Source organism: Stenotrophomonas sp. STEN021, from assembly GCF_056760175.1.
On sequence record NZ_JBRREH010000012.1, the window covers coordinates 1 to 57,671 of the forward strand.

The 57,671-nt window shown below is 62.1% G+C and carries 33 protein-coding genes and 1 pseudogene (1 of these 34 running past the window's edge); 10 read left to right on the forward strand and 24 right to left on the reverse strand.

Translation table 11 applies throughout. From position 1 onward, the window contains the following. Positions 1-179: 179 nt before the first annotated feature. Positions 180-2,273: a M13 family metallopeptidase gene (locus tag ACVOL0_RS04045; RefSeq protein ID WP_481548017.1), complete on the reverse strand. Its 2,094-nt coding sequence runs from the start codon at positions 2,271-2,273 to the stop codon at positions 180-182. A gap of 220 nt (positions 2,274-2,493) precedes the next feature. On the opposite strand from ACVOL0_RS04045, the gene ACVOL0_RS04050 reads away from it, so the two are divergent. Then, positions 2,494-3,648, forward strand: a complete 1,155-nt coding sequence (locus tag ACVOL0_RS04050) for a GGDEF domain-containing protein (protein ID WP_481548018.1) — start codon at positions 2,494-2,496, stop codon at positions 3,646-3,648. Positions 3,649-3,664: 16 nt separating this feature from the next. On the opposite strand, the gene ACVOL0_RS04055 is transcribed toward ACVOL0_RS04050, so the two are convergent. From ACVOL0_RS04055 to ACVOL0_RS04065, 3 genes are all read right to left on the reverse strand, one after another. Next, positions 3,665-4,768 carry an MFS transporter gene (locus ACVOL0_RS04055; protein ID WP_481548048.1) on the reverse strand — a complete coding sequence of 368 codons (1,104 nt, stop codon included), beginning with the start codon at positions 4,766-4,768 and terminating at the stop codon, positions 3,665-3,667. 87 nt (positions 4,769-4,855) lie between these two features. Further along, the gene (locus tag ACVOL0_RS04060; RefSeq protein WP_481548019.1) at positions 4,856-5,644 is read right to left on the reverse strand and encodes a DeoR/GlpR family DNA-binding transcription regulator; all 789 of its coding nucleotides are present in this window, start codon (positions 5,642-5,644) and stop codon (positions 4,856-4,858) included. Between the two features lie 194 nt (positions 5,645-5,838). Next, on the reverse strand, positions 5,839-7,053 hold the full coding sequence (locus ACVOL0_RS04065) for an MFS transporter (RefSeq protein ID WP_481548020.1): 1,215 nt from the start codon (positions 7,051-7,053) through the stop codon (positions 5,839-5,841). 72 nt (positions 7,054-7,125) lie between these two features. Between ACVOL0_RS04065 and ACVOL0_RS04070 the strand changes: the two genes are divergently transcribed. Then, positions 7,126-7,923 carry an AraC family transcriptional regulator gene (locus tag ACVOL0_RS04070; protein WP_481548049.1) on the forward strand — a complete coding sequence of 266 codons (798 nt, stop codon included), beginning with the start codon at positions 7,126-7,128 and terminating at the stop codon, positions 7,921-7,923. A gap of 61 nt (positions 7,924-7,984) precedes the next feature. On the opposite strand, the gene ACVOL0_RS04075 is transcribed toward ACVOL0_RS04070, so the two are convergent. Then, positions 7,985-8,677, reverse strand: coding sequence for an alpha/beta hydrolase (locus ACVOL0_RS04075; protein WP_481548021.1), 693 nt, complete (start codon positions 8,675-8,677; stop codon positions 7,985-7,987). A gap of 430 nt (positions 8,678-9,107) precedes the next feature. Here ACVOL0_RS04075 and ACVOL0_RS04080 point away from each other — a divergent pair, with 430 nt between their 5' ends. Further along, positions 9,108-9,470 (forward strand): roadblock/LC7 domain-containing protein, encoded by a 363-nt coding sequence (locus ACVOL0_RS04080; protein ID WP_481548022.1) that lies wholly within the window; start codon positions 9,108-9,110, stop codon positions 9,468-9,470. Positions 9,471-9,822: 352 nt separating this feature from the next. Here the strand turns inward: ACVOL0_RS04080 and ACVOL0_RS04085 are convergent, their stop codons facing one another. Together ACVOL0_RS04085 and gpmA are read right to left on the reverse strand one after the other, a co-directional pair. Beyond that, positions 9,823-10,728 carry an alpha/beta hydrolase gene (locus ACVOL0_RS04085; protein ID WP_481548050.1) on the reverse strand — a complete coding sequence of 302 codons (906 nt, stop codon included), beginning with the start codon at positions 10,726-10,728 and terminating at the stop codon, positions 9,823-9,825. Between the two features lie 317 nt (positions 10,729-11,045). After that, positions 11,046-11,795: a 2,3-diphosphoglycerate-dependent phosphoglycerate mutase gene (gene gpmA / locus ACVOL0_RS04090; protein WP_282272161.1), complete on the reverse strand. Its 750-nt coding sequence runs from the start codon at positions 11,793-11,795 to the stop codon at positions 11,046-11,048. A 406-nt stretch (positions 11,796-12,201) separates the two neighbouring features. Between gpmA and ACVOL0_RS04095 the strand changes: the two genes are divergently transcribed. From ACVOL0_RS04095 to ACVOL0_RS04105, 3 genes are all read left to right on the forward strand, one after another. Then, positions 12,202-13,062, forward strand: coding sequence for a pirin family protein (locus ACVOL0_RS04095; RefSeq protein WP_481548023.1), 861 nt, complete (start codon positions 12,202-12,204; stop codon positions 13,060-13,062). 198 nt (positions 13,063-13,260) lie between these two features. Then, the gene (gene aqpZ, locus ACVOL0_RS04100; protein ID WP_481510554.1) at positions 13,261-13,980 is read left to right on the forward strand and encodes an aquaporin Z; all 720 of its coding nucleotides are present in this window, start codon (positions 13,261-13,263) and stop codon (positions 13,978-13,980) included. 244 nt (positions 13,981-14,224) lie between these two features. Beyond that, positions 14,225-14,686, forward strand: a complete 462-nt coding sequence (locus ACVOL0_RS04105) for a hypothetical protein (protein WP_481548024.1) — start codon at positions 14,225-14,227, stop codon at positions 14,684-14,686. Positions 14,687-14,764: 78 nt separating this feature from the next. Here ACVOL0_RS04105 and ACVOL0_RS04110 read toward each other — a convergent pair whose 3' ends face one another. Further along, the gene (locus ACVOL0_RS04110) at positions 14,765-15,616 is read right to left on the reverse strand and encodes a pirin family protein (RefSeq protein ID WP_481548025.1); all 852 of its coding nucleotides are present in this window, start codon (positions 15,614-15,616) and stop codon (positions 14,765-14,767) included. 236 nt (positions 15,617-15,852) lie between these two features. On the opposite strand from ACVOL0_RS04110, the gene ACVOL0_RS04115 reads away from it, so the two are divergent. Together ACVOL0_RS04115 and ACVOL0_RS04120 are read left to right on the forward strand one after the other, a co-directional pair. After that, positions 15,853-17,919 (forward strand): carbon starvation CstA family protein, encoded by a 2,067-nt coding sequence (locus ACVOL0_RS04115; protein WP_481548026.1) that lies wholly within the window; start codon positions 15,853-15,855, stop codon positions 17,917-17,919. Next, on the forward strand, positions 17,919-18,143 hold the full coding sequence (locus tag ACVOL0_RS04120) for a YbdD/YjiX family protein (protein WP_057626620.1): 225 nt from the start codon (positions 17,919-17,921) through the stop codon (positions 18,141-18,143). Before ACVOL0_RS04115 ends, ACVOL0_RS04120 begins: the two co-directional genes overlap by 1 nt. 217 nt (positions 18,144-18,360) lie before the next feature. Here ACVOL0_RS04120 and ACVOL0_RS04125 read toward each other — a convergent pair whose 3' ends face one another. The 5 genes from ACVOL0_RS04125 to ACVOL0_RS04145 all read right to left on the reverse strand — a co-directional run bounded on the left by ACVOL0_RS04125 (position 18,361) and on the right by ACVOL0_RS04145 (position 26,062). Further along, positions 18,361-19,611: a DUF819 family protein gene (locus ACVOL0_RS04125; protein ID WP_481548027.1), complete on the reverse strand. Its 1,251-nt coding sequence runs from the start codon at positions 19,609-19,611 to the stop codon at positions 18,361-18,363. 335 nt (positions 19,612-19,946) lie between these two features. Further along, positions 19,947-21,197, reverse strand: a complete 1,251-nt coding sequence (locus ACVOL0_RS04130; RefSeq protein WP_481548028.1) for a DUF819 family protein — start codon at positions 21,195-21,197, stop codon at positions 19,947-19,949. A gap of 199 nt (positions 21,198-21,396) precedes the next feature. After that, positions 21,397-21,627: an SHOCT domain-containing protein gene (locus tag ACVOL0_RS04135; protein WP_481548029.1), complete on the reverse strand. Its 231-nt coding sequence runs from the start codon at positions 21,625-21,627 to the stop codon at positions 21,397-21,399. Between the two features lie 99 nt (positions 21,628-21,726). Further along, entirely contained in the window at positions 21,727-23,787 is a 2,061-nt protein-coding gene (locus tag ACVOL0_RS04140; RefSeq protein ID WP_481548030.1) for a S9 family peptidase, read from the reverse strand. A 283-nt stretch (positions 23,788-24,070) separates the two neighbouring features. Then, on the reverse strand, positions 24,071-26,062 hold the full coding sequence (locus tag ACVOL0_RS04145) for an OPT family oligopeptide transporter (protein ID WP_481548031.1): 1,992 nt from the start codon (positions 26,060-26,062) through the stop codon (positions 24,071-24,073). 211 nt (positions 26,063-26,273) lie between these two features. On the opposite strand from ACVOL0_RS04145, the gene ACVOL0_RS04150 reads away from it, so the two are divergent. Further along, on the forward strand, positions 26,274-28,037 hold the full coding sequence (locus tag ACVOL0_RS04150; RefSeq protein ID WP_481548032.1) for a peptide MFS transporter: 1,764 nt from the start codon (positions 26,274-26,276) through the stop codon (positions 28,035-28,037). 272 nt (positions 28,038-28,309) lie between these two features. Here ACVOL0_RS04150 and ACVOL0_RS04155 read toward each other — a convergent pair whose 3' ends face one another. The 8 genes and pseudogenes from ACVOL0_RS04155 to ACVOL0_RS04190 form a co-directional block, all read right to left on the reverse strand. After that, positions 28,310-30,268, reverse strand: a complete 1,959-nt coding sequence (locus ACVOL0_RS04155) for an alpha/beta hydrolase family protein (protein ID WP_481548051.1) — start codon at positions 30,266-30,268, stop codon at positions 28,310-28,312. A 231-nt stretch (positions 30,269-30,499) separates the two neighbouring features. After that, positions 30,500-31,477: a hypothetical protein gene (locus ACVOL0_RS04160; protein ID WP_481548033.1), complete on the reverse strand. Its 978-nt coding sequence runs from the start codon at positions 31,475-31,477 to the stop codon at positions 30,500-30,502. Positions 31,478-31,658: 181 nt separating this feature from the next. After that, a complete protein-coding gene (locus tag ACVOL0_RS04165; protein ID WP_481548034.1) occupies positions 31,659-31,985 on the reverse strand; it encodes a hypothetical protein in 327 nt (108 codons plus the stop codon). Positions 31,986-32,058: 73 nt separating this feature from the next. After that, positions 32,059-32,196, reverse strand: a pseudogene (locus tag ACVOL0_RS04170) (integrase core domain-containing protein); the annotation flags it as partial. Between the two features lie 67 nt (positions 32,197-32,263). Continuing rightward, positions 32,264-32,683 carry a hypothetical protein gene (locus ACVOL0_RS04175; protein WP_481548035.1) on the reverse strand — a complete coding sequence of 140 codons (420 nt, stop codon included), beginning with the start codon at positions 32,681-32,683 and terminating at the stop codon, positions 32,264-32,266. Positions 32,684-32,817: 134 nt separating this feature from the next. Further along, complete coding sequence (locus ACVOL0_RS04180; protein WP_481548036.1) at positions 32,818-50,727, reverse strand: hemagglutinin repeat-containing protein; 17,910 nt, start codon at positions 50,725-50,727, stop codon at positions 32,818-32,820. Between the two features lie 103 nt (positions 50,728-50,830). Further along, positions 50,831-52,513: a ShlB/FhaC/HecB family hemolysin secretion/activation protein gene (locus ACVOL0_RS04185; protein ID WP_481548037.1), complete on the reverse strand. Its 1,683-nt coding sequence runs from the start codon at positions 52,511-52,513 to the stop codon at positions 50,831-50,833. Positions 52,514-52,895: 382 nt separating this feature from the next. Then, the gene (locus ACVOL0_RS04190; RefSeq protein WP_481548038.1) at positions 52,896-53,450 is read right to left on the reverse strand and encodes a single-stranded DNA-binding protein; all 555 of its coding nucleotides are present in this window, start codon (positions 53,448-53,450) and stop codon (positions 52,896-52,898) included. Between the two features lie 277 nt (positions 53,451-53,727). On the opposite strand from ACVOL0_RS04190, the gene ACVOL0_RS04195 reads away from it, so the two are divergent. Continuing rightward, complete coding sequence (locus tag ACVOL0_RS04195) at positions 53,728-54,759, forward strand: LacI family DNA-binding transcriptional regulator (protein ID WP_481548039.1); 1,032 nt, start codon at positions 53,728-53,730, stop codon at positions 54,757-54,759. Between the two features lie 32 nt (positions 54,760-54,791). On the opposite strand, the gene ACVOL0_RS04200 is transcribed toward ACVOL0_RS04195, so the two are convergent. From ACVOL0_RS04200 to ACVOL0_RS04210, 3 genes are all read right to left on the reverse strand, one after another. Then, positions 54,792-55,172, reverse strand: a complete 381-nt coding sequence (locus ACVOL0_RS04200) for an SseB family protein (RefSeq protein WP_313397943.1) — start codon at positions 55,170-55,172, stop codon at positions 54,792-54,794. Positions 55,173-55,460: 288 nt separating this feature from the next. Next, positions 55,461-57,176, reverse strand: coding sequence for an alpha-amylase family glycosyl hydrolase (locus tag ACVOL0_RS04205; protein ID WP_481548040.1), 1,716 nt, complete (start codon positions 57,174-57,176; stop codon positions 55,461-55,463). Next, a protein-coding gene (locus tag ACVOL0_RS04210) for an MFS transporter (protein ID WP_481548041.1) crosses the window boundary here: on the reverse strand, positions 57,176-57,671 show its 3' portion. 986 nt of this gene lie beyond the right edge of the window; the window shows 496 of its 1,482 coding nt (coding positions 987-1,482); the start codon falls outside the window, past its right edge; its stop codon occupies positions 57,176-57,178. The genes ACVOL0_RS04205 and ACVOL0_RS04210 overlap by 1 nt, the downstream gene beginning before the upstream one ends.

Below are 57,671 nucleotides of genomic sequence, written 5' to 3' on the forward strand. Positions count from 1 at the left end.
GCGAAGCTGATATTGCTGAAGCTGCTGGCAAACGTGAGACCTGATGGTGCCTCTGCTTCGCGGCTTACGCCGCTCCTACAAAAACAAACAGGCTGTTCGTCGTCACTGCGGTCAGACAAAAAGAAGGCCCGGCAATGCCGGGCCTTCTGCTTCCAACAAACGCTATCAAGCAACCGCAATCACCAGATCACAACCCGCTTGTCGTCGCCACGCACCATCGCATCACCAGCCTTGCACTGGAACGCGGCGGCATACGACGGCATGTTGGACGGCGCGCCATTGGCACGGAAGTTGGCCGGTGCGTGCGGATCGGTGTTCAGGCGCACGCGCAGTTCGCCATCGGTGAAGTTGCGGCGCCACACGGTCGCCCAGTTCATGAAGAAGCGCTGGTCCTGGGTGTAGCCATCAACCGGCACATTGAGCTTCTCGTCTTCCTTCAGTGCCATCTGCAATGCGTCATAGGCAACGGTCAGGCCGCCGAGGTCACCAATGTTCTCGCCCAGGGTCAACTTGCCCTTGACGTTGACGCCCGGCAGCGACTCGTAACCGTCGAACTGCGCGACCAGCTGGTCGGTACGGCCATTGAACGCAGTGCGATCAGCATCGGTCCACCAGTTGTCGAAGTTGCCGTTGGCGGCGAACTGGCTGCCCGAGTCGTCGTAGCCGTGCATCATTTCGTGGCCGATGACTGCACCGATGCCACCGTAGTTCAGCGCCGGATCGGCCTTGGCGTCAAAGAACGGCGGCTGCAGGATGGCGGCCGGGAACACGATTTCGTTCTTGGTCGCGTTGTAATAGGCATTCACCGTCTGCGGGGTCATGCCCCACTCGGTCTTGTCCACCGGCTTGCCGATCTTGGCCAGCATGTAGCGGTAGTTGAAGGCCTGCGCCGCCTGCATATTGCCCAGGTAGCTGTCGCTGTTGGTGGTCAGGCCCGAGAAATCACGCCACTTGTCCGGGTAACCGATCTTCGGGGTGAAACTGGCCCACTTTTCCAGCGCCTTCTTCTTGGTGTCTGCGCCCATCCACGGCAAACCTTCCAGACGCGCCTTCAGCGCGACCGACAGGTTCTCCACCAGATGCTGCATGGCGACCTTGGATTCGGCCGGGAACACGGCGTCCACGTACAGCTGGCCCAATGCTTCACCCATCGAACCATTCACCGAATCCAGCACGCGCTTCCAGCGCGGCTGCATTTCCTGCTGACCACGCAGGGTCTTGCTGAAGAAGTCGAAGTTGGCCTGCTCGAAGTTCTTGCTCAGGTACGGCGCGGCGTTGTCCACGGTGTGGAAGCGCAGATAGGCCTGCCAGGTGGCAGCCGGCACGTCGGCCAGCATGGTGTTCAGTTCGTTGAAGAAGCCCGGCTGGGCCAGCGAGAACTTGTCCTTGGCCGGGATCTGCAGCGTGTCGAACAGCGCGGTCCAGCTGAAGTTCGGGGTCTGCTTGTCGGCATCGGCGGCGCTGACCGGGTTGTAGCGCTTGGCCGGGTCACGCAGCTCGATGCGCGACAGCGAGGCCTTGGCTAGGCGGGTTTCGAAATCCATCACCGCCTTGGCCTGCTGCTTGGCCTGCGCAGCATCGACGCCGGACAGGGTCAGCAGCTGCTCGATGTAAGCAACGTAGGCATCACGGATCTTGGCCTGCGATTCGTCGAAGTAATATCCCTTCTCCGGCAGACCCAGACCACCCTGGCCCACATAGGCGATGACGTTGGCCGAATCCTTGAAGTCCGGGCTGGCATACAGCGAGAACAGGAAGCCATTGCCCTGCGCATAGGCATCCCGCAGGTAGCCGGTGATGGCGGCGGTGTCGTTCAGCGCAGCGATCTTGTCCAGTTCCGGCTGCAGCGGCTTGATGCCGGCTGCCTCGATGGCCGCCTCGTCAGAGCCGGTCTTCCAGATGTCACCGATCTTGGCTTCGTTGGAACCTGCTGCTGCCTTGCCAGCGGCTGCCTGCTGGACCAGCGCGTGCTGCACTTCCAGCGAGCGCTCGCGCAGGATTTCGAAGCTGCCCCAGGTGGTCTGGTCGCCCGGCACCGGGTTGGCCTTGAGCCACTTGCTGTTGACGAAGCCGTTGAGGTCGGCACATGCCTGCACGGCCGGGTCGAGGTCAGCGGCATTGAGCGAGATCAGCTGGGTCTTGAGCTGTGACTGGTCAAACGCAGCCTTGGCTTCGGCAGCCGGCGCGGCAGGCGCTTCGGTCTTGCCACAGGCGGCGAGCGAGGCAGCGATTGCAACCGTCAGGGACAGGGGGACAAGCTTGTTGAATGACATGGATATCTCCGACCAAACAGGGAAGGGACGCGCACATGCAGCGACCGAACCGTGAAGCCTAATACATAGCCCCGCCTCCATGGACCCGCCGAAGGTCACATCCACGGACCACGGCACCCGCGCTCTCGCATGCGCGGTTATGTGACGCCAAACCCATTCCAAACCAGGCATTGGCAACCACAACCGCTAAGGTAAGCCATGCAAACGGCAGGGGGCCGTAGTGAAAACACTTGCCGATATCCAGCTGCTGTCCATCATCAGTGCCGTCGTCTGCATCGGCATTTCCGTGGGATTCTCGCTGCTTCTGCTGGTGTTGCCGCGTCGGCCAGCGCTGTGGGCCTGGTCGGCCAGCCTCTGGCTTACCGGCTTTGCCATGGTCTTGCTGTGCTTTTTCCAGGATGCCTCGGACGGCGCCGTGTTTGCCACGCTCAGCCTGTTGGCACTGCTGGGCTCGGTACTGCTGCTCAAGGGCACCGCCCTGCACGTCAACCGCCCGCTGCCGCTTTGGCAGCCGCTGTTGGTGATGGGCACGTTCATGGCCTTGATCAGCGCTGACATCCTGATGTGGCACACCACCTCGCTGCGGACCATCTTGTTCAGCTGGGCAACGATCGTGCTCAATGGCTGGATCGTATTGATGCTGCTGCGGCGCACGCCGGCGGAGTTGAAGCTCAGCTACCGGCTGGCCGCCGCCGTTTTCCTGTTGAACCTGCTATTGGCCGTGCCCGGCGTGTTTGGCGGCGATGCAGACACTGCTACCGATCCACAAGGCAATATCCCGCAGCTGGTGATCATCTGCCTTGGCCTGGTCTTCGCACTGGCACAATGCTTCGCCCTGATGCTGTTGGTGGTGGAACAGATCCTGGCCGAACTGCGCCACCGTGCCACCCGCGATGGACTTACTGGCCTGCTCAACCGCGCAACCCTGGTCGACCGCGGCTTGCATGCCCTGGCCAACTGCATGCGTGATGGTGACGCGTTTGCGGTACTGATCATCGACCTGGATCACTTCAAGAAGATCAACGACAACTGGGGCCATCTATCCGGTGACGCCGTACTCAGGCATTTCGCAGACGCCACCCAAGCCATCGCCCACGGCGCCCACAAACTGATTGGTCGCTACGGCGGCGAAGAATTCGTGTTGATGCTACCCGCCACCGATGCCACCGAAGCAATGATGCTGGCGGAGCAACTACTGGACGCAGCACGCAGCGCACGTGTGCAGGCCAAGAATGGCGAATTGGCTTATACGATCAGCATCGGCGTCAGCAGCAGCACCGGCGGCGCCACTCTGGAACAGCTGCTGGCACAAGCGGACAACGCGCTCTATCAGGCCAAGGCCGCCGGCCGCGACCAGGCCTGCCTGGCCGCCTGACGACCGCCGCTGCAGCTCACCCCACCCGCAGGCGCGAACCAATCACCGCCACGCAGGCCAGCAAGCCTGCAGCAATCAGGAAAGCGACCGGAAGCGACCATTGCTGGGCAATGAAGCCGATGGCGGCCGGCCCCAATAGAACGCCTGCATAGCCCAATGTAGTGACGGCGGGTATGGCCGCGCTTGCCGGCATGCGCGTCTGTCGCCCGGCCAGGCTGAACATCACCGGCACGATGTTGGCGCAGCCGATACCGACCAGCGCATAGCCCAGCAAGGCCACCGCGAAGCTTGGCACCAGCGTGGCCAGGACAAAACCGGCACAGGCGAGCAGGCCACCGGCCAGCACCGCCTTGCTCGCGCCCAGCCGATTGACCACGCTGTCGCCCAACAGGCGCGCGCCGGTCATGGCGATATTGAAGGCGACAAAGCCCCAACCGGCGTGCGCCAAGGCCACGCCGCGGACGTCGTGCAGGAACACCGCGCTCCAGTCCAGCATCGAACCTTCGGCCAGAAAGCTGATGAAACACACCGCGCCGATCACTGCCACCACGCCACGCGGCAAGGCAAAGCTGGACTCCTCCTGCGCCGCACGTTCAGTCCGCCACCAGCGCGCCGACCCGGTGGTGATGGCAAGCACCCCCGCCGCCACCACAAGACAGGCCACCAGTGCGCCCGTGCCCACCGACAGCAGCAAGGCCACCAATGCCGCCCCGCTCAACGCGCCAATGCTGTAGAAGGCGTGGAAGCCGGACATCATCGCGCGGCCGGAGTCACGCTCCACCACCACGGCCTGGATGTTCATCACGCAATCCATCGCGCCGATGCCGGCACCGAAGATCAACAAGGCCAGACCGATACTCCAAGGTGCGGAAACAACCGCCAGCAGCGGCAAGGTCAACCCCATCATCAGCACGGTTGCCAGCATCACCGGCCGGCAACCATGACGGGCTGCCAGCAGCCCGGCCAGTGGCATCGAAAGCAGCGAACCCAGGCCTAGGCACAGCAACAGCACACCAAGCATTGCGTCATCCAGACCAGCGCGCGCCTTGGCAAACGGCACCAGCGGTGCCCAGCAGGCGATCGCGAAGCCGGGTATGAAGAATGCGGCGCGCGTGGCCATTTGTTGGCAGCGCTGCAGTGCTGTTGGATTCGTCACTTGGGGTTCCTTGTTGTTTCCATTGCAGGCGCGCGCGATCGCGCCGCTGCGTCAGGCTTGTGCGATGACAACCCGATGCAGGCGCTGGGCGAAGGGGGCCAGCCGTTCCTGCATTTCCGTGCCGACGCGGTCGCTGATCAGCAATTGATCAACCTGCTCGATGCCGGCAATGCGGAAACTGCCACGCGCGCCAAGCTTCTCGTTGCTGGCGACGATCAGCGTGGCATCGCTGACCCGCAGCATGGCCTGCTTGAACGCGCATTCCTCTGCGTTGATTCCCCAGATGCCGGTCTCAGGATCGACCGCGCAGACACCGGGAATGCAGACATCAGCCTGCAGCTCGGCCAGTTGCTGCAAGGCAATCGAACCGATGGCGCCGCCACTGCGTGGATCGATCCTGCCACCGATCATCACCACCTCGGCAGCCTGCGCACCGGACAAGGCATCAGCAACGGCCGGCGCATTGGTGACCACGGTCAACGCGGTCTCCCGCAGCGCGCGGGCAATTGCGACATTGGTGGAACCGGCATCCATCAGCACCACCTGCCCCGGCAACAGCAGCGAGGCGGCGTGGGCGGCCAGGGCACCGCGCTCCGGATCATCCCGCCCCAGTCGTTCGGGCAAGGCATCGAACTGCGGGGTTGGCAGCAAGGCCCCGCCATAAACCCGACGACACAGGCCTTTGGCCGCCATCTCACGCAGATCACGGCGGATGGAGTCCTCGGAAACCGCGAACGCCAGCGCCAGCTCATTGGCCACCACCCGGCCCTGCCGGCGGAGCTGGTCGAGGATGCGTTGCTGGCGCTCCTGCGGGAGCGCGTCGGGGTCTGTTGTGATCATGGGCAGGGATCTCGGGCAGCGGTTGGGGCGAGGCGGCCAGCTGAGCCCGTGCCGGCAGAATAAATCATGCAACAATATGCACAATCGTGCAAATACGCGCATACGGGGTATCCGCAAGCCAAGCCTTACCCCTCCCCAACCCTCCCCTTCGCTTCGCGAAAGGGAGGGAGCAACAGCCCTGCCCGCCCATCGACCTAGCGTGTGCGCGGGTTGGGCAGGAACGCGGCGACGATGCCCAGCAGCGGCAGGAACGAGATCAGCTTGTAGACCCAGAGGATGCTGGTGTGGTCGGCCAGCACGCCCAGCACCGCCGCGCCCAATCCGCCCATACCGAAGGCAAAGCCGAAGAACAGGCCGGAGACCGTGCCGATGCGGTTGGGCATCAACTCCTGCGCGTACACCAGGATCGCCGAGAACGCCGAGGACAACACGAAGCCAATGATGAGGGTCAGCAGCGTGGTCCACTGCAGGGTGGCGTACGGCAGCATCAGCGCGAACGGCGCCACGCCCAGGATCGAAGCCCAGATCACCGGCTTGCGGCCGATACGGTCACCCAAGGGTCCGCCGATCAAGGTGCCGGCCGCCGATGCGGCGAGGAAACCGAACAGATGCAGCTGCGCGCTCTGTACCGAAACATGGAACTTCTGGATCAGATAGAACGTGTAGTAGCTGCTCAAACCAGCAATGTAGAAGTACTTGCTGAAGATCAGCACCAGCAGGATGCCGATCACCCACGCCACGGTCTTCGGCGGCAACAGATTGGCAGGTTTTGCTGCCACCCTGGATTGCGCGGCGACGGCAAGCAGATGCTGCTGGTACCAACGACTCACGTAGGTCAGCAGGCCGATGCCCAACAATGCGGCGCAGGCGAACCAGGCCACGCTGCGCTGCCCGTTCGGCACGATCACCGCCGCGGCCAACAACGGGCCAATCGCAGTACCGGCATTGCCGCCCAGCTGGAACACCGATTGCGACAGGCCATGGCGGCCGCCCGAGGCCAGCCGCGCGATGCGCGATGACTCCGGATGGAAAACCGCCGAGCCGATGCCGACCAGCATCGCCGCCATCAGCACCGTCACGAAGTTGGGCGCGAACGCCAACAGCAACAGACCACACAAGGTGGACAGCATGCCCATCGGCAGCGAATACGGCGCAGGGCGCTTGTCGGTGCGCAGGCCGATCAAGGGCTGGAACAACGACGCAGTCAGCTGATAGGTCAAGGTGATCAAGCCTACCTGGGCGAAGCTCAGATGGAACTGGGCTTTGAAGATCGGGTACAGCGCCAGGATCAGCGACTGCATCATGTCGTTGACCAGATGCGAACTACTGATCGCCGCAAGCACACCTACGGCGACCGGACGACGCTGTGGAGATGGAGCAGCACTGATATCGGAAGTGGTCGACGACATGACGTAGCCATGAAACCAGGGGAGGCCGGCATGGTAGATTCCCGCTACCCGCCCATCCTGCGCGATATGGTCATGCATCTTCTCGAAAAGGACATAAGCAGCCGCAAAGGTCGGCGCCTGCCCTTGCCAGCAGGCCCCAACACGGCGGTGTACTGCAAGGCACGCGACTATGCGGCCACCACGCTGATCCCACTGCATCATCACCCGGACCGCCATCAGTTGGTGTATGCGGAAACCGGCGTGCTGGTGGTACGCGCCGGCATGGGCCGCTGGGTGGTGCCCAGCACACGCGCAATCTGGATGCCGGCTGGTGTCGGCCATCAAGTGCACTGCATCGGTGCGGTGCAGATGCGCAGCCTGTACATCCTCCCGCAGTGCATGCCAGAGGCAGCGACTACGCCGTCGGCAGTGTCCATCACGCCCTTGCTGGCCTCCCTGATCCGCGCCGCCGCACAGATCGCTCCGACCTACCCCGAAGACTCCCGCGACGGCCGCCTGATGCGCCTGATCCTGGACGAAGTACAGACCCTGCCAGTACTGCCCTTGCACCTGCCTGAGCCACGCGATCCCCGCCTGCGCCAGATAGGCCGGCGCCTGGAGCGCCATCCCGACGATGCATCGACGTTGCAGGACTGGGCCGCACGCCTGCAGGTCGATGTGAAGACCATCCAGCGCCTGTGCGCGCGCGAGCTGGGCATGACCTTCGGCCAATGGCGGCAGCAGGCACGCCTGCTGCGCGCCCTGGAGCAACTTGCAGTCGGGGAGAAAGTCATCGATGTGGCCTTGGCGCTGGGCTATGAGAGCCCGAGCGCGTTTGCCACCATGTTCAAGCGCCGCTTCGGGCTGACACCGAGTCAGTTCTTCCGCTGAGGCCGCATACAAGCCGCTGCGCTGCCGCAGCGGGTAACAAGTCGTCCATCGTGCGCCGTTGTCAGCCCGCTGTAGCCGTTGCCGCCTCATCAATCAAGGCTGCAACTTCCACCGGATGCGACGCCAGCGAGGCATGCCCAGCCTCCAGCGTTATCACCTTGCGCGCGTTGAGGCGGGCCGACATCGCCTTCTGGTTCTCCGGCGCGATCATCCGGTCCTGGCCTGATATCTGGTACCAGCTCGGCTTATGCCGCCAGGCTGGGTTACTGATGTTGTCACCGAAGGTGCTGGCCAACGGGGCCTTCTGCGTGACCGCCATGACGAAGCCTTCTTCCTCGGGCAGGTCCTGACAAAAGCTCTCGTGGAACTTGTCAGCCTTGAGCCACAGGTAGCCGTCGCTGTCTGGTGCCAGGTTCGGCGCTGCAACCGGAAGATGCTGCTGGGTGATGCCACCAGGGCTTTCGCCTGCATCCGGGGCGAAGGCAGCAATGAACACCAGTGCCCTTACATTGGGCAGGTTCCCGGCCTGGCTGATCACCGCGCCGCCGTAGGAATGCCCTGCCAGGACCACCGGCCCATCGACCTGCGCCACCATCTTGCGGGTGCGTTCGGCGTCGTCGGCCAGCGATGTAAGTGGGTTCTCAACCGCACGGATGTCCTGGTAACCCAATCGTCGCAGCTCCACGATCACCCGCGCCCAATGCGCCGCCCCGCCCCAGAAACCATGCACCAGAACCACTGCCGGCTTGCCCATGACGCGTACTCCCGCTGATTGGAATAGTCAGTGACGCAGAAGCGACCTCATCGCTCCGTCTGCAATTGGCAGTCGCCCTGAGTCGCCATTCTGCGGCGCGGCCGTAAACCGGCGGTGACGGTTTCATTGCCGGACTCCATCGAAAACGAGTGGCCTCAATTCAGCGAGGACTCCTGCGCAGGCCGTGCCATTGCACGGCACTGCAATTCACCGCCGCCACTTTCGCAGGAGCTTCCATCGTGTGCTCTGCAAACCACCACTGCACACATCGAAAAATCAGTGATCCAGACATGAAATGGTTCGTTTCCGGCCGCATAGCTGACCTGCTCGCAAACGCTCGACTGTTTTCGCTATGCTGCGCGGCCGCTCGCCCGGGTCGTACCTGTGCGGGCTTTGCTTTTGTAGAAATCTTTACTTCATTGGATGAGAAATGGCTGCAAACGTAAAACTTGATGCTTTGAGCGAAATTGCTGGCTTCATCGGCGCCGCATTGGTGGACAGCGACAGCGGCATGGCGCTGGGCACCCTGGGTGGCGGCGCCATCAACATGGAAGTTGCCGCCGCCGGCAACGCCGACGTCGTTCGCGCCAAGCGCCGCGTGGCCAACTCGCTGGGCCTGAGCGACGTGGTGGAAGACATCCTGCTCACCTTGTCCAAGCAGTACCACCTGATCCGCCCGCTAGACGGCAACAAGGATCTGTTCCTGTATGTCGTGCTCGACCGCACCCACGCCAATCTGGCAATGGCGCGGCACGAACTGAAGTCCTTCGAGAAGACCCTGGATTTCAAGTAAGCCGAGGCTGTTCTTGTCTGCATGCAGAAGCCCGGCCTGATGCCGGGCTTCTGCTTTGTGCATGGGCCTGGGCACCTCGTAATGCGGCGCAGTCTTCGCCTCTCTTGTAGGAGCGGCGTGAGCCGCGACGCACGTACATTCTCAGATGACAAAAATAGCGGCGACCGCAGCAACCTCAGCTTCGCGGCTCACGCCGCTCCTACAAAAACTGCGCAGCCCGTTGTGTCAGCGAATATATTCGCCAACGACTCAGCGCACCGGTCCGCAGCTGCAGTCCTTCCGCACTGACGATGCGCCGCGCACCAAGCCCAAACGCGGCACGCGTGCAGGGCGACCTAGCGGATTGGACGACTCACCCCTTCGGCGCGGCCAGCAGGTACTTCAGGCCATGCATGAAACCACGCGGCGCAACGCTGAGGTGGTCCTCGTCATTGAGCACATCCAGCTTCAGCTCCAGTGACTGCCCACCTCGGGCCCCCAATAGACCTATCATGCGCTGCGCATCGACCACCATGTCGGCATCGCCACCATGCTGTACCGACTCGTACTCGCCGATATACATGTAGGCCCGCACGGGGAGCTCGGCGGCCTTGCCTGCCGCGGCCAGTCGTCGCTCCATCTCATGTTTGTCGAACCAGTACGACGGGCTGCCAAGGATGTAACCGCTGAACAATTGCGGGCGTTCCAGCAGCACCTGCGTCCCCAGCAAAGCACCGTAGGAATGGCCGAGGAACATGCGCCGACTCTCGTCACTGCGGTAGCGCTTGGCCACAAATGGCAGTACCTGCGTTTCCAGGTAGCTGATGTAGTCGCTGGCGCCACCGTGCACGGCATCGGCTGGCGAACCGCTGGGCCCCCTGGTGGTTGGCGTGTAATCGCGGCGGCGGCTCTGCATGCCGCCCTCGCCCTTGGCATAGGACAGGCCGACCAGGATGAAGTCCTCGATCTTGCGACCTTCGACATTCAATCGCCGCGCCATCTGCCAGACCAACGGGAAGGCATAGTCGGCATCGGTGACGTACAAGACCGGATAGCGCTTGTCCGGGTTGTCCGCGTAGCCGGCAGGCAAGGCCACGAACACCTGATAGTTGCGGCCACTGACAGGATCCGGCACGTCCCAGACTTCACTGCCCAGCACTTCATAAGGTTTGCCTTCGCCGCGCTGCGCGGTTGCAGCTGAAGGCTTCGCAGCGGCCGCTTCTGGTGTGGCATTGGGTGCAGCTTGGTGAGCGCCACTACAGGCGCTCAGCACCACCATTGCCGCTACCGACATCATCCATTTGCTCAAGCAGACACTCCAGTCATCGTGATCAGTTCCCGATGATGGCATGGCAAGGCGCGCATCCGGAGGCCGCTCCAGTCATCTGACGCACGCATCTCCGTCCGGACCATGAAGCTGCATCTGGCAGGAACAGCGTCAGCCGCGAAGCCGGGACATCATCAGCACCTGCTTCGCGGCTGACGCCGCTCCTGCAAGCACACAAAAAATCCGATGCCAGCATGCTGGCATCGGATTGGGGTAATTCACTATTGAAGCAGGCAGCACCAATGCTGGTGCTGCTTCCAACTGATTGCTTACTTGGCCTTGCCCTGATTGGCTACAGCTTCGGCGGCCTTCTTGGCTGCTTCCGGGTCGCCCAGGTAACGGAACGACTTGACGGTGAGGTCGTCGTTCAATTCGAACAGCAACGGGATACCGGTCGGGATGTTGAGCTCGAGGATGGCTTCCTTGCTCACGTTGTTGAGGTACTTGTACAGCGCGCGCAGCGAATTGCCATGGGCGGTGACCAGCACGGTCTTGCCTTCCTTCAGCTGCGGGGCGATGGCGTCGTGCCAATACGGCAGCACACGATCCAGCGTGGTCGCCAGCGACTCGGTCGCCGGCAGCGCATTGCGGTCCAGGCCGGCATAGCGGCGGTCGTGGATCGGATGACCCGGATCGGCCAGGTCCATCGGCGGCGGCGGGATGTCGTAGGAACGGCGCCACACCTTGACCTGTTCCTCGCCATGCTTGGCAGCGGTCTCAGCCTTGTCCAGGCCCTGCAGGCCACCGTAGTGGCGCTCGTTCAAACGCCAGGACTTGTTGACCGGCAGCCAATCCTGACCCAGTTCGGCCAAGGCACCCTGCAAGGTGTGGATGGCGCGCTTGAGCACCGAGGTATGGGCCACGTCGAACTGCAGGCCTTCTTCCTTCATCAGCCGGCCGGCGTTGGCAGCCTCCTGGCGGCCCTGCTCGGTGAGGTCCACGTCCACCCAGCCGGTGAAGCGGTTGTCGAGGTTCCACTGGCTCTGGCCATGGCGCAACAGCACGAGTTTGCGGGTCACTGCGGAGGTCTCCGGATGGGGAAGTAAGACGGCGATTGTAGCCCCTTCACGTTGGCTTCCGTTCCTTGTTCGGAGTGTGCGTATGGGAGCAATGTGGTTGCAGAAGAGACTGGTTTTGTTTGTTTGGTGCAGGAGCAGGAGCAAGAGCCCCCCCTCCCCAGCCCTCCCCTTGCCTTTGGCAAAGGGAGGGGGCGAAGCAGCAGCCCTGCGCGCAACCTAGGCTTTGGCCCCCTCCCTTTCGCGCAGCGAAGGGGAGGGCTGGGGAGGGGTAACGCTTTCAGCCGCCAGCTTCCAGCCCGCCAACCCTCTCCACCAAAACAACAATCCATTCCCTGCACGACAACCCCCTCTTCGCTTCCACCGTGCCATCCTGCCCGCACCTTCAAACACCCCGGAGCAGCCAGCCATGACCACCATCATCAGCCCGCGCGTCCATGACCTTGGCGGCTTCCAGGTCCGCCGCGCGGTCCCGTCGTTGCAAGCGCGCAGCGTTGGCTCATTCGTGTTCGTGGACCATATGGGCCCAGCCATCTTCAGTCCCGGCCAAGGCATCGATGTGCGTCCGCACCCGCATATCGGTCTGGCCACGGTCACCTTCCTGTGGGCCGGGCAGATCGGCCATCGCGACACCCTGGGTTCGGAGCAGATCATCCGCCCCGGCGACGTCAACTGGATGACCGCCGGACGTGGCATCGCCCACTCCGAGCGCAGCCCCAGCGCGGCGCGCGAACATGCCCAGGCCCTGCATGGCATGCAGACCTGGGTGGCACTGCCCAAGAGCCATGAGGAAACCGACCCGGGATTCTTCCATTTCTCCGCCGATCAGCTGCCGCAGCAGCACCGTGACGGTGCCTGGTTGCGGGTGATCGCCGGCCGCGCCTATGGCGAGGAATCACCGGTCAAGGTATTTGCCGACACCTTGAACGTAGCCATCGACCTTGAGCCTGGCGCCGAGATCGACCTCGACAATTCCCACGTCGAGCGTGCGCTCTACATTCTCGAGGGCGACGCCCAGCTGGATGGTGTGGATGTGCCTACCCAACACCTGATCATCCCCGAGCCAGGTGCACGCAGCCGCCTGCGCGCCAAGACGCCGCTCAAAGCCATGCTGATGGGTGGCGAACCGCTGGATGGCCCGCGCCACCTGTGGTGGAACTTCGTCTCCAGCTCCAAGGAGCGGATTGAGCAGGCCAAGGACGATTGGCAGAACGGCCGCTTCGGCACGATCCCCGGCGACGACAAGGAGTTCATTCCCCTGCCTGGATGAGCTCACTTCCCTCATCAAGGCAGGGGAAGTTCGACTGCCCACCCCTGCCTTTCTGTAGCCGATAACCCGCAAATCGCGCATAGACCCAAAGCACTACAGTTACGCAGGCAAAAAAGTTAGCGAATTTGTTACTCACTTCACCCTCTTCTCCGTTATTTTCCCCACACCCGTACCGGGGAAAACATAGGGAACATCATCATGAGCATGGGAAAGCGTTTGGCTGCCGAGTTCCTCGGCACCTTCTGGTTGGTCTTGGGCGGCTGCGGCAGCGCGGTATTGGCAGCGAAGTTCGGCGGTGACGCCAATCCGCTGGGTATTGGCTTTGTCGGTGTTGCCCTGGCCTTCGGTCTGACCGTACTGACAGGTGCCTATGCGTTCGGCCACATCTCCGGCGCACACTTCAACCCGGCCGTGAGCATCGGCCTGTGGGCTGGCGGTCGCTTCCCGGCCAAGGACCTGCTGCCCTACATCGTGGCCCAGGTACTGGGCGGCATCGTCGCTGCCTTCATCCTGTTGCAGATCGCCAAGGGCAATGCCAGCTTCCTGATCGACGGCAGCCAGGCCGGCGCCTTCGCCAGCAATGGCTACGGTGCGCTGTCGCCCGGCGGCTACACGGTCGCTGCTGCGTTCCTGTGCGAAGTGGTGCTGACCGCAGTGTTCCTGGTCGTGATCATGGGCGCTACCCATGGCCGTGCCCCGGCTGGCTTCGCGCCGATTGCCATTGGCCTGGCGTTGACCCTGATCCACCTGATCAGCATCCCGGTCACCAACACCTCGGTCAACCCGGCCCGCTCCACCGCCGTTGCCTTGTTTGCCGGCCCCGGTGCGATCAGCCAGCTGTGGCTGTTCTGGGTGGCACCGATCCTGGGTGCAGCCATCGGCGGCCTGGCCTACAAGTGGATTGGCAGCGACAAGTAAGCCACCGCATTGGTTTCAACTGTTATCAATCAGTCGAAAACGGTCCCCTCGCGGGGCCGTTTTCTTTGGCAGGAACGACACTTTGCATGTAACGGGGTTTTTGTAATACCGTCGCAACCTGGCTGGCGCGCATGGGGATGCACGTACACGGGGAGGGATACCACCCACCAGCCAGTACCGCCTTCAGAACCATCCACACGACTTCGTCGCGCCGTCAGGCCGATGTTCCATGGGGGAATGCGAAGTGAAGACTGTTCTTGTTTTATCTGCCGCACTGGCGCTCGCCGCCAGCGCAAACGCTTTCGCCCAGCAGGCCGTGCAATGCCCATCGCTGCCAGCCAGCAGCGGCCTGCATTGGGAGCAACAGACACAAAGCGACTTCATCGTCTGCAAAGCCACCACCGAAGATGGCCGCGCAGTACTGAACATGATGCTGAGTGGTCGCGATCCCGGCCTGGCCTTGAACCGCCCATTGCGTGCGGAGAAAGGCGAATTCGGTGGCGAAGCCATGTATTGGTACAAATTGGACATGGGTGGCCGTGATCTGCCCGGTTTGGAGTCGCGCCGCATCAGCGTGGTCAAGCTGGACAAGAACCGCTATGCGCAGATCTGGATCGACGCCGCCGATAGCAGCGAACTGGGCACCCTGCAGGGCCTGACCCAGACCTTGAACCTCAATCCCTCTGCTTTGGCCGGTAGCAATTAAGCACCGATTGATCCTTGCCTGTTGCTGCACCGCAATTGATGCCGGTCCCGTCGCATTGCGCGCGGGACCGGCCATCGCTCAGAAGCGGCCTTCCTGGTAATCGACGAAGGCCTGCATCAGTTCCTCGCGGGTGTTCATCACGAACGGCCCATGCCGCGCTATCGGCTCGCGCAGCGGGCGCCCGGCCACCACGATCAAACGCGCGCCCTCGCCACCGGCGCGCATGTGCAGCGTGCTGCCACCGCCCATCACCGCCAGCTGCTGCAGCTCAACCGCCCGCGCATCCTCGCCCTCGCCCAGCCACGCATTGCCCTCGAACACATAGACGAAGGCGATGTGGCCTTCAGGCAAGCGGTAGCTCCAAGCGGCGCCCGCGCTCAGGCCTATATCCAGATAAACAGGGTCGGTGGCTGGTTGCTGGATCGGGCCGGTGACCGAGTCCACCGTACCGGCGATTACTTTCACACTCACACCTGCAGCTGGCGCCAACTGCGGGATGCGCTCAGGCGCGAACTCCTGATAGCGCGGCTCGCCCATCTTGTCGCGCGCCGGCAGGTTCACCCACAGCTGGAAACCACGCATGCGACCGGACTCCTGCTCGGGCATTTCCGAGTGCACCAAGCCGCGCCCGGCCGTCATCCACTGAACGCTGCCAGGGGTAAGCAAACCCTCGTTGCCGTGGTTGTCCTTGTGCCGCATGCGGCCATCAAGCATGTAGGTCACTGTCTCGAAACCACGGTGCGGGTGGTCGGGGAAACCGGCAATGTAGTCCTCTGCCCGGTCCGTGCCGAACTCATCCAGCATCAGGAACGGGTCCAGCTCCGGCAGCGATGGCGTACCAATGACCCGGGTCAGGCGCACACCGGCACCGTCGGAGGTTGGCATGCCACGGATAGTACGAACCACCCGTGCGGAATCTTGGCTAGTCATGGGAAATCTCCTTGAACATGTTGCAGACAATGGCCGTCAGCAGCCACCAAACCAATCGCCATCCTTGCAACCATTCGTTCCAGCCAGCCTACCGCTGCAGCACAGCGCTGCCCCGCAGTCATGTTCAATAAGACATGGACCTAAGACCAAAGTCGCATCCGCTTCAGCTGCCATGCACATTGACCCCTGACCTGCATGGGTAGACCCTTGGACACATTCCCCTGCGAGGCGACTCGATGAAAGGTTTTTCAAAGGCCGGATGGGCGCTGCTGTCCCTGATAGGCGCGTTCTGTCTTGGCGTCGTGGCGCTACGCCGCGGCGAGCACATCAATGCCCTGTGGATCGTGATCGCAGCGGTTTCGCTGTATCTGGTGGCATTCCGCTACTACGGCCTGTTCATCGCCAACAAGGTACTGGGGGTCGACCCCACCCGCGCCACGCCAGCGATCATCAACAACGATGGCCTGGACTACGTGCCCACCAACAAGCATGTGTTGTTCGGCCACCACTTCGCCGCCATTGCCGGCGCCGGCCCGCTGGTCGGCCCGGTGTTGGCCGCGCAGATGGGCTACCTGCCCGGCACGCTATGGCTGATTGCCGGCGTGGTGCTGGCCGGTGCGGTGCAGGACTTCATGATCCTGTTCATTTCCAGCCGCCGCAACGGCCGCTCGCTGGGCGATCTGGTGCGCGAGGAAATGGGCCAGGTGCCCGGCACCATCGCCCTGTTCGGCGTCTTCATGATCATGATCATCATCCTTGCGGTGCTGGCGATGATCGTGGTGAAGGCTTTGGAGGGCAGCCCCTGGGGCATGTTCACGGTCATAGCCACAATGCCCATCGCCATGTTCATGGGCGTGTACATGCGTTACATCCGCCCCGGCAAGATCGGTGAAATCTCGATCGCAGGCCTGTTCCTGCTGATCGCAGCGATCTGGTACGGCGGCAAGGTTGCTGCTGATCCGGTGCTGGGCCCGATGTTCACCTTCACCGGCATCCAGATCACCTGGATGCTGATCGGCTATGGCTTCGTCGCTGCGGTACTGCCGGTGTGGCTGCTGCTGGCACCACGCGACTACCTGTCCACCTTCCTCAAGATCGGCACGATTGTCGGTCTGGCGATCGGCATCCTGATCGTGATGCCGGAATTGAAAATGCCGGCGCTGACCCAGTTCACCGACGGCACTGGCCCGGTGTGGAAGGGCAGCATGTTCCCGTTCCTGTTCATCACCATTGCCTGTGGCGCGGTGTCGGGCTTCCATGCGCTGATCAGCTCGGGCACCACCCCCAAGCTGCTGGCCAATGAAGGTCACATTGCTTACATCGGTTACGGCGGCATGCTGATGGAATCCTTCGTGGCAATCATGGCCATGGTGGCTGCCTCGATCATCGAGCCGGGCATCTACTTCGCCATGAACAGCCCCGCTGCGATCATCGGCACCGACGTGGTGCACGCTGCCCAGGTCGTCACCAACTGGGGCTTTGCAATCACCCCGGACCAGCTGACCGCAACCGCAGCAGAGATTGGTGAAACCACCATCCTCTCGCGCGCCGGTGGTGCGCCGACCCTGGCCGTTGGTATCGCGCAGATCCTGCACGCGGTGCTGCCGGGCGACGGCATGATGGCGTTCTGGTACCACTTCGCCATCCTGTTCGAAGCACTGTTCATCCTGACCGCCGTCGACGCCGGTACCCGTTCGGGCCGCTTCATGCTGCAGGACCTGCTGGGCAACTTCGTGCCGGCCCTGCGCCGTACCGATTCGTGGGTGGCCAGCTTCATCGCCACCGGCGGCTGCGTCGCACTGTGGGGTTACTTCCTGTACCAGGGCGTGACCGATCCGCTGGGCGGCATCAACATGCTGTGGCCGCTGTTCGGCATTGCCAACCAGATGCTGGCTGGCGTGGCGCTGCTGCTGTGCACCGTGGTGCTGTTCAAGATGAAGAAGGACAAGTACGCCTGGGTGCCGCTGGTCCCGGCTATCTGGCTGCTGATCTGCACCACCGCAGCCGGCTTCATCAAGATCTTCTCCGACGTTCCGGCAGTGGGCTTCCTGGCCCAGGCGCACAAGTACCGTGACGCCATTGCCGCTGGCGAACTGCTGGCACCGTCGAAGAACTTCGACCAGATGCACCAGGTCATGGTGAACAACTACATCAACACCGGCCTGACCGCGTTGTTCCTGTTCGTGGTGTTCGCGGTGCTGGTTTACTCGGTGAAGACCATCGCCGCTGCACGCCGCTCGCCGGTTCGCACCGACAAGGAAACCCCGTACGTGGCACTGAAGCCGCACGAGGTTGACCTGTAATGGGCACCGAGCTGGTCCCCGTCGGCCAGTACCAGACGTTCCGCCGCACCTGGCGGCGTCTGGTGCAGACCGCGCGGCTTTGCTGCGGCGTGCCGGACTACGACAACTATGTCCGGCACATGCGCGAGAAGCATCCTGACCGTGAGGTCATGGATTACAAAACCTTCTTCCGCGAACGTCAGGAAGCCCGCTTCGGCGGCAGGAGCGGCTTCCGCTGCTGTTGAAGCCGCGGAGAAAAGAAACTAAAAAGGCGGCGCCATTGGCGCCGCCTTTTTGCTGCCTGTAGTGCCGAGCCATGCTCGGCAGAGGCCTTACCGACAACCCGGTTTGTAGGAGCGGCGTAAGCCGCGAAGCCGGTGTTGCCGCAGATCACGCTGTCATCGCAATCACATGATTTGTCGGTTTCGCGGCTCACGCCGCTCCCACAAATGCAATGAGATCTCAGGCACCCGCCATCCACTTCAGCATCAGGCCGGTCATGTAGGCGATCACCGTGCCCGTGGCATAACCCACCGTGCCCAGCAGCACACCCACCGGCGCCAGCGTCGGATGGAATGCCGCAGCCACCACCGGTGCCGATGCCGCCGCACCGATATTGCCCTGCGAACCAATCGCAAAGAAGAACAGCGGCGTACGCAGCATCCGCCCAACCACATACAACAGGCCGATATGCACGCCCATCCAGATCACGCCCAGCAGGAACAACCACGGACGGTCGGCCAGCGACAGCAGGTCCATCTGCATGCCGATGCAGGCAATCAGGAAATACAGGAACAAGGTGCCGATCTTCGATGCACCAGCCGCCTCAAGATTCCGCGCACGGGTAAAGCTCAGCAGCAGACCGGCGATGGTGGACAGCATCACCACCCATACAAACGACGAATCCAACGAGGCCCTGCTGGCCCAGCTGATGTTGGCACCAAACCAGGCCGCCAGCGGTGTCGCCAATGCATGCGCCAGGCCCACCACACCCAGGCCAACGCCGACGATAACCATCAGATCCGTCAGGCTGGGATTGCGCGCACTCTTGGCCTCGTACTCGGCGATGCGACGTTTCATGTCGTCGATGGCGGAAGTATCTGCACCACTCTTGGCATCAATTGCCTGCGAGCGACCGGCCAACCACAGCAGCACCGCCATCCACAGACTGGCGCAGGCCACGTCGACCACGGCGATCTGGCCGAACGTGGTTGCATCGACATTGAAGGTCTCGCGCATGGCGGCCATGTTGGCGCCGCCGCCAATCCAGCTGCCGGCCAACGCCGCCATGCCGGCCCAGGTGTCACCGGCCACGGTTTCCGGATGGATGAACTTCATCACCTGGAACGACACCGCGGCACCCAGCACGATACCGAAAGTGCCGGTGACGAACATCACCAGCAACTTGGGCCCGAGCTTGGCAATGCCTTTCAGGTCGATGGAAAGCGTGAGCAGCACCAGCGCAGCCGGCAGCAACACGTCGCGTGCAATAGGGTTGTAGAGCTTGGTGCTATGACCGTCGATCAGGCCCGTCGTGTTGTAGATGGCGGGGATGAAGTAGCACAGCAGCAGCGCAGGCACCCAGGTGAATATCTTCTTCCAGAACGGGGTTGGGCCGCTGGCCAACCAGAAGATCAGGGCCAAGGTGGCAGCGATCAGGCCGAGGCCGACGATGTCATTGGTGATGAGCGCAGTATTGGGTTCGGTCGGCATAAGGCCTGTTCCTGTCGATCGAAGGGAAATAAAAACGCCACGTTGGTGACGTGGCGTGGGAGGGTGGAGCCTAGCATGGTGGTGTTGTGTGCGGGGTTTATCTGGTGAAAGCGGCGCTTCGCGCCTTCCCCTCTCCCCAACCCCTCTCCCACAAGGGGAGAGGGGCTTCAAAGCTGCAATTACAAATACTGCTGGAGCTCGTGGCGTGTTGAGCCTCTCCCCTTGCGGGGTGAAAGGAGCTGCTTGCGAACCATGGGTTCGCGGCTCATTGAACGCCCCTGCGCCAGCGCAAGGGCCGGGGCGGGGGGGAGGGCAAGCGCGCAGCGCGCTTGAAGTCAACCCGCCCCAGCCATCGCCCGCAACGTAATCCCCACCACATAGGCCGCACCGGTACCCACCGCATAACCCAAGGTGCCCAGCAGCACACCCACCGGCGCCAGGGCCGGATGGAAGGCCGTCGCCAGCACCGGCGCCGAAGCCGGCCCACCGATATTGCTCTGCGATGCAATGGCGAAATAGAAGAACGGCACCTTCAGCAGTTTGCCGGCCAACCACAGCAACACGATGTGCACGCCAATCCAAAGCACGCCGAGCGCGAACAACCACGGTTTCTCCAGCAGCGCCAACAGATCCATCTGCATGCCGATGCAGGCGATCAGGAAGTACAGGAACATCGAACCCCACTTCGACGCGCCCACGCCTTCCAGCTCGCGCACGCGGGTGAAGCTCAGGCCCAGACCGATGAAGGTGGCCAACATCACCACCCACACAAACGGCTTGTCCATGCTCACCGAGCTGGACCAGCTCGCGTTTGCAGCAAACCAATCGGCCAGCGGCGCAGCCAGGCCATGTGCCAGTGCAACCGCACCGAAGGCCACACCGGCCATCACCATCAGGTCACCCAGCGCAGGAATGCGCGCATGCTGCGCCTGGTAGCTGGCCACACGATCACGCAGATCATCCAGCGCGCGCGTATCGGCACCACTGCGCTTGTCCATGGCCGGCGCGCGTGAGGCGAAAAAGATCAGCACTGCCATCCACACGTAGCCGACGCCAACGTCCACCACCGCGAACTGGCCGAAGGTGGTGGCGTCGACCTCGAAGATCTCCTTCATCGCCAGCATGTTGGCACCGCCACCGATCCAGCTGCCGGCCAACGCTGCCATACCGCCCCAGGTTGCGCCGGACACCGTTTCCGGGTGCAGCCAAGCCATTATCTGGAAGGCGACCACCGCGCCGAGCATGATGCTCAGCACCGCTGCCACATACATCGCCAGCATCTTCCAGCCCAGGCCGAGGATGCCTTTCAGGTCGATGGACAGGGTCAACAACACCAGCGCGGCAGGCAGGAACACATCGCGCGCGATCGGGTTGTAGAGCTTGGTGGTTTCGCCGTCGATCAGGCCGACGGTGTTGTACACGCCGGGAATGAAATAACACAGCAGCAACGCGGGCACGAAGCTGTAGAACTTTTTCAGCAGCGGATTGCTGCTGCCCGATGTCCAGAAAATAACCCCCAACGTGGCGGCAATCAGGCCGAACACGATGATGTCATTGCTGATGAGTGCGCCTGTTGCGGCTGCCATCATCGTCTATCCCCTTGTTGTGCGTATGCGGGCAAGCCCCCTCGCCCATGAATGAAACCTGCAGCCGCACCGCACCGTAAGGGAGACAGCAATTGCGCAGGACTGGATACAATGGCGCGTCCCTCGCCTTTCCCCGGCCATCCAGACCTGGTTTGACACCACTTCCATTGCCGCCGGAGCACCGCTCCGCCGACGTAATTCAAGGCCGGGTCACCACCGCCGCACGTTGCCGCGCGTATTCCTCATCGGTGATCAGGCCCTGGGCCTTGAGTTGTTCCAGCTGCTGCAGGCGTTGTTGTGCAGTGGCCATCGGGTTGCCGGGAGCGCGCGAGGCACGCATCGCCAGCCAGACAATCAGGCCGACCACGCTGGCCGCAAGTGCGAACACGAACAGCAGAATCAACCAGTGCCAGATGCTGAACATTCCCATCGCAGGCTCTCCTTCGCGACTGCCGAGGTGATGGCCCTACGAACGGTGCCATCGCCTTGAAAAAAGGGGCGCGCCATCGACACGCCCCTTTCCATCCACTTACTGGCCGATGTGCTGCTTCAACCAGCCATTGACCGTGTCATGCCACTGCACGCTGTTATGCGGCTTCAACACCCAATGGTTTTCGTCAGGGAAGTACAGGAACTTGGACTCGATACCCTGACGCTGCAGCGCGGTGAACGTGGCCAGGCCCTGCTCCACCGGGATGCGGTAATCCAGCTGGCCCTGCACCACCAGCATCGGCTTCTTCCAGTTGGCGACGTGGTTGACCGGGTTGAACTTCTCGTAGTTCTGCGGCACGGCGTACGGCGTACCGCCCTGCTCCCACTCGGTGAACCACAGTTCTTCGGTGGCATAACCCATGGCGCGCTGGTCGAACACACCGTCGTGGTTCACCAGGCACTTCCACGGCTCGTTCCAGTTGCCGGCGATCCAGTTGACCATGAAGCCGCCGTAGCTGGCGCCCAGCGCACAGGCCTTGTCGCCGTTGAGGAAGCTGTACTTCTGCTGCGCCGCGGCCCAGCCCTTCTGCAGGTCTTCCAGCGGGCGGTCGCCCCAGTGCTGGCTGATCGCATCGGTGAAGGCCTGGCCGTAGCCGGTGGAACCGTGGAAATCGATCATCACCACCGCGTAGCCCTGACCGGCATAGGTCTGCGGGTTCCAGCGGTAGCTCCAGCCATTGCCGAAGCTGCCCTGCGGGCCACCGTGGATCAGGAAGGCCACCGGGTACTTCTTGCCTTCCTGGTAGTTGTGCGGCTTGACCACATAGCCGTGCACGGTCTCATCGTTCCAGCCCTTGAACGAGAACTGCTCGAAGTCACCGAAGTTCACGCCCTCGAGCATTTCGCCAGCGCTCTGGGTGATGGCACGCTGCGGTGCGCCGGCAGCGGTGCTGCTGGTGAACACCTGGTCGCCGCTCTTCAGCGAATTACGGGTGAAGGCCAGCGCATCACCGGCGATGTCGAAGGAGGAGATACTGCCCTCGCCCACCAGCTTGGTCGGCTCGCCGCTGGCGATATTGACTGCGAACAGCGGGTGTTCGCCCATGTCCTGCGCGGTGGTGTAGATGGTCTGCCCGTCGGCCGACAAGGTGATGCCATCGGCCGAACGGTCCCACTGTGCGGCGATTTCCTTGACCTTGCCGCTGGCCACGTCCATCGCCATCAGGCCGAAGCGGTCAGCCTCGAAGCCCGGGCGCTTCATCGCGCGGTAGAACAGGGTCTTGCCGTCGGCGCTGAACACCGGGCCGGCATCCCACGCGGGGTTGGCAGCGGTCAGATTGACCGGTGCCTGCTTGCCGGCAGCATCGAGCTTGTACAGGTCGAAGTTGGTCGACCACGGTTCCTTGCTGCCCTGCACGCGGATGCTGGCCACCACGGCCTTGCCATCCGGCGACCAGACGAAGTCTTCATTGCCGCCGAACGGCTTGGACGGTGCATCACCGGCCAGCGTCGCGCTGATCGCCGATGCGCCCTTCACCGCAGCTGCGCCTGCAGCCGGCAGCGGGGCCACGAACAAGGTGTTGCGGCGACCGTCGGCCCAGGTATCCCAGTGCCGCACGAACATGCTGTCGTAGACCTGGCCGCTGCTCTTGTCGGCCTTTTCCTTCTCAAGACGCTTGCTGGTGCAGGCCAGGTCCGAGCCGCAGTCCTGGAACACGCCGGCGCTGAACAGCACGCGGTCGCCCTGCGGCGAGATGCGGTAGCTGTCCACGTCCAGCGCGAAATCGGTGAGCTGACGCGGCTCGCCGCCGGCCAGCGGCATCACGTACAGCTGCTGGCTACCGTTCTTGGCGCTGAGGAAGTAGACGTTCTGGCCTTCGATCGAGGCCGAGTTGACGTTCCAGCCGGCCGGGGTCAACTGCTTGGGCGGCGCCATGTCGCGGGTGCGCAGGTCGCGGATCCACAGGCTGTTGCTGGCCTTGAGGTCGGCATCGACGATGCGCTTGGCAAACACCACCTGCGCGCCATTGGCGCTGAGCAAAGGCGCGGAGGCGCGGTCCAGCTTGACCATGTCGCGGACTTCAAAACCGCGCGCACTGGCCAGCGACGGCAAGGCGGCCAGCAGGCACAGCGGCAACAGGGCGTGACGAAGCTTCATGGGCAACTCCCAGGCAAAGGCAAACCCCGATGGTAGGCGGCCAGCCTGCCCCACTGCAAAGGCTTGAAGTCATGCCAGGGCAACCGCCGGAAACAGCAAAGCCGCCCGAGGGCGGCTTTGGCTTCAGCTCCCTCCCTTTGGCCGCAGGCCAAGGGGAGGGTTGGGGAGGGGTGCTTCGGCTTCGGCTTCGGCTCTAAAGCTTCAAGCCTACTTCCAACTCAAAACCAAAAGCTCCCCTCTTCCGCCCTTCGGGCACCTTCTCCCACAAGGGGAGAAGGGAAAATCAGGCCTTCGCCGCCGGCTCGCCCTTCTTGCCGATGCGGTACATCAGCAGGCCAACCAGGAACAGCACGAACAGGCCAACCCAGGCCGACAAGGTTGCCCAGGTGTCGGCAAAGCCACCCAGCGGCAGCGCCAGCACGTCGCCCTGCCCGCTCACCACGATCGGCACCGCAATGGCGATACCCATCAAGGCTTCACCGGTGATCAGGCCAGCGGCAAAAAGCACGCCCGGGCGGTGCACGCGGTCACGGCCTTCTTCGTCGTCGGCACGCAGCTTGTGGAAACGCTCGACCAGGTGGGCCAGCAGGCCGCCCAGGAAGATCGGCACCATCAGCTCCAACGGCAGATAGATACCGATGGCAGCGGCCAGCACCGGCACCCGGAAACGCTTGCCGGTCTTCTTCAGCCACTCGTCAACGGCAATGATCACCGCGCCGACGCCCGCGCCCAGTGCGATCATCGTCCACGGCAGTTCGCCACCGAACAGACCACGGGCCACCGAAGCCATAAGGTTGGCCTGCGGTGCAGCCAGCGAGTTCGGGTGCTCGGCGGTCGGTGCGCCGATGCCATAGGCATGGGCCAGCAGGTTCAGCACCGGCGCCATGATCAGGGCGCAGGAGAACGCACCGATACCCAGCATCAGCTGCTGCTTCCACGGCGTCGCGCCGACCAGATAACCGGCCTTGAGGTCCTGCAGGTTGTCACCGCCAACGGCGGCCGCACAGCAGACCACCGCACCGATCATGATCGCGGCCACCGCACCCAGCGGAGCACCACCGACGCCAACTGGAATCAGGCCGTCCTTGCCCAGCAGCAGCACCAGCACCACCGAGGCGAACAGGATGGTGGAAATGGTGATGCCCGAAACCGGGTTGTTGGACGAACCAATCAGGCCAGCCAGATAGGCCGACACCGACACGAACAGGAAGCCGGCGACGATCATGATGATGGTCATCGGGATCGACACGTGCCACTGGCCGACGATGGCCTGGTACAGGCCCAGCAACGGCAGTGTGAAGGCGATCAGGGCGATCAGCATCCACTTCATCGGCAGGTCGCGCTCGGTCTCGGCCAGCGCCGGGCCACTGCTCTTGCGGGCAGCGGCGAAGCCGCTCTTGACACCATTGAGCAGCGACTTGCGCAGCGAGAACAGCGTCCAGACGCCGCCGATCAGCATCGCGCCGACACCCAGGTAACGGATCTGCGAACCCCAGATCGCGAAGGCCGACTCGGCCGAGCCGGCGTTGGCCAGCGATGCGGCCAGGTCCGGGTTACCGCCCAGGAAGAACGCCTGGTACAGCGGAATGGCGATGTGCCAGGACAGAATCGAGCCGGACACCACCACGATGCCGACGTTCAAACCGACGATGTAACCCACGCCCAGCAACGCCGGCGACAGGTTGGTGCCGATGAAAGCGGTGATCTTGGAACTGCCGACATAAGCGGACTGCGCCCAGGCATCCGGGAAGATGCGCAGGCCCGAGGCCGCGGCCAGCTTCACCAGGCCGCCGATGGCAGCCGAGATACCGAGGATCTTCATGCCCGGGCCCGGGTTTTCACCGGCCTTGAGCACTTCAGCAGCTGCCTTGCCTTCCGGGAAGGGAAGCGGATCTTCGACGATCATCGAGCGCCGCAGCGGCACCGAGAACAGCACGCCCAGCAAGCCGCCCAGGCCGGCGATACCCAGCACCCACCAGTACTTGAAGTCCGGCCAGTAACCCATGATGACCAGCGCCGGGATCGTGAAGATCACACCAGCGGCAATCGACGAACCGGCAGAAGCACCGGTCTGGACGATGTTGTTTTCAAGAATGGTGCCGCCACCGAGCAGACGCAGCACGCCCATCGAGACGACGGCGGCCGGAATGGCGGTGGCGATGGTCAAGCCTGCGAACAGGCCCAGGTAAGCATTGGCGGCAGACAGCACCACAGCCAGCACGACGGCAAGAACCACCGCGCGGAATGTGAGCTGCGCAGGCGCAGCGTTGTTCATGGAAAGCCCTTGGATGGCAAAAAAACCCTCGCCACGCTAACGCCCGCTTAACAGCAAGTCCAGTCGCGACGCCGCACGGCCCCCTGTGCGGCACAGCCAGCGCCCGGATTCAGCACAGTCCGCCAGCGGTTTTATCCAATGCTGCGCTGCAGGCGATGCGCGCAGGACGCCGCGCCTATACTCGCGACCTTCGATTTTTTGACGCTTGCCCATGTCCACAACCTCCCTGCCAGCGACCGGCACCGACGACTTCCTCGGGCACCCCAAGGGCGTCTACGTCTGCTTCTTCACCGAAATGTGGGAGCGCTTCTCCTTCTACGGCATGAAGGCCTTGTTGTTGCTCTACCTCACCAAGCACCACCTGTTTGGTGACAAGGCCGGGCTGGACCTGCTCGGCGCCTACGGCGGCCTGGTCTACTGCATCCCGGTATTTGGCGGGCTGCTGGCCGACCGCTGGCTGGGCATGCGCAAGGCGGTGGTGTTCGGCGGCATTCTGCTGGTACTCGGCCATGCCGGCATGGCCTTCGAAGGCCACGCGGCGCATCGAGTGGCCGGCGAAGTGGTCCGCGACGAGGGCGCGCTGTCGATCACCTACCTGTCGCTGGCGCTGATCATCATGGGCGTGGGCTTCCTCAAGCCGAACATCTCCACCATCGTCGGCAAGCTCTACCCGGACAACGATCCGCGCCGCGACTCAGGCTTCTCCTTGTTCTATGCCGGCATCAACCTCGGCGCCCTGTTCGCCTCGCTGGTCTGCGGCTTCCTCGGCGAAGCCTATGGCTGGAAGTACGGCTTTGGCGCCGCCGGCATCGGCATGCTGGTTGGCCTGGCGATGTTCCTGTGGGGGCAGAAGTACCTGCACGGCCATGCCGAGCCGCCGCAACCGGCCACCCTGCGGGAGCGCGTACTGGGCTTGCCGCGTGAGTGGTTGATCTACGCCGTGGCTATTGTTGGCGTAGTGCCGGTGGCAGCGCTGATGTGGGCCGCGGCCAATGGCGCCTTCGCACTGGGCGGCGAAATCAGCCTGGCGCTGATGCTGATGATCGTGGTGCTGGGCGGCGTACTGCTGTGGTTTGCCTGGTTCACCGGCACGCAATGCACACCGGTGCAGCGCCAGCAGATGATCGCGCTGATGGTGCTGATCTTCATGGCACTGGTGTTCTTCACCCTGTATGAGCAGACCTACGGCTCCTGGGTCACCTTCACCGACCGGCTGTTGAGCAAGGATCTGGTGCCTTCACTGGTGATCCGCGAAGGCACGCCGCTGCCGTGGTCCATCGTTTCGCTGCTGCTGGCGCCGCTGGGTTTCGTGGTGGCCGCGCGCCTGTCCGACCGCAACCCCGCTTCCGCCGCACCGCGCCTGCTGTTTGCGCTGATCGTTGCCGCCATGCTGGTGATGCTGGTGCGTGACTGTCTGGTGCTGCCGCAGACCGCCGGTTCGCTGACCTATCTGGGCGCACTGTTCCTGGTGCTGCTGGCGCCGCTGTTTGCCGCGCTGTGGGCATGGCTGGACAAGCGCCGGCTGGATCCGTCCAAGCCGCTCAAGTCATCGTTCGGCCTGGTCTTCGGCGCCTTGTCATTCGTTCCGCTTGCGCTGGCCGCGCAACAGGTGGGTGCCACCGGCGAGATGGCCAGCGTGTGGTGGCTGGTGCTGGCCTACCTGATCCTGGAAATCGGCGAGATGTGCCTGTCGCCGGTCGGCCTGTCGGCAGTCACCCAACTGGCCGCACCGCGCGTGGTCAGCCTGATGATGGGCACCTGGTTCCTGGCCACCGCATTCTCCGAAACCCTGGCAGCCTTGTTCGGCAAGCTCGCCGCCATCGATGTACCCAAAGGCGAAGTGATGAACATCGCCGAGGCCGCCGGCCGTTACGAACACCTGTTCTGGCTGCTGATGTGGATAGGCCTGGGCTGTGCGGTAGTCGCCCTGCTGGCCTCGCCGCTGCTGAAGCGGATGATGCACGGCGTGCGCTAACCCCGCTTTTGTAGGAGCGGCATATGCCGCGAAGCTGGCACCGCTTGCGTGACAGCAACATCCGCAACCTGATACAGCATCAGCTTCGCGGCTGACGCCGCTCCTACAACCGACCGCGCACGTGCTGAAGACAAGCTTGTGGGAGCGGCGTAAGCCGCGAAGCTCGCACCGCTTGCGGGCAGCAACATCCGCAACCTGACACAACTTCAGCTTCGCGGTTTACACCGCTCCCACAAAAATTCAAGGCCAGCGCCCGCACCCCGAACAATCGACTACTGCGCCGACTCTCCACCCAGATGCTGCGACAGGAAGCTCAACAACTTGCCGTAGTATTCGCGCTGATGCGGCTCGGTATAGAAACCATGCCCTTCGGTGTTGAAATACAAAGACTCAACCGGCACGCCAGCTTTCTTCAACGCCGCCTCCATCATCCGGGTGTGTTCGATTGGCGCGATCTCGTCTTCGCCACCAGCTGCAAGAAACACCGGAACCTTGATTCGATCCGCAAACCGGTTCGGCGACGCAGCAGCCAGCGCGGCCTGATCCTCGCCAACCCAGTCCTTGGACCAGTTGCCAAGGCTACGTGCAGTGCGCGCATCCGCACGCTGCATCATCGGCAAGTCGTAAACACCTACATAGCCGGCAGCACAGCGATAGAGCGAGGGCTCCTTTGCTGCGCCCATCAGCGCAGCGTAGGCACCGTAGCTGGCACCGTAGATACAAATCTTTGTTGCATCCGCCTGTCCTTCGCGGATCGCCCAGCGCGTCGCGTCGGTAAGATCGTCCTGCATGGTTCCGCCCCATTGCTGCGCACCGACACGCCGGAACTCCCAACCGTAGTTTCCCGAACCTCGATAGTTGACCTGCATTACCGTATAGCCCGCTGCCGCCAACATCTGCGCATCACGGTCGTAGCGCCATTCGTCGAAGATCCCGTATGGCCCACCATGCGGCATCAACACCATCGGCCGCGGGCCCGTGACCCCACGTGGCTTGGTGAGGTAACCGTGGATCTTCAATCCATCGCGTGCAGCGAAGCTGAAGGGTTCAACCACGGCCGCGGCGTCCGGGTCGATCCAGCTGCCGCTGGCGACCACGAAATTCAGCTTCTTGGCCGCAGAGTCGTACAGATAAAAATCACCCGGATTGCTGCCAGACCACACTCTCACCATCGATAGCTGGCCGTCTTTGGTACTGGAAGTGATTCGCACTGACTGCCCGGGAAATGCAGCTTCCAGACTACGGACCAAACGCGCTTCAGGCACACCATCATCAAAAAACACACTGCGATGGCGCCCATCCATTATCTGCGCACCCACAGGCACGCTCGTGCCGGTGCGATAGATAATGGACCACGGGTCTGCTGCCTGGTCATGCAGCACGGTGGTACGGGCATTGGTGGCAGGATTCCAAGCCACGATACTGTCTGGCCCCTTGCCATCACCGCGCACCTGCAGATAGGCCAAGGTGTTGTCTGCCGAGAAGCCCAACGGCAGCTCAATGCGGCCATTCGCTTTCTGATCGTTGATCAAGCGCCAGTCGCTGCCTGCGGCATCGCGGTAATACAGCTTGCTGATGTTGTCCAAACCCGAACCCAGCGCCAGACGCACCTCGCCGGTGTTATCCGTGACAAAGCTGGCGTTGCGCACTGGCACCGTTGCGGCCACCGTACGACGCCCGCTGTTTACATCCAGCCGCTCCGCACGGGTGAATGGCTCCATCGTGCCCAACGGCCATGTAGACACCACCACGTTCCGGTCGTCTGCTGGCAAGGCATCGACCAGGAATGCGGCCACACTCTCCACCTTTTTGGGCTGGATACGGGTACCTGGGCCATTGCCTTGCACGCGGAAACCAACCAACAACTCCGCCTGCCCGCCATCAGCGTTCATGGCATACAGCTCGCCGGTCAAACGCGGCTCGTCCAATAGGCCAAACTTCTCGGCGATGCCAATCAGCACGCGCTCGTCGTTTACCCAATCGAAGCTGTTTACATGCATATTGCGCTGCAGGACGAACGCCCCGGCTTTCTTGTTGCCCTCACGGGTAAAAATAACAAGTGCCGTTTTGTCTTCCAGAGGCACAGTAGCCGCGTAGTACTTGCCCGATGGCGACAACTTGATGTCGTTGAACTCATCCTTGCGAATGAAATGCCCCAAATCCACAGCAGCCCAACTACTGGCCGAACAGAAAGACAGCACCAAAGCCATCCCCAGCTTCATCATCTGCATCTTGCCCCCCATTGAACGGGCATCCGACCCGCGTTGGGCGATTCTAGCCGCCTGGTTCAGGGATTTACCAGACGGGGGATCTGCATATACAGCAAGGCAGGAAATCACCTTCGAAGTTCCGTGGAAAAGCGGAGATCGCAGCGACCCGCCCGGCACATAAAGCGACTACAGTGCGGAGATTCGGTCATGGACCGGAATCATAATGTCGGTCAACGAAGGCCCCGCATTGCTTTATCCCTTGTGGGCCGCAGCCAGATGATAAGCATCATGCAGCATGCCGACGAAGACCTGCCGCTGTCCTGCATCCAGCACCACCGACTCTCGAAACTGGTCAATAGAGCCAGCCCAATCGTCCAGGGAATCATCGTTGTAGATCGCCTGATACGCATCCCATGCACCAGCGGCCCGCAGGTATAGCGTCTGCGCGAACAGCTCCAACGCCTCCCCATTCGAGAGTTTCAGCGGCCTGCTGGTCTGGGTGTGACTGAGTACCTGCCGCAACACCGGGTCGTCATTGAGTTGCGATGCCCATACATGACCATTCAGATGTTGGCGAACGAACTCCAGAATCCCGGCATGCTCATCAGCCAGCCCATTGGCATAAATATAGTCAGACAGCCGCAGATGGCGTCCGTCGAACAGCCACTTGACCACCAGCGTGGCCGCCGGCTTCACCGTGTTATGCACATTGGTCTGATCGAACTCGTGATGCCCCATGAACTGACGATCCTGCACGATGTTCACCTGCATTGCGTCCACCCGCTGCTTCCTGGGACAGAACCAAAGCTTCAGCTCCACATCCGCACCAAGCGGCTTCTGAAACAGCTGCGTATCGGTATACGTGTCTACATTCCCATCGAAGAACGACATGCACTCATCAAAGTCGGCATCTGGCCCCACGAAACCATCCCAGAACCCAGTAGGCAACGCGACGTTACCCTTCGGCTTGCGTGAGAACAGCAACACGGACTGCAGATGGCAGAGCAAGCCACCGCGCGGGCCGCCTACCGGCGGATAGAAACGGTCGTTGATGATGTCGAACCCGAAGTAATACTCCATCTCATGGCGCTTGTCCTTCACGCTCCTGGTGCCCTGATTCGCAGTGACAGACACCGGTGGTTTTCCGATTCCAAGCTGCTCGAACCAATCCACGAGCTGCGGATCGCCACCTTTGGCGCCAACCAGACTTACGAGATCAGAAACGTGCATGGTGTCTTCCGTGAGACCTTAACTTTCATAGCATACGGCACGCGAATTGTCCGCGGGCTAATCCCATGGAGAACCAAGCGCTTGATCTGCAACTATTGTGGTGACCACCTATCTGCCTGAGGTTAGTTTCGCCGAATTCCTCTACTTTTGAATGGCTCAAAAAGCTGGGAGGTGGTCACTCCTATTTCAAGATTTTCGCCAAGCTAATATCTGCCTCATCCTTTTCAACGCCCGGATCTAGATGAGCCGAAAGGAATCCATAATAATCCACAAGAAATTCGACTGAAGATACCCCTAGAAGCTTGGCCTTTCTCAAGATCAAAATTCGCTCATCCACCGGAAGCTCCCAATTTTCATCATCCAAAATACATCGCTCGAGAACAACCGGATCACTCGTATCGTCCAACGCACAATTAAGATCCCGCAACGCAGCACCCCAGCGATCGGATTCACTATCATAGTCCCGATACATTATCTTTATCCGATCAGCGCACTCGAACAAATTCATGGCAACCTCGTCATTGCGGATAGTAAGTTGTAACCGGCAATCCTCCGGCTTTTAGTGACTGCCAAAATTGGAGCTATGTGGGGATCGCTAGTTTCATTGCTGGCGTTATGCCGCCGAGCGCCATGTTGGGGCGCTCGTGGTTGTACGTCCATAGCCAGCGTGTGGCCTTGTCCTGCACCTGCTCGATGGTGTCGAACAAGGTCGTGGCCAGCGCATCCGCCAACCAAGAACGAGACCGGCCAGGAGTAGACCTGACACCACTCCAAAACTTTCTCAGCCTACGAAATGACACATATCGCAGTAACCACCTGCCTTGGCTCATCCTCTAGAGGAACCCCACACCCCGTAATCTCCACACCGCCAAAACGCGCATCGGCGTAGAACCACTCCTCAGCCTCATCGAACTCCAAGTCAGTGAATTTCAGAAGATCTGAAACCAAACTTCCCAAACCAAGCCCCCCTGGCAAAATACCTTTGTAAACAAAATTGCGCACTGGCTCACCAGGAAAGCTAAAGTCATATGCCTTAACAGCATAGACAACACCTTCCTTAATCCTCACTGACAGCGCAGGAGTTCCCTTGTTAAACTTATGAATAAGATGATCATCGTTAAGAAAAAAAAATAAACTACCATCCCCACGCTCATCCAAATCAGCGCTGAAACGAAGAACCGGCGAGCCGTCAAATTGGTAAAGCATACAATGCTCGTCGATTATGTACGTCGCGAGAACGGCCATCAATAAACCCTTATCAACATGCAGCGGCACCCCCGCTAACGACACAGAGGGTACAATCGGCGCACTCCAAGATATGGCAAAAAGATCAGCACAACTCATTTTGGCACCCACAAATTAGTAGCCGAATCGAATACAACCTTCTGCCCTTGCGGATTGAAGTATGTAGTGTTTTTATCATATATCGGATGCCCGCCAAGATACTGCGGCCTGTATGATTTCGGATCCACAATTTTCACCTTTGTACCATCAGAATAATATATTTTATAATACTCGCCCTTATGTTTTGATTCCTGAAAAGCCGGACTGTACTGGATTTTAACGATCCCGGAAGCACTGCCTTCAATTTCGTAAACTTGCGCATTACCCGATGAAGAAGCCTTGGGCGGAACCGAAGTGACCATTGCGCCATCCATAGTGAAAGACTGCCTGATTTGGTCGATTGTCTTGCCCCAAATACTATAAGGCTTATCAACAAGGTCGCGCGGTATGCCGGCCTGCTCAGCCAAATGTTCATGCAGCTTGTCTCGGGCGACGCTTGAAGAAGCAGGAATGCCATCTTCGGCAACAGTTGGCGGCTTGGCATTTTGCTGATTCTTCGGATTATTTTGCGAACTAGGCGGAACAACAAGAGCATTGGTCTGCGGAGACTCTTCTATTGCACCAGGCTTGCTCGGCACCCCGAGACTTCCAGTAACAGGTAGCAAACCCGTTTTGCCGGCCTGCAACGTCCCACCGATCGCCGCAATGTTCGCGATGGTCTGCGCAATCGCTCGCTTGTTTTCCTCGGAAGCACCTGCGAAGTGCGCAGTAACATAGCCTGCGCTCGCAAGCGCACTCGAAGTCAATGCGTCATGCAGCCCGAAAAACTCCCTCCACTGCATTGTCGAAGGAAGCAGATCTTGCGGTTGATTGGGCACTAATCCTGACCATCTCTGGGCAGTTTCGTAAATTTTCTCGTTATCAGTTCTTTCCCGCCATAGAGGGACGATATCGTCCCATATGGTGAAGTGCGCTTCCTTATACGCCCTCCGATCTTCGCTCAAACCGGCATAAGGAAAGCCGTATACCGTGTCAGGTGTAATGCCCTGCAGGTTGTCGATATCAAAACTGCCGTTCTGGGCTACGTAGCGCTGATAGAAGGTGTAAAGGTCTGCTTGCTGCACTTCAGTAAGCTCTGCGCCAGCTTGGACTAGGCGCAGAAGCCCTGCACTCATCTGATCCGCAGTGTCTAGCAGGAGCAGTTCGGTCCATTCCTGGCTGCTCATGGACCCCGGTGACTTGGCCTTGTTCCGAAGATTTCTCAACCTCGCCAGATCGTCCTTACCCAGGAAGTTGTTCTCAACGGAGTTCGTCGCAATGCCCGTCCCAAGCGCTGCGCCAACAATACCCGCTCCACCCACACCGCCGGCCACTGCACCCACAGCTTGGCCGAGTGCCTTGACCTGCTGCTCTTGCTCCAGCGTCAGTCGGCCGCCATTCTGGCTGGTGAAGTAGTCGCCGAGATACTTGGCCGCAAGTTCACCACCGCCTGCAGCCAACGCACCATTTACTGCCGCGCCACCATTCGCTTCCGCCAACAATGCGCCGAGTAGCGCGTGTGACAACACTTGCAGCGCTACATTCGGATCGCTGCCATGGTGCCCATCGAACTTCTCGCCGATGAGATTGGCAGCAAACGGCGCAAGCGCATTAGCTGCGATCTGCCCGCCACCTTGCCCGGACAAACCACCCACTAGCAGCGTCGTTACCGCTTCGAGCGCACGCGAGCGATCAGTACCTGGTGCCCACTTATTGCGCTGATCCAACGCAGCTTCGAACTCGATACCTCGATTGTGTGCCAGCTCAAGATTCTTCTCCCCGGCACTCAGTCCCTCAAACCGCGCCTTCTCCTCATCACCCAGCCCCGCAACGTAATCATTCTCCAGATTACGCATCGCTTGATTGGCGATGTCGTTCGCCACCTGCTTGCTGGCCGACATTACCGCGCCCATTGCCCCGGCCATGATCTGCTGGTCGGCCAGCAGCTTGTCCGCGTTCGGCAACGCTTCCAGCGCTCGGTGCGCTGCAGCCGCATCGGCATTCACTCCAAGCTCGGCGGCAGTAGTCTGCTTGCCGCCGATCACGATATTGCCTTCTGTCAGCGTGGCGTAGGTGGTGCTGTTATCGCCCCCCTTCTCGTTCATCGGCACACCGCCGCCGAAACTCGGCGCAGCGCCCTCCGCCACAGGTGTCCAGCCTTCAACGCGACCGCCGTAACCGCCACTGATGCTGCCCGAGCTGGTCTTGTGCTCCATCCCGTTCTGCAGATCGCGGAAGGTCAGGGTCTGTGCGGTCAGTTCACTCTTGCCCGCATTGGTGCTGGCGATGGCACCACCCACCAGATTCACATGACCGGCTTCGACGTGATAGCCGCCCTCGCCTGCAAACAACCCCGACTGTTCGCCGACGCCCTGGTAGTTGCCGTTGGACTTGCCTCCACTGGCATATCCGTCAACGCCCCACGCATTACCCCACGCCACTTGCACGCGGCCGCCGACCTGGCTGTTCTTCGACATGCTCTCTGCGGTGTCCTGCAGTGACTCGATGTTCAGCGTACCGCCGGTCTGCACGTCAATGCGATCGGCAGTAGCCGTGGCACCGCGCAGGGTGGTGTCGCCGTGCGCCTTCAGCGAGATGTTCTGGCCGCTGAGCGTGGTGTTCTGCCACGTTGCGCTGTCCGAGTTCGACTTGCTGCTGCCCACGCTGGCTTCGGCATAGACATACACACCGGTCTGCGCGCCAACGGTAACACCAACGCCTACTTCGGCACCGGCGTTGCTGCTCTTGCTCTTGTCCTGCAGATGGGTCCGCCCGGCCTCAAGCAGGATGTCCCGGGCCGAGTCCAGACTGATCGTGTTGCCCGCGCTCAAGTTGCCTTGCACCACGTGGATGTCGCCACTGGTACTGGTCAGGTTGAGGTTACCGCCTGCCTGCAGGGTCGAGCCCTGCGATACCACGCTGTTGCCCTCGGCACTGCTGCTGGAGGATTTGAAGCCCACACCAGCTTCTGCGCTGAACAACGAGCCGCTACCACCGACGCCTGCAGCATTGGCGATGGCGCTGGCCGATTGATAGGCACTGGCCGCTGCGGCCATGCCTTGCATCTGCGACAGCCGCCCGTCTGACTGGCGTGCGCCGTCGACGTTGTTGATCAGGTCGATCAGCGGCGACTTTACCCGCGCAAAAACGCCGATCTTCAAGTCGTCATCGCTCTGCGAGTAATGCCCGACCTCATCGGCAGTGAGCAGCTCGATCTTCGCCGCGGTGATGTTGATGTCCTGGTCGGCCACCACATTGCTGGCAACCTGGCTGTAGGTGCCACCGGCGCTCAGGTTGACGTTGCCGCCCAAGCTGCCGACGTTACTGGCTACCTGCGAGACCTGCCCGCTTTCATCTGCGTGCTGCTGGCGGTGCCAACCGGAGAACTTCTCCGTGTCGGATATCTGCACCGTGCCGATGGCCTTGCTCTCGGAAGTGTTTGCATTGCCTACCGTGTCCTGGCCACTGCTGATACTCAGATCACGCGCCGCGTGGATATTGACGTCCTTCTCGGCAACAACGTTGGCCGCAGTGAGGCGGATATCGCCTTCGCTGGTCGCCATGCGCACGCCACCGCCCACCGACAACTGGGTCCCGGTGATGGTGTCGCTGCTGCCGGTGCCTTCACCACGCGAGTTGTTGGTGCCGAACGGTAGGCCGCTGGTGTTGTTGGCCATGCCCCAGCCCTTGCCGCGGCTGTTGCTATCCGAGTTCTCGGTGTTGTGGGCGACATCGAACACGATGTCTTTGGTTGCCAGCAGCAAGGCGTCGCCTTCGGCCGCCATCTGCGCGCCTTGACTGTAGATGGAGCCGCCTTTGGCCACCAAGGTCAGGTCACCACCCGCGCTAAGCTGGCTTACCCGTGCGTCGCTGGTGGAATCGCTCCGGTTGCTGTTGGAGCGTTGACTACCAGCGGTGACAACCACTGATGTGGTCGCCGCGCGTAGGCCAGAAGCCACTCCTTCAGCAGTGCGGGTGACCTTGCCCATGGTCGAGCCACTGTCCGCCATGCCGTCCGTGGTGGAGTCGCGGGCGCTACGGTAGGCCTTGCCAGGATCGTAGGTCACGCCCACCGAGAACCCGCTGGACTTGCTCGATGCCCTGTTCTGCGTATCCAGCGTGTCCTGGCGGGCAATAAGGTTGATGTCCTTGCCCGCCAGCGTCAGGTCCTGACCCGCAGCGAGATCGGAGGCAGCGATTGTCAGCTGATTGCCGGCACTGACCGTAACGTTTCCGCTGATGGAGCCCACCGCCGACGCTACCTGCGTCGAGCTCTCGAGTGTGCTCTGCGTTGTGCTTGATGACTTTCCATAGCCAATACTGGCAACGCCACCGGACAGTCCACCCGTCAGACCAGATTTCTTCTGCTTGAAATCGTGCGTTTCCTGATGGGTATCCAGCGCGGACTCGATGACCACATTGTTGCCCGCGAACAAGCCAACATTGCCATCGCCGATGACCTGCGCACCTTGCAGGGTGAGGTCGTTGCCTGCTGCGATGCTGACGGTCTCGCCGCTCAGCGTGGTGGTGACGGCGATGCTGTCATGCCACTCATCATGCGTTGTCGTGGTCTTGCTCTTGAGGAAACCCTTCTTCTTGCGTTGCTCGTCGATGGTCAGGTCGTGCTGTTCCTGCTCGGCCAGCAATTTGACGTCGCGGCCAGCAGATATACCAATCCCACCTTCATCACTCGCCACCTGCGCCGCTGTCAGCGTTACGTCGCGCCCGGCCACCAGGGCGATATCGCCGCCTGCGGACAACGTGGTGCCGTGCACGGTTTCATCCAGCGATTCGCTGCGCTTGGAGTAGCGTTTGCGTGACTCCTGGGTGACGCTGGTATCGGTGGTGGTTACCGTGGTCAGGTTCAGATCGCGCCCAGCAGCCAACGCCATCGTCTCGCCAGCCCGCAGATCAGCTGCCTGCAAAGTGATGTCCTGGCCTGCTTGCAACGCGAGGCTGCCACCGGCCTGCAGGGAACTGGACTGCAGTGTTTCCACTGTCGCTACCGTTTTCTTCCGGGTTCCTGAGACCACGGTTTCCTGCGTGGTCTGTGCAGTGACGTCGATGTTGCGTCCAGCCACTGCGGAGAGATCGCCGCCTGCCTGTACCTTGCTGACCGCAATTCCCAGATCGTTGCCAGCGGCAAGACTCAGGTTGTCCATCGCACTGACGTTACTGCGCTCAATCTGCAGATCGTTGCCGGCAGCGAGGCCAAGACTCCCACCGGCCACTACATTGGTGGACTGCAGGGCGATGTTCCGCCCCGCTTCCACCACCACGGTGCCCGTGCCAACCAGGCTGCCGCTGGCGTCCTGCACGAAATCGCGGCCCGCATCGATGGATACCTGACCGGCGCTGATCGCGCCACGGTTGACGGTATCTGCCGCGGTGGAAATTGACAATCGCTCTCCAGCCGACAGGCTTCCGCTATTGATCAGCGTGTCTGCGCCAAGCCACATTCCCTTGCTGGCAGCCAAGGTACCGTCGTTGTTCAAGGGACCAGATGCCTTGGCATACAGCGTGTCGCCTTCGATCAACGCACCGCCCTGGCGCAGCCTCTCGGCAGTGGCCTTGGACAAGTAGACAACCGGCACCAGTACCTTCTGCCCGTCGACTTCCTGCTCGACCAACCACACGATGTCGTGGTCGAGAGCGCCAATCTGTGCGCCAGTCAGCGCAGACCCAAGATTCAGGCCAAGCGCGTCCGCGACCTGGGCGGCGTTGTCCATCAGCATGCGGTACTGGCCGAGACCGTCTTCGCCCTGCAGACGTTGGCGGCCGGTCAGTGCAAGCAGCTGGTCCTGCACCAGCCGCTGCTCGTAGTAGGCATCGCCGAGCCGCTTGTGCAGGTCATCCGGGCTACCCAGTTTCCCCAGCAGGTATTCCGAGCCGGTGGTGTCGCTGGGCACAAAGCGCGGCGCGGTGCTCACCAGGAACGGAGAATTGGGATCTGCCGAGCGCTTGAACATGCCGTTATCGGCGGGCACCAGGCCGGGCAAGGGGCGCTCGGTGGTGCCCACAAACTGCGGTGCCGCACCGTCGGGGCCTGCGCCTGCCGCAGCTGTGCCGCCGCTCACGCCTGCGGCATTGCCACCAGCCAGCACCTTGGTAGCTTGGCTGCTATCCGGACCACGTACCGATGTTGCATGCCCACCGACGGAAGCCTGCACACCTGCGCCAGCCGTCGCACCTGCGCCTGTGGTCTCCTGTACTCCGTCACGGCTTTGCACGCCACTACCAGCCATGCGATCTACGCCGTCACGAACTCGTGTACTGCCGTCATCTGCTGCCTGTACGTCATTACCAGCGGCAACATTGTTCCGGGTGATGGTCTGCACACCACCTGCGCCGCTTACCCCGTTCGTATCAACGGCCCCTACGCCAGCACCAGACTGCACGTTGTCACCAAGCGATGCCTGGATATTGCTGCCTGCCTGTGCCTGGCCACCAGCGCTGGATTGGACTCCCGGACCACCATTCACTGCATTGGATGCCGTCGAGCCCACTGCTGCCGCGCCACCGGCCTGATGGTCGGTTCCCGAACCAAGGTCGGCATTACCGATGTTGCTGACCGGGGCGGTAGTTACCCCGCCGAGGCCGCCGGAGGCCTGCACAATGGTGTTATTGATTGCGCCACCAATGATCGTCAGGCCGCCACCGGCAGTAATTGTCGCTGCGCCTTCTGGCAGCGTGTAGTCCTTGCGGGCTGTGCTGCTGCCAAGCTTGACCGTTGCAAGGCTTGGCTCGTAGTCGCAATTCACGTTCATACCGCAAGTCTGGTACTCGACTTCTGCGGTCGACTCCTGCTGGATGATCTTGTAGCCTGCCAGCGTGACGTTGTTGATCACCCCACTCCACTCCGTAGGGTCGCTTAAATCCGTAACTTGACGCCCGTTTATGCCCAAGTCTCCAGCGGCGGCGATGTTGGAGTAAATATTATCCAGCCGCCCTACGTCCAACTGCATGGCGCCGCCAGATAGCAGCTGAGAAGCTGCGCTGGCGAGCACCACGCGTGTACCTTCCAGAACCTTGTTCTCGTGGGTGGTGTAACCTTCGAACTTCATGCAACGGGTACGAAAATCATCCGGGCAAAGCCCGTCACGCAGCTCATAGGGAACGGAGTTTGTGACTGAGCTTCTCGCATCCGGGTCGTCGAACTGCTCCTGGCCGACATACAAGCGATGTTCGGTCTGCAACACGCGACGCTGGTTAACGACATTGCTTGCATCCAGCCACAGCCCCTGCTCGGCCTGGATGCGCCCCGATATGTTGTCCAGACGCTCAACCCGGGTGCCGTCCGCGCGGCCAGCTATCACCAGGTTGCCGCCACTGAATATCTCGCCGTCCAGATTGGACAGCTGCCTGGCCACGCGCAGCTCAAGGTGATCCACGGCGCCGATGAAGCCTTCGCCGTAATTACGCACCGCCATTGCCTGGCCAAGGTCGCGCCCATTGACCAGCGTATTAGCCTCGATCAATACCGTGTCACCACTGATGTCGCCTGTATTGATCACATCATTGGCGGACAGATGCAGGTTGTCCGCCTCGATGGAGGCACCATCGCGGTTATCCAGCGTACCGCTGGCGTCTATTCGGGCAACGCCGGTACCGGCCTGGTTGCTGGCAACAATGGAGCCATGGTTGGTCACGTCTTTCGCAGTGACATTCAGCTCGCCGGCACTGTGCAGGCCACCCATGTTGGTGAAATTTCCGGAGACGGTCAGGTCGAGCCGGCCATCACTCTTCAACTGCTGGGAGGTGTAAGTGAAATCTCCGTCGTAGCGTGCATCAAGCCACTGGGTGGCAAACATGCTGCCCGTGCCGGCGAATGCCCCGGTCAGGTTGACGTGCAGGACATCGGCTCCAACGTCACCATTGTTGACGAATCCGGGAACCGCCAGCCACAACGTTCCAGCCTGAATCCGCCCGCCGGCCGCATTGTTGGCGGAGGCCAGCGTGAGATACGCCGTCCCACCGGCACCGAAGCGGCCGTTGCCGTTGTCCAGCTGCGCTTGCGCTCCCTCATAGCGAAGGTCGCGCGTGGCGTACAGCGTACCGGCATTGTTGAGCACCGAGCCTGCGTGCAACGCGATGTCACGCTCGGCGACTAGGGTTCCGCCTGTATTGTTGATGGTTCCCGCACTGATGGTCACGTCACTGCCACGGCTTGCGATCGTGCCTGCGGAATTCTGCAGCAGGCTCCCGGCGTTGATCAGCAGTGCGGAATCCTGATCACCCTTGGTACCGGCGAGGATGCTGCCGCCGCTGTTATCAACACCTGCAGCGGTTATGGTGGCGGCCTTGGCGGCATCGATCTGGCCACCGGCGTTGTTCAAGCCACCCGCCGTATTGAGCACCGTTGCGCCACCACTTTGCAGTAATCCGCCTGATTGGTTGTTGATGGCGCCTGCACTGGTGAACGTCAGATCACCAAGCGTTGAAACGGTACCCGCCACATTGTCGACACTTGCTGCCGACAGCGACGCATCGCCCTCCGCGCCAATCAAGCCACCGGCATTCGCCAGCAGGCCATCAACCTGCAGGGTCAGCTCGCCGTCTTCATTGCGCTGGATGAGCTTGCCGGAACTGTTGTCAAGATCAGCAACAGTGATGTCCAGATCGCCGCTTGCATCGATGACGCCAGCGGTGTTCTGCAGATGCCTTCCAACTACATCAAGCCCTTGCGTTGCACTGATTCGGCCGTGACTGTTATCCACGGCATCCATGCGTAGCACGACGTTGCTGCCGGCCAGGATTCCACCATCGGCGGCACCAGCAAGCTTCTGGTTGAGAAGCGTATTGCCCTGCAGACTGAGCGCCTGGCCCGCCAGCAACGTGCCGCTGCTGTTGTCCAGCGTATTGGATACCACCGCATCGATGGAGCGCTGTGTTTCGATCGCACCACCTCGGTTGCTCAGGTTCTCGGCACGCAGCTGGATCTCACCGTTGCCGACAATGCTGCCGGCATCATTCGACAGCTTCTGGCGAACGTCCAGTTCCAACTTCTGCGACGAACTTGCTGCAATGGAGCCGCCATTGTTCAGCAGACTTCCAGCATTGATGGAGGTAGCACCCGCTGTGGCCAATGCACCGCCGCTATTGTCCAGGGGGCCGGTCACGCGCAGCGTTGAGCCACCAGTGCCCGCAGCCTGGATGGCGCCGCTCTGGTTGCGGAGCTCGCCTGCGCTCAGTGACAACGCGCCGTTGGTGGCCACGGTGCCGTTCGCGTTGTCCATGCTCTGCCGGACGGTGATGTCCAACACCTCATTGCCGCTGGCGATCAGCTTGCCACCTGCGGTGCTCAGGTTGCCGGTATCGATGCTGATCTTCTTGGCGGCAGTGGTGCCACCGCTCAGATCGGTTTCCTCACCGGTCAGCGTCAGCGTGCCATTGCCGATGATGCTGCCGCCCCTGCCGTTCAAGGTCTCGGCAGCAATGGTGAGTGCGCCGTCGCCTGCGTGCTCGATACGGCCACTTTCGTTGGCCAGCATCTGTGCATCGACAGTCAGGTCGCCACCGCTGGCCAGCAGGCCATCGGCGCTGTTGTCCAGCAGACCGTCCACTGTGACCTGCAATGTCGAGCTGCCTGCTGCCTGTACCGTGCCGCCGACATTGATCAGCTCAGCTGCATTGATCGTTGTGTTGCCTGCTGCAGCGACGGTGCCGCCACTGTTGTCCAGCGCGCCAGTCACCTGCAATATCGAATTGCCGGCGCCAGCCGCCTGGATCGTACCGTTCTGGTTGTTGAGTTGTGCCGCGCCCAGGGCCAGCGCGCCATTGGTGGCTACGGTGCCGCCCGCATTGTTCAGCGTCTGGCGGACGCTGATGTCCAGAACTTCGTCACCGCTGGCGATCAGCTTGCCGGCGGCGGTGCTCAGGCTGCCGGTATCGATGTTGATCTTCCCGGCGGCGGTGATGCCCTCACTCAGATCGGTGTTTTCACCGGTCAGTGTCAGTGCGCCGTTGCCGATGATGCTGCCGCCCTTGCCGTTCAAGGTCTCGGCGGCGATGGTGAGCGCGCCGTCGCCTGCGTGCTCGATGCGGCCGGTTTGGTTTTCCAGCGTCTTTGCACTGATAGTCAGGTCGCCACCACTGGCCAGCAAGCCTTCGCCGCTGTTGTCCAGCAAGCCGTCCACTGTGACCTGCAGCGTGGAGCTACCTGCAGCCTGCACCGTGCCATCGACGTTGCGTAATTCTGCGGCGGAGATCGTGGTGTTGCCGGCCGCGGCGAGGGTGCCCCCACTGCTATCAAGCGTCCCAGCTACGTGCAACGTGGAATTTCCCGCACCGGCCGCCTGGACCGTTCCGTTCTGGTTGTTGAGCTGTGCCGCGCTCAGCGACAGCGCGCCGTTGGTGGCAAGGGTGCCCCCGGCGTTGTTCAGCATCTGCCGGACGCTGATGTCCAGCACTTCCTCACCGCTGGCGATCAACTTGCCGCCGGCAGTGCTCAGGTTGCCGGTATCGATACTGATCGTCCTGGCGGCGGTGGTGCCTTCGCTCAGATCGGTGTTCTCACCGATCAGCGTCAGCGCGCCGTTGCCGACGATTCTGCCGCCTTTGCCGTTCAAGGTCTCGGCGGCGATGGTGAGCGCGCCGTCGCCGGCGTGCTCGATGCGGCCCTTCTCGTTCTTGAGCGCCTGTGCGCTGACAGTCAGGTCGCCACCGCTGGCCAGCAGCCCGTCCTCACTGTTGTCCAAAAGACCGTCCACAGTGACCTGCAGCGTGGAGGTACCTGCAACCTGGACTGTGCCGCCCACGTTGAGCAGTTCAGCCGCGGTGATCGCGGTGTTGCCGGCCGCAGCGACCGTACCGCCGCTATTGTCCAGCGAGCCACCAATCTGCAACTTCGTGCTATCCGCACCAGCAGCCTGGATCGTACCGTCCCGGTTATTGAGCTGCGCGGCGCCCAGCGACAATGCGCCGCTGCTGGCCACGGTACCGCCGGCGTTGTTCATGCTCTGCCGGACGGTGATGTCCAGCACCTCATCGCCGCTGGCGATGAGCTTGCCGCCTGCGGTGCTCAGGTTTCCGGTATCGATACTGATCTTTTTGGCGGCGGTGGTGCCTTCGCTCAGGTCGGTGTTCTCACCGGTCAGCATCAATGCACCGTTGCCGATGATGCTGCCGCCCTTGCCGTTCAAGGTTCCGGCGGCAATGGTGAGCGCGCCGTCGCCGGCGTGCTCGATGCGGCCCTTTTCATTGGCCAGTGTCTGTGTGCTGACAGTCAAGTCGCCGCCGCTGGCCAGCAGCCCCTCGGCGCTGTTGTCCAGCAGACCGTCCACTGTGACCTGCAACGTCGAGCTGCCTGCTGCCCGTACCGTGCCACCGACGTTGATCAACTCAGCAGCGTTGATCGTGGTATTGCCTGCTGCAGCGAGGGTGCCGCCGCTGTTATCCAGCGCAGCTGCAACATCGATATGCGTGGCGCCATTGCCAGCGGCCTGGACCGTTCCGCTCTGGTTGTTCAGCGTGGCCGCAGCAAGTGACAGCGCACCATTGGTGGCAACCGTACCGCCGGCATTGTTCAACGTCTGCCGGACGCTGATGTCGAGGACCTCGTCGCCACTGGCGATCAGCTTGCCGCCTGCGTTGCTCAGGGTGCCTGTAGCGATACTGATCTTGTTGGCGGCCGTAATGCCATCACTCAGGTCGGTGTCCTCGCCGGTCAACGTCAGTGTGCCGTTGCCGATGATGCTGCCGCCCTTGCCGTTCAAGGTTTCGGCGGCGATGGCGAGCGCGCCGTCGCCGGCGTGTTCGATGCGACCCTCTTCGTTGACCAGGGTCTGTGCACTGACAGTCAGGTCACCACCGCTGGCCAGCAAGCCGTCGTCGCTGTTGTCCAGCAGGCTATCGACGCTGACCCGCAGTGTGGACGCACCTGCTGCCTGCACCGTGCCGCCGACGTTGAGCAGATTCGCAGCGGTGAGCGTGGTGTTGCCTGCGGCGGCAACGGTGCCACCGCTGTTTTCCAGCGTGCCAGCTACCTGCAAATTCGATTTGCCAACGCCAGCGGCCTGAATCGTACCGCCCAGGTTGTTGAGCTGTGCCGCGACCAACGACAGCGCACCGTTGGTGGCAACCGTACCCCCGGCGTTGTTCAGCGTCTGCCGGACAGAAATATCCAACACTTCTTCGCCACTGGCGATCAACTTTCCACCGCCGGTGCTCAGGTTGCCGGTGTCGATGCTGATCTTCCTGGCGGCAGTCGTGCCTTCGCTCAGATCGGTGTTTTCGCCGCTCAACGTCAACGCGCCGTTGCCGATGATGCTGCCGCCTTTGCCGTTGAAGTTCTCGGCAGCGATAAGCAGCGTACCGTCACCGGCGTGTTCGATGCGCCCCTTTTCATTGTCCAGGGTCTGTGCATTGACGGTCAGGTCGCCACCGCTGGCCAGCAGGCCCTCGTCGCCGTTATCCAGCAGACCATCGACGCTGACCTGCAGTGTGGACGTGCCTGCAGCCTGTACAGTACCGCCGACGTTGATCAGCTCGGCGGCAGCGACCGTGGTGCTGCCGGCTGCAGTGAGGGTGCCGCCGCTGTTGTCCAGCGTGTTGGCGACAGCGACGTGCGTTGCCGCCGTTCCTGCAGCCTGGATCGTTCCGTCGCGGTTATCGAGATCGGCTGTGTTGAGCGACAAGGCGCCATTGGTTGCGACGGTACCACCGGCGTTGTTCAGCGCCTGCCGGACCGTGATGTCCAGCACCTCATCGCCGCTGGCGATCAGTTTTCCGCCAGCGGTGCTCAGGTTACCGACATCGATGCTGATCTTCTTGGCGGCAGTGGTGCCACCGCTCAGATCGGTTTCCTCACCGGTCAGCGTCAGCGTGCCATTGCCGATGATGCTGCCGCCCTTGCCGTTCAAGGCTTCGGCGGCAATGGTGAGTGCGCCGTCGCCTGCGTGCTCGATGCGCCCTTCTTCGTTGACCAAGGTCTGTGCATTGACAGTCAAGTCGCCGCCACCGGCCAGCAGGCCCTCATCGCTGTTGTCCAGCAGGCCGTCCACTGTGAGCTGCAACGTCGAGCTACCTGCTGCCTGTACCGTGCCGCCGACATTGAGCAGTTCAGCGGCGGCGAACGTGGTGTTGCCGGCTGCAGCGATGGTGCCACCGTTGTTGTCCAGCGCCCCACCCACCTGCAACGTTGAATTGCCGGCACCAGCAGCCTGGATCGTACCGTTCTGGTTGTTGAGCTGTGCCGCACCCAGCGACAGCGCGCCATTGGTGGCTACGGTGCCGCCTGCATTGTTCAGCGTCTGGCGGACGCTGATGTCCAGAACCTCGTCACTGCTGGCGATCAACTTGCCGCCGGCGGTGCTCAGGTTGCCGGTATCAATACTGATTTTTCTGGCGGAGGTGGTGCCTTTGCTCAGGTCGGCTTCTTCACCGGTTAGCGCCAGTGCGCCATTGCTGATGATGCTGCCGCCTTTTCCGTTCAACGTCTCCGCAGCAATCGTGAGCGCGCCGCCGCCAACGTGTTCGATGCGGCCGGATTGATTGTCCAGCGTCTCTGCGCCGATGCTCAAGTCGCCGCCGCTGGTCAGCAAACCCTCCTCGCTGTTGTCCAGTAGGCCGTCGACGCTGACCTGCAACGTGGATGTACCTGCAGCCTGGACCGTGCCGCCGACGTTGAGAAGATTCGCGGCGGTGATCGTGGTGTTGCCCGCTGCGGCGACGGTGCCGCCACTGTTGTTCAGCGTGTTGGCAACATCGATATGGGTTTCCCCCGTTCCTGCTGCCTGGATCGTTCCGTCCTGATTGTTGAGTTGGGCTGCGGCAAGCGCAAGCGCGCCGTTGCTGGCAACCGTGCCGCCGGCATTGTCCAGCGTCTGGCGGACGCTGAGCTCCAGTGCGTCCCCACCGCTGGCGATCAGCGTGCCGCCAGCGGTGCTCAGGTTGCCAGTATCGACGTTGATCCTTTTGGCGGTGGTGGTGCCCTCGCTCAGATCGGTATTCTCACCGCTCAGCGTCAGCGTGCCGTTACCGATGATGCTGCCGCCCTTTCCGCTCAGTGTTTCGGTTGCGATGGCGAGCTCGCCGTCACCGGCGTGCTCGATGCGCCCCTTTTCATTGCCCAGGATCTGCGCGCTGACAATCAGATCGCCACCGCTGGCCAGCAGGCCTTCATCGCTGTTGTCCAGCAGTCCGTCCACCGTGAGCTGAAGCGTGGAGACCCCTGCAGCTTGTACGGTACCGCCGACGTTGAGCAGGTCAGCGGCGGTGATCGCGGTGTTGCCGGCTGCAGCGACGGTCCCGCCGCTGTTGTCCAGCATGCTACCTACCTGCAATTTCGAGTTGCCGGCGCCAGCGGCCTGAATCGTACCGTCACGGTTGTCGAGCTGCGCTGCGCTGAGCGACAACGCTCCATTGGTGGCAACCGTGCCATCGGTGTTGTTCAGCGCCTGCCGGGCCGTGATATCCAGCACCTCATCGCCGCTGGCGATCAGCTTGCCGCCGGCGATGCTCAGGTTGCCGGTATCGATGCTGACCTTCCTGGCGGCAGTGATGCCTTCACTCAGGTCGGTGCGCTCACCGGTCAGTGTCAAAGCACCATTGCCGATGATGCTGCCGCCCTTTCCGTTCAAGGTCTCGGCGGCAATGGTGAGTGCGCCGTCGCCGGCGTGCTCAATGCGACCTTGCTCGTTCTCCAGCGTCTGTGCGCTGACGGTCAGGTCGCCACCGCTGGCCAGCAAGCCTTCGTTGCTGTTGTCCAGCAGGCCGTCCACCGCGACCTGCAGCGTCGAGCTACCTACGGCCTGCACCGTTCCGTCGGCATTGAGTAGTTCGACGGCGGTGATCGCGGTATTGCCGGCAGCAGCGACGGTGCCACCGCTGTTGTCCAGTGTGCCATTTACCTGCAGCCTCGAGTTACCTGCACCTGCGGCCTGAATCTCGCCGGCCTGGTTGTTGAGCTGAGCAGCAGTCAGCGACAGCGCGCCATTGGTGGCAAGCATGCCGCCGGCATTATTCAGCGCATGCCGGGCGGCGATGTCCAGCACCTCGCTGCCGCTGGCAACCAGCTTTCCACCGGCAGTACTCAGGTTGCCGGTGTCGATGCTGATCTTCTTGCCGGTGGTCGTGCCGTCGCTCAGATCGGTGTCTTCGCCGGTCAGCGACAATGCGCCGTTGCCGATGATGCTGCCGCCTTTGCCGTTCAAGGTCTCCGCAGCGATGGTGAGCGCACCGTCGCCGGCGTGCTCGATACGGCCGCTTTGGTTGTCCAGCGTCTCTGCGCTGATGCTCAGATCGCCGCCGCTCGCCAGCAAGCCTTGCTCACTGTTGTCCAGCAGGCCGTCTGCGGTGATCTGCAGCGTCGACGCACCCGCGGCTTGTACGGTGCCCCCGCTATTGAGCACGCTGGCGGCGTTGATCGTGGTGTTTCCGGCTGCGACAACGCTGCCACCACTGTTGTCCAGCGCCCCCGCTATCTGCAGATTTGACTTGCCCGTACCGGCGGCTTGAATCGTACCGCTCTGGTTGTCGAGCTGGGCCGCACTCAACGACAGCACGCCGTTGGTGGCCAGGACGCCCCCGGCGTTGTTCAGCGCCTGCCGGGCAGCGATATCCAGCGCGCCGTCGCCGCTGGCGATCAGCTTGCCGCCTGCTGTGCTCAGATTGCCGGTATCGATGCTGATTTTCTTTGCAGCGGTGGTGCCTTCACTCAGGTCGGTATGCTCACCGGTCAGCATCAGGGTGCCGTTGCCGATGATGTTGCCGCCCTTGCCGTTCAAGGTTTCTGCGGCGACGGTGAGCACACCCTCGCCTGCATGCTGGATGCGCCCCTTTTCGTTGCCCAAGGTCTTCGCGCTGACACTGAGATCACCGTCACTGGCCAGCAGACCTTCGTCGCCGTTATCCAGGCTTCCAGCAACCTCGATGCTGCTTGAGCCGTTGCCGTTGGCGACGACCGAGCCGCCCCGATTGTCCAGGGAGTCAAGCTGCAGCAGCGCAAGTTCGGCACTGATGGTCGCCTCGCGATTGTCGACAGCGCCGCCACGCAACTCCAAGGCCGCAGCGGTTGCAATCACGCCCTTCTGGCCCTGCAACTGATCGACGGTGACTTTCAGCGCCTGTGAGCCAGCGTGCTCGATACGCCCATCGCGATTGATCAACTGTGCAGCGTCAATCGTGAAGAAGCCCGCTTTGCTCAGCAGGGCGCCACCTTCATTGTCCAGTTCGCCCGCAACGCTCAATACGGTGGATGCGGCACCGGTATGCGTCAGCTTGCCATCACGATTGCTCAGCCGCTCGGCCTGGAAGTCGAACTGATTGGCAATTTCCAGGCGGCCGCGATCATTGCTGACCGATCCAGCATGTATGGAGGCTTGATCGGAAACAACGATGTGACCATCGCTGTTGTCCAGATCTCCACCGTTCAGCGCAAGCCGCTGCAGGCCGAGCTGGCCGCCGGCATTGTCCAGGCCCGACTCGGCGCTCAAGCGCATCTGTCCGCCTGCGTTGATCCTCCCTCCGCTATTGTCCAGTGCCCCGGCAATACGCAGCGCGCCCGCTTCCAGAGTCGGCTGTGGAGTGCCACCGGTGCCTCCGGTTCCAGTGCCGCCGCCATTCTCACCGGTGCCGCCGCCACCGGTTCCTCCCGTGCCGCCGGTGCTGCCACCGGGCTGCGTGCCACCACCGTCGCCCGGTTCAGAGGAGCTGGACTGCAAGCCGATACGGCCATCGTTGCGGTTGATCACGTTGCCAGCCTGCAGCATGAGCGCTTGAACGCCGGTCTGCTCGATGGCACCGCCCGCATTGCGCAGCGACGCCGCCTCGACTTCAATCCGACGGGCATTGAGCGTGCCGCCACTGTTGTCCAGATCCGCCTGCGTCGCGAGCTTTACCTCATTGCCGGCACTGACGGTCCCGCTGTTGGCCAGCCCACCCGTAACGGAAAGCCTGGTATCCAACTGCGACTGCAGCGTGCCCAGATTCTCCAGCCGACCATCCGCCTGCACCACCAGCTCACCGGCCTGCGCACCGATCTTGCCGGCATTGCGCATACCCACGCCGTGCTCGTTGCCGACCAGCCAGATCTTGTTGGCGTACATGCCGCCGAGTGCGCTCACATCCAAGGCGAACATCGGTGCACTGCCGCTTGCGGCTTGCGCGCTGACCTGCGTGTGGTCCGCATTGGCCACGTTGCTGCCAAGGCTTGCCTGCAACTGCTTGGCCCAGATGCCGGCATTCACTTCCAGTGAGCGGCTGATGATGTCGGTGTAGTCGGCGTCGCTGGCATCCAGCCCTGCGCCACTGATACGCACTGCGCCACCGTCCACGCGGTAGCCGTCCAGTACACCGCCATTGACGATGGCCGTACCGGTGGTGAGGGTGACCCGGCTGGCGTTGAGAAAGCCGCCGCCGTCCACCGAAATACCGGCAGGGTTGGCGATGACCACCTGCGCGCGATCACCGGCGACTTCCACGTAGCCGTGCAGTTGGCTGGGGTTGGCGCTGTTGACCTCGTTGAGGATGACCCGCGCCGTGCCCTTGCCCAGCCACGGATTGCCCTGCACCCAGCCACCAAGCTGGGTCTGCACATTGCCGCGCGAATTGTTGAGGATGGCGCCTTCGCTGCCCACATCAAACTGGCTATAGGTGTTGCGCGACACACCTGCGGCACTGGGGGTGGTGATGTTAACCAGCGGCGTGCCATTGCTCGAAGTCACCACCGTCGGGCGCTGCCGTTCCGGCGCGCCGGGATCGGCGATGATGCGACCCGCCTGTGCGCCAGGCGTTTGCTGTGCGGTTACCGGCTGTGCCAGGCCCACCCACCCCAGCGCCAGCCACAGGCCAAAGCTCACCGGATGCAATGCCGCCATCGACAGACCCGCACTGCTGTTGCGGCCGCCGCGCGCCGCCTTCACCAGTTCCGACGCTACCTGCCACACGCCCAGGGTACGGTTATAGACCAGACGGTAAATACGATTCATGGCATTGCTTCCTTTCTATCCTTGGATGTATGACCTGCCGCCCATCCGATGTGAATGCAGACGGCATGCTCCATATGCTTGCGACTCGCGTGGTCGCCGGGTATCAGAACGAGGCGCTCAAGCTGAAGCCAAATGTCGTGTACGCGGTTGGGAAACCCACCGGCTTGTGCAACGGGCTGCCAACAAAAATGTCCCACTGCGCGTGCGCGACGCCGCCGCGCAGACCGATGACCGCGCCAGCCAGGTAGTCGCCCATCTGCCAGCGCACTGACGGACCGCCAACATGGCCGTAGTCGGCACCCACATACGCCTCCTGCCCGCCGCCAAGCGCAAAGCCCAGCTCATTGCGCAGCAACCAGCCGCGCTCACCGCTCAACGACATTTCGCCATCGAACCCACGCACGGTGTAGCGCCCGCCTATGGAGAAGCGGTCCTGTGGCACCAGCAGGGAGCGGTTCCATTGCGCACGCCAGCTGCTGGTGTAGCGCACCGGCTGCTTACCCAGCTTGAAGGGAATCATCAACTGTGCATCGGCAGTGATGACGCGACCGCGCGCCGTGCCTTCCCCGAAGGCTTCCTCTGGTGCGGGCAGTGCGTCGAACGCCGCGGTTCCACGACGGTACGCAACACCTGCATCCAGCGTGCTGTTACCAATGAAGTGCTTGTGCGCCAACCCCAACTCCCAGCCCGCCATGCGCCTGCGTTGCACTTCGATCTCGGTGTCGTCGATGAAGTTGTTCGAGTCGCGGTACCAGGCCCGCGCGTAGCCACTGGTCTTGAAGCTGGCATTGCGAAACAACATGCGTGTCAGGCGCGCTTCCGCATTGCGGCTGGCACCGCTGTAAACGTAGGTCTCGTATGCGCCGGCCACCGATTGGCTGTAATCGTACTTGCTGGCATTGATGCCCAGCAGCCACTTGCCGACCGGGATGCTGTAGTGCGCGGCCCAGCTGTCGGTGTCGCGGCCGCTACCGTTGAACACCGACTTGCCGAGGTTCAAATAGAACAGGTCATTCAAGCGCGCGAGATTGTCCAATGACACCGTTGCACCGGCCTGCAGTTTGCCGGTGGACTGGCTGCCGGAATCGTCCAGGGTCAGGTTCGCACGGGCTTTGGAACGTTGCTTCCAGCTGATCAGCAGATCACTCTCACCCGGCTTGGCAGCGGCGCCTTCCGCCGGCGGTGCCACCTGGATGTCCACGGTCGCCGTAGGTATACGCTGGAAATTCTCCAGCGCCTGCTCGATGTCACGCAGGTTCAATAGATCGCCCGGCCCGGCTGGAACCGCATTCCACAATGCAGGATGCGTTTGCGCGGTGTCGGCAAAGCGAATGGCGTGGATGCGGCCCGGCACTACCGTCAATACCAGCGCACCGCTCTTCAAGTCCTGCGGCGCCGCCAGGATGCGTGTTGTGACATAGCCGCGCGTGATGATCGCGTTCTGCACGCGCTTCATCACGACATCCACACCCGCGGTGCCCAGGCAACGACCAGTAGCGGGGTCGTCACTGGGATCGGCAGCTTTCAAGGCCCAGCGGAAGCGTTCGGCCTCTTCGCCTTCCAGGCTGATGTGATTGATGACGAAGCAAGGCGCCTCGGCGCCAGGCAGTCTCCCTGACATTTGTGCCGGAGCCGCCTGCAAGCGCGCATCTGGCTGCGCTTCCTGCTGCTCGCGCAGCACGCGCTCACGTTCTTGCTGCCGCAATATTTCCTGAGCGCTTGCATCTACTGTCTGCGCCTGCGCCGCACCACCTCCAAGCAGGACCACACACACAACGGCCAACATCCGCTCACGCACGACCAACCCGCCCCGCACTCCATTGCATCGCATACAAAGCAACCATCCTTGGGAAACCGCAGCGTCATGCTGCACGGAATGATTGGGGCCAGCGCACCATTCCGAAAAACATCGGCTCTGCAATCAAGAACAGGAGCCTCTCAGGCGCTCCATGACCGCATCGACCCCCTGTGAGCCAGACGACGCAACCGATCTTAGCAAACCATCAGCACTTATAAATTCACACCAAAGGACAGCTATTTTTAGGACTAACACCAATTGACATGAAGTCATAACGGAATCCCACGTCTACTCCCTTTTTCAGCCATTGCTAAAAGCAAAAGGCCATGCAATGCATGGCCTTGGAAGAAACGAACGCGTCGAGCAACGATCAGAACGGAATATCGTCGTCGGCGAAGTCGTCCATCGGCGGAGCCGACTGCTGCTGCGGCGGTGCCTGGCGCTGCTGCTGGCGCTGACCGCCGCCGTAGCCACCGCCGCCCTGGTCCTGGTTACCGTAACCACCCTGGCCGCCACCCTGCTGCTGACGCGGGGCCGACTGGCGCTGCGGACGATCGCCACCGTAGCCGCCACCGCCACCGCCGCCTTCACCGCGGCCGCCAAGCATCTGCATTTCGTTGGCGACGATATCGGTGGTGTATTTTTCCACGCCATCCTGGCCGGTGTACTTGTCGTAGCGCAATTCGCCTTCGACGTAGACCGAGCTGCCCTTGCGCAGGTATTCACCGGCGATCTCGCCGAGCTTGCCGAAGAACACCACGCGATGCCACTCGGTACGCTCCTGCTGGTTGCCGTCACGGTCCTTGCGCACGCTGGTGGTGGCCAGGCTGATGCGGGTGATCGCCATGCCGGCCTGGGTGTACTTGGTGTCCGGGTCGTTGCCGAGATTGCCGACGAGGATGACTTTATTGATGCCGCGGGCCATAGGTTCCTACTCTTCCGTTGGGGTCCACCCGCCGGATGCGGGCAATAGCGCACGTATTATATCTGTCCGGGGGCAGATAGCAGCCAATCCTTGCAGCCCTTGCGGCGTAAGGCTTGCGCTGGGCCCAGCCGGGGTTCCCACAGGCTCAGGGGAGCCCCCGGGGGTTCGCCCACCAGCGCTGGAATCGCCCGGCAGAAGGGGCGCGCCCGCCCCAAGCCTGCCCGGTTCCGACGGCCACATGGCATGATGCCCAACGTCGTTCAGATTGCTGGTCAAGATGGTCATCAAGGGCAAAGCCACCTCTTTGGATATCGCGCACATGGCCGGCGTTTCGCAGCCGACGGTGTCGCGTGCGCTGCGTGGCAGCCCGATGGTCAATGCCGACACCCGCCAGCGCATCCTCGATATCGCCCGCCAGCTGAACTACAAGGTCGACAAGAACGCCTCCAGCCTGCGTTGCCAGCAGTCCGGCACGCTGGCGCTGCTGTTCTTCGAGGACCCGACCAACGATGACTCCTTGATCAACCCGTTCTTCCACTCGATGCTGGGCTCGATCACCCGCGCCTGTGCGCTGAAGGGGCTGGACCTGCTGGTCTCGTTCCAGCAACTATCCAGCGACTGGCATGCCGACTTCGAGGACAGCAACAAGGCCGACGGCATCATCCTGCTCGGCTATGGCGACTACCACGAGTCGGTGGAGCGGCTGCAGCGGCTGGTGCAGCAAGGCACCCACTTCGTGCGTTGGGGTGCAGCCCTGCCCGGCCAGCCTGGCGTATCGATTGGCAGTGACAATTTTCAAGGCGGCTTTGATATCAGTGCACACCTGCTTGAGCAGGGCCGCCAGCGCATCGCGTTCCTTGGCCATGCTTCCAGCCACTATCCAGAGTTCGAGGAGCGTTATCGTGGCCACGTCGAAGCACTGACGGCCCGCGGTTTGCAGGCCGACCCGTCGCTACAGCACGACGCCATCACCACCGAAGATTCCGGCCACGCCGCCTGCATCGCCCTGCTCGACAGCGGCAAGGACTTCGATGCGATCTGCGCGGCCAGTGATCTGATCGCCATCGGCGCCTTGCGTGCACTACGCGAACGCGGCGTGCGTGTGCCGCAGGACATCGCGGTGACCGGTTTTGACGACATTCCGCTGGCGGCATCGGTATCGCCGCCACTGACCACGGTGCAGCAGGACACCAAGCAGGCCGGTCAGTTGCTGGTCGACAAGCTGCTGAGCCTGATTGCCGGTGAACCGGTCGAAGGCCTCACCATTCCGGTGAAGCTGGTGGTGCGGGAATCATCGCTTGGCATGTGATTCACGCAGAAAGTGCTGCCGCATACCTTGGCTCAGCTGAAATCCTTGAGGATTTCGCCCACGCCAGACGGCGAGATTTCAAAGCCCAGCGGCGTGCCGGGATTGATCACCACGCCGTAGCCACCGGGAACGCGGCGTAGTACTTCCAGCATCAGCATGCGGATGTTGTGCGGTGCCTGCTGCTGGTGGAAGCCAACCCGCGCCATGTCGGTGAACACCGCCACATGCAGCACACCCTGCTTGTCGAACAGCAACGGATCGAAGCCACTGCCGTCAGGCGTGACCAGGCTGCCGGTCAGCAGCACCACCTCGGAAGCGACGAAGGCCTGCATGAAGGCGCGGATCGGCAGTTTGCCGTCCATTGCCGTCTGCAACAGGGTTTCGATGGGGGTTTGCGGGGGAAGCTGGTTCATGCGGTGCCGCCGGGAATGCCTGGGGGCGGATTGTAGCGGGTGCGCCTTTGGGCGTCGCAGAGGCTGGTAGCAGAGCAGAATCAAGAGCTACCCCTCCCCGGCCCTCCCCTTGCCTTCGGCAAAGGGAGGGAGACAAGCAAAGCCTCTCGACCGCGACAATCTGCCCCCTCCCTTTTGCGCAGCAAAGGGGAGGGCTGGGGAGGGGTGCTCTTTGCGCGGGGTTAGGTTTTTCGCAGAGCCTTACCCTCACCCCAACCCCTCTCCCGCAGGGAGAGGGGCTTGAGCGGGTTACTGCGCCAGTCGCTTATCCCGCGCTATCTGATCCGCCATGGCAGCGTCCAGCTGCGCCTGCAGCTCCGGCTGCATCACCTGTCCTTCCAGCACAAACACCTTGACCCCATGCGCGGGCACTACGGTCTTCAGCGAACTCTTCACCTTCAAGGAACCGCCACCCAGCGCATCACGCCACTGCCCGGCCTGCAGGTAACGGCTCACCTCGAACGAACGCGAAGCATCACCCTTGTTGAGCAGCACCAGCGCCGTCTGCGCCGTGCCTCCGTGCTGCAGCACGCGGTAGAACACCGCCTCGTCGCCCTGCAGCCGCTCATTCACCTGCAGGCCGCGCTGCAACGCAGGCGTTGCTTCACGCAACTTGGCGATGCGCTGCAACGGCGCGAAGATCGGGCTCTGCCCTGCTTTATCCACCCGCTGCTGGCCAAAGTAAGCGCGATTGCCCGCATGCTCGGCACGGCCGCGCATGAAGCCGATTTCCGAGCCGTAATAGAGCACCGGGATGCCGCGTGCGGTGAACAGCCAGTTATGCGCGTCGATGAAGCCGGCATCGCTGGCGTCCAGACGCGCCATGTCGTGGTTGTCGTAGAAACTCATCAATGCATACGGGTTGGCATACGGGCCACCGCTCAGGTGCAGCGGCTCGGCCAGCGTTTCAAAGCCTTTCTGCTCCTTGCCGAACACCGAGGACAAGGCACCGCGCAGCGGGAAATCCAGCACGCTGACATTGGCATTCGCTGGCCAGGTGTGCTCGGCAATCTTCGCTGCGTCGTAGTCGAAGGCTTCGCCGAACATGAACATCCCCGGGTGCTCGGCACGGATGCGGTTTACGAACTCATGCCACCACGGATGCGGCAACCAGCCGATGGTATCGATGCGCAAGGCATCCACGCCCTGCGCCGTCCATTGCAGGTAGGCGCCAACCAGGTAGTCCATCACCGCCGGATTGTGCTCGTTGAAATCCGACAGTTCGGCCAGGTTGCCGTCGAAGATGGAACCCTTGCTGCCATCGACCGGGCCGATGTTGTTGTAGAACGCATGCAGCGGGTTGTGTTTCGGATCGAGCTTGTCAGGCGGCAGATTCTGGTGATCGGCGATCAGCTTGCCGTCCTTGTCGAAGATCTGGCCGAACTGCGGCTGTCGCTTGGGCATGGTCCAGGCCGGTGAGCCGTGGTTGCCGACGATATCCAGCACCACTTTCAGCTTGGCATCGTGCAGGCCCTTGGTCAGCCCGGCGAAATCCAGGTCTGCGCTGGGCAGGTGCTCGTCCAGCTTGTAGAAGTTGATGCCCCAATAACCGTGGTAACCGGTCTTGCCGCGGTCAGTCAGCGTGCTGGTGCAGCTGATCGGCTTGCTGCCGGTGAAAGCCTCATCGGGGTTGTCGATGATCGGCGTGATCCATATGGCGCCAAAGCCGAGCTGGCGGATGTAGTCGGCGTTGTCCAGCACGCCCTTGAAGTCACCGCCGAGGTAGCCGATGTTGCCGTCGATCTTGTCCGGGCACGGCACCGGGATATCGAAGGTGCGGTGCTCGCCGCCCTGGTCGCGGTGGTCGTTGCTGGTATCGCCATTGACGAAGCGATCGGTGACCACGAAGTACACCGCATCACTGGCGAATGGCTCGGTGGTGCCGATGTAATCCGGCCGATTGCCGGCCAAGGCCGAACCCGCCACCACTGCCAGAGCAACCGCTGCTGCCAAACGACTGCGCATCACACCACCTCCTGTTGCGACGGAACCCGCAGCACGCACAAGCCGGCTACGAACAGACTGCATCCACCCAGCACCAGCACGTGGATGGGATCGCCGCCCAACCAGTTGCGCAGGGCAAAGCCCAAGGCACTGGCGGCCACCAGCTGCGGGATCACGATGAAGAAATTGAAGATGCCCATGTACACGCCCATCTTCGCCGCCGGCACGCTGTCTGACAGCAGTGCGTACGGCAGCGACAGGATCGAGGCCCAGGCAAAGCCGATACCGACCATCGACAACAGCAGCCAATGCGGGTCCTTGATCAGCATCAGCGAGATCAGGCCCAAGCCGCCCAGCCACAGATTGACCAGGTGGCTCCAGCGCAGGCCAATCGCTCGTACCATCAGCGGAATGATCAGCGCCGCCACGGCAGCGAAACCGTTGTAGGCACCGAACAACACGCCGACCCAGTTCGCCCCTTCGTTGTACGCGGCCGACTGCGTATCGGTGGAACCG

Bases quoted from the DNA above. Each gene is read 5' to 3' on its own strand.
- ACVOL0_RS04045 (WP_481548017.1), bottom strand. From the start codon at position 2,273: ATGTCATTCAACAAGCTTGTCCCCCTGTCCCTGACGGTTGCAATCGCT.
- ACVOL0_RS04055 (WP_481548048.1), bottom strand. From the start codon at position 4,768: ATGGCCACGCGCGCCGCATTCTTCATACCCGGCTTCGCGATCGCCTGC.
- ACVOL0_RS04060 (WP_481548019.1), bottom strand. From the start codon at position 5,644: ATGATCACAACAGACCCCGACGCGCTCCCGCAGGAGCGCCAGCAACGC.
- ACVOL0_RS04065 (WP_481548020.1), bottom strand. From the start codon at position 7,053: ATGTCGTCGACCACTTCCGATATCAGTGCTGCTCCATCTCCACAGCGT.
- ACVOL0_RS04070 (WP_481548049.1), top strand. From the start codon at position 7,126: ATGCATCTTCTCGAAAAGGACATAAGCAGCCGCAAAGGTCGGCGCCTG.
- ACVOL0_RS04075 (WP_481548021.1), bottom strand. From the start codon at position 8,677: ATGGGCAAGCCGGCAGTGGTTCTGGTGCATGGTTTCTGGGGCGGGGCG.
- ACVOL0_RS04080 (WP_481548022.1), top strand. From the start codon at position 9,108: ATGGCTGCAAACGTAAAACTTGATGCTTTGAGCGAAATTGCTGGCTTC.
- ACVOL0_RS04085 (WP_481548050.1), bottom strand. From the start codon at position 10,728: ATGGTGGTGCTGAGCGCCTGTAGTGGCGCTCACCAAGCTGCACCCAAT.
- ACVOL0_RS04095 (WP_481548023.1), top strand. From the start codon at position 12,202: ATGACCACCATCATCAGCCCGCGCGTCCATGACCTTGGCGGCTTCCAG.
- aqpZ (WP_481510554.1), top strand. From the start codon at position 13,261: ATGAGCATGGGAAAGCGTTTGGCTGCCGAGTTCCTCGGCACCTTCTGG.
- ACVOL0_RS04110 (WP_481548025.1), bottom strand. From the start codon at position 15,616: ATGACTAGCCAAGATTCCGCACGGGTGGTTCGTACTATCCGTGGCATG.
- ACVOL0_RS04115 (WP_481548026.1), top strand. From the start codon at position 15,853: ATGAAAGGTTTTTCAAAGGCCGGATGGGCGCTGCTGTCCCTGATAGGC.
- ACVOL0_RS04120 (WP_057626620.1), top strand. From the start codon at position 17,919: ATGGGCACCGAGCTGGTCCCCGTCGGCCAGTACCAGACGTTCCGCCGC.
- ACVOL0_RS04125 (WP_481548027.1), bottom strand. From the start codon at position 19,611: ATGCCGACCGAACCCAATACTGCGCTCATCACCAATGACATCGTCGGC.
- ACVOL0_RS04130 (WP_481548028.1), bottom strand. From the start codon at position 21,197: ATGGCAGCCGCAACAGGCGCACTCATCAGCAATGACATCATCGTGTTC.
- ACVOL0_RS04135 (WP_481548029.1), bottom strand. From the start codon at position 21,627: ATGGGAATGTTCAGCATCTGGCACTGGTTGATTCTGCTGTTCGTGTTC.
- ACVOL0_RS04140 (WP_481548030.1), bottom strand. From the start codon at position 23,787: ATGAAGCTTCGTCACGCCCTGTTGCCGCTGTGCCTGCTGGCCGCCTTG.
- ACVOL0_RS04145 (WP_481548031.1), bottom strand. From the start codon at position 26,062: ATGAACAACGCTGCGCCTGCGCAGCTCACATTCCGCGCGGTGGTTCTT.
- ACVOL0_RS04150 (WP_481548032.1), top strand. From the start codon at position 26,274: ATGTCCACAACCTCCCTGCCAGCGACCGGCACCGACGACTTCCTCGGG.
- ACVOL0_RS04155 (WP_481548051.1), bottom strand. From the start codon at position 30,268: ATGCAGATGATGAAGCTGGGGATGGCTTTGGTGCTGTCTTTCTGTTCG.
- ACVOL0_RS04160 (WP_481548033.1), bottom strand. From the start codon at position 31,477: ATGCACGTTTCTGATCTCGTAAGTCTGGTTGGCGCCAAAGGTGGCGAT.
- ACVOL0_RS04165 (WP_481548034.1), bottom strand. From the start codon at position 31,985: ATGAATTTGTTCGAGTGCGCTGATCGGATAAAGATAATGTATCGGGAC.
- ACVOL0_RS04175 (WP_481548035.1), bottom strand. From the start codon at position 32,683: ATGCTTTACCAATTTGACGGCTCGCCGGTTCTTCGTTTCAGCGCTGAT.
- ACVOL0_RS04180 (WP_481548036.1), bottom strand. From the start codon at position 50,727: ATGAATCGTATTTACCGTCTGGTCTATAACCGTACCCTGGGCGTGTGG.
- ACVOL0_RS04185 (WP_481548037.1), bottom strand. From the start codon at position 52,513: ATGTTGGCCGTTGTGTGTGTGGTCCTGCTTGGAGGTGGTGCGGCGCAG.
- ACVOL0_RS04190 (WP_481548038.1), bottom strand. From the start codon at position 53,450: ATGGCCCGCGGCATCAATAAAGTCATCCTCGTCGGCAATCTCGGCAAC.
- ACVOL0_RS04195 (WP_481548039.1), top strand. From the start codon at position 53,728: ATGGTCATCAAGGGCAAAGCCACCTCTTTGGATATCGCGCACATGGCC.
- ACVOL0_RS04200 (WP_313397943.1), bottom strand. From the start codon at position 55,172: ATGAACCAGCTTCCCCCGCAAACCCCCATCGAAACCCTGTTGCAGACG.
- ACVOL0_RS04205 (WP_481548040.1), bottom strand. From the start codon at position 57,176: ATGCGCAGTCGTTTGGCAGCAGCGGTTGCTCTGGCAGTGGTGGCGGGT.